30 protein-coding genes and 1 riboswitch (1 of these 31 cut by a window edge) are annotated in these 41,012 nt (G+C 35.9%); of the genes, 29 read left to right on the forward strand and 1 reads right to left on the reverse strand.

Annotation, left to right across the window (positions count from 1 at the left end; genetic code table 11):
* From FNW52_RS11570 to FNW52_RS11655, 18 genes are all read left to right on the forward strand, one after another.
* On the forward strand, positions 1–528 hold the 3' portion of the coding sequence (locus FNW52_RS11570; RefSeq protein WP_143377634.1) for an aspartate/glutamate racemase family protein. Its footprint begins 165 nt before the window's first position; 528 of the gene's 693 nt are visible here — the last part of the coding sequence; the start codon falls outside the window, past its left edge; its stop codon occupies positions 526–528.
* 203 nt (positions 529–731) lie between these two features.
* On the forward strand, positions 732–1,331 hold the full coding sequence (locus FNW52_RS11575) for a Uma2 family endonuclease (protein WP_143377635.1): 600 nt from the start codon (positions 732–734) through the stop codon (positions 1,329–1,331).
* Between the two features lie 161 nt (positions 1,332–1,492).
* Positions 1,493–2,011: an alpha/beta hydrolase gene (locus tag FNW52_RS11580; RefSeq protein WP_143377636.1), complete on the forward strand. Its 519-nt coding sequence runs from the start codon at positions 1,493–1,495 to the stop codon at positions 2,009–2,011.
* 109 nt (positions 2,012–2,120) lie between these two features.
* Positions 2,121–2,531 (forward strand): Rrf2 family transcriptional regulator, encoded by a 411-nt coding sequence (locus FNW52_RS11585; RefSeq protein WP_143377637.1) that lies wholly within the window; start codon positions 2,121–2,123, stop codon positions 2,529–2,531.
* 470 nt (positions 2,532–3,001) lie between these two features.
* Positions 3,002–3,703, forward strand: coding sequence for a phosphoadenylyl-sulfate reductase (locus FNW52_RS11590; protein WP_143377638.1), 702 nt, complete (start codon positions 3,002–3,004; stop codon positions 3,701–3,703).
* Between the two features lie 134 nt (positions 3,704–3,837).
* Complete coding sequence (gene cysD, locus FNW52_RS11595; protein WP_039110818.1) at positions 3,838–4,737, forward strand: sulfate adenylyltransferase subunit CysD; 900 nt, start codon at positions 3,838–3,840, stop codon at positions 4,735–4,737.
* Positions 4,738–4,848: 111 nt separating this feature from the next.
* Positions 4,849–6,093, forward strand: a complete 1,245-nt coding sequence (locus FNW52_RS11600; protein ID WP_143377639.1) for a sulfate adenylyltransferase subunit 1 — start codon at positions 4,849–4,851, stop codon at positions 6,091–6,093.
* Between the two features lie 94 nt (positions 6,094–6,187).
* Positions 6,188–8,278, forward strand: coding sequence for a HEPN domain-containing protein (locus FNW52_RS11605; RefSeq protein ID WP_143377640.1), 2,091 nt, complete (start codon positions 6,188–6,190; stop codon positions 8,276–8,278).
* A gap of 4 nt (positions 8,279–8,282) precedes the next feature.
* Positions 8,283–9,050 carry a uroporphyrinogen-III C-methyltransferase gene (gene cobA, locus FNW52_RS11610; protein WP_255515579.1) on the forward strand — a complete coding sequence of 256 codons (768 nt, stop codon included), beginning with the start codon at positions 8,283–8,285 and terminating at the stop codon, positions 9,048–9,050.
* A gap of 84 nt (positions 9,051–9,134) precedes the next feature.
* A complete protein-coding gene (locus tag FNW52_RS11615; RefSeq protein WP_143377642.1) occupies positions 9,135–9,710 on the forward strand; it encodes a bifunctional precorrin-2 dehydrogenase/sirohydrochlorin ferrochelatase in 576 nt (191 codons plus the stop codon).
* A 177-nt stretch (positions 9,711–9,887) separates the two neighbouring features.
* Positions 9,888–10,940, forward strand: a complete 1,053-nt coding sequence (locus tag FNW52_RS11620; RefSeq protein WP_143377643.1) for an NAD(P)/FAD-dependent oxidoreductase — start codon at positions 9,888–9,890, stop codon at positions 10,938–10,940.
* Positions 10,941–11,107: 167 nt separating this feature from the next.
* Positions 11,108–11,215, forward strand: a riboswitch (SAM riboswitch).
* Positions 11,216–11,461: 246 nt separating this feature from the next.
* Positions 11,462–12,511 carry a homocysteine S-methyltransferase family protein gene (locus FNW52_RS11625; protein WP_143377644.1) on the forward strand — a complete coding sequence of 350 codons (1,050 nt, stop codon included), beginning with the start codon at positions 11,462–11,464 and terminating at the stop codon, positions 12,509–12,511.
* 139 nt (positions 12,512–12,650) lie between these two features.
* Positions 12,651–13,238, forward strand: coding sequence for a hypothetical protein (locus FNW52_RS11630; RefSeq protein WP_143377645.1), 588 nt, complete (start codon positions 12,651–12,653; stop codon positions 13,236–13,238).
* 537 nt (positions 13,239–13,775) lie between these two features.
* The gene (gene metH, locus FNW52_RS11635) at positions 13,776–16,457 is read left to right on the forward strand and encodes a methionine synthase (protein WP_143377646.1); all 2,682 of its coding nucleotides are present in this window, start codon (positions 13,776–13,778) and stop codon (positions 16,455–16,457) included.
* A gap of 95 nt (positions 16,458–16,552) precedes the next feature.
* Entirely contained in the window at positions 16,553–17,509 is a 957-nt protein-coding gene (metF, locus tag FNW52_RS11640) for a methylenetetrahydrofolate reductase [NAD(P)H] (protein ID WP_143377647.1), read from the forward strand.
* Positions 17,510–17,669: 160 nt separating this feature from the next.
* Positions 17,670–19,082: a pyridoxal-dependent decarboxylase gene (locus FNW52_RS11645; protein WP_143377648.1), complete on the forward strand. Its 1,413-nt coding sequence runs from the start codon at positions 17,670–17,672 to the stop codon at positions 19,080–19,082.
* A 263-nt stretch (positions 19,083–19,345) separates the two neighbouring features.
* Positions 19,346–25,066 (forward strand): T9SS type B sorting domain-containing protein, encoded by a 5,721-nt coding sequence (locus FNW52_RS11650; RefSeq protein WP_185965967.1) that lies wholly within the window; start codon positions 19,346–19,348, stop codon positions 25,064–25,066.
* 9 nt (positions 25,067–25,075) lie between these two features.
* Entirely contained in the window at positions 25,076–26,011 is a 936-nt protein-coding gene (locus FNW52_RS11655; RefSeq protein WP_143377650.1) for a type IX secretion system membrane protein PorP/SprF, read from the forward strand.
* Positions 26,012–26,118: 107 nt separating this feature from the next.
* On the opposite strand, the gene gldA is transcribed toward FNW52_RS11655, so the two are convergent.
* On the reverse strand, positions 26,119–27,015 hold the full coding sequence (gene gldA / locus FNW52_RS11660; protein ID WP_143377651.1) for a gliding motility-associated ABC transporter ATP-binding subunit GldA: 897 nt from the start codon (positions 27,013–27,015) through the stop codon (positions 26,119–26,121).
* 188 nt (positions 27,016–27,203) lie between these two features.
* On the opposite strand from gldA, the gene FNW52_RS11665 reads away from it, so the two are divergent.
* The 11 genes from FNW52_RS11665 (at position 27,204) to FNW52_RS11715 (ending at position 40,885) form a co-directional block, all read left to right on the forward strand.
* Positions 27,204–27,779, forward strand: coding sequence for an outer membrane beta-barrel protein (locus tag FNW52_RS11665; protein ID WP_143377652.1), 576 nt, complete (start codon positions 27,204–27,206; stop codon positions 27,777–27,779).
* Positions 27,780–27,888: 109 nt separating this feature from the next.
* A complete protein-coding gene (locus FNW52_RS11670; RefSeq protein WP_143377653.1) occupies positions 27,889–29,133 on the forward strand; it encodes a dicarboxylate/amino acid:cation symporter in 1,245 nt (414 codons plus the stop codon).
* Between the two features lie 573 nt (positions 29,134–29,706).
* Positions 29,707–30,600, forward strand: coding sequence for a prephenate dehydratase (locus tag FNW52_RS11675; RefSeq protein WP_143377654.1), 894 nt, complete (start codon positions 29,707–29,709; stop codon positions 30,598–30,600).
* 54 nt (positions 30,601–30,654) lie between these two features.
* Positions 30,655–31,803 carry a pyridoxal phosphate-dependent aminotransferase gene (locus FNW52_RS11680; protein WP_143377655.1) on the forward strand — a complete coding sequence of 383 codons (1,149 nt, stop codon included), beginning with the start codon at positions 30,655–30,657 and terminating at the stop codon, positions 31,801–31,803.
* Positions 31,804–31,934: 131 nt separating this feature from the next.
* Positions 31,935–32,786 (forward strand): prephenate dehydrogenase, encoded by an 852-nt coding sequence (locus FNW52_RS11685; protein WP_143377656.1) that lies wholly within the window; start codon positions 31,935–31,937, stop codon positions 32,784–32,786.
* A 129-nt stretch (positions 32,787–32,915) separates the two neighbouring features.
* Positions 32,916–33,998 (forward strand): bifunctional 3-deoxy-7-phosphoheptulonate synthase/chorismate mutase type II, encoded by a 1,083-nt coding sequence (locus tag FNW52_RS11690; RefSeq protein ID WP_143377657.1) that lies wholly within the window; start codon positions 32,916–32,918, stop codon positions 33,996–33,998.
* 643 nt (positions 33,999–34,641) lie between these two features.
* Complete coding sequence (rsgA, locus tag FNW52_RS11695; protein ID WP_143377658.1) at positions 34,642–35,619, forward strand: ribosome small subunit-dependent GTPase A; 978 nt, start codon at positions 34,642–34,644, stop codon at positions 35,617–35,619.
* 158 nt (positions 35,620–35,777) lie between these two features.
* A complete protein-coding gene (gene dtd, locus FNW52_RS11700) occupies positions 35,778–36,230 on the forward strand; it encodes a D-aminoacyl-tRNA deacylase (protein ID WP_143377659.1) in 453 nt (150 codons plus the stop codon).
* Between the two features lie 53 nt (positions 36,231–36,283).
* A complete protein-coding gene (locus FNW52_RS11705; RefSeq protein WP_143377660.1) occupies positions 36,284–38,197 on the forward strand; it encodes a DUF3857 domain-containing protein in 1,914 nt (637 codons plus the stop codon).
* Between the two features lie 6 nt (positions 38,198–38,203).
* Positions 38,204–40,222 carry a DUF3857 domain-containing protein gene (locus FNW52_RS11710; RefSeq protein ID WP_143377661.1) on the forward strand — a complete coding sequence of 673 codons (2,019 nt, stop codon included), beginning with the start codon at positions 38,204–38,206 and terminating at the stop codon, positions 40,220–40,222.
* Between the two features lie 129 nt (positions 40,223–40,351).
* Positions 40,352–40,885, forward strand: a complete 534-nt coding sequence (locus FNW52_RS11715; RefSeq protein ID WP_255515580.1) for a hypothetical protein — start codon at positions 40,352–40,354, stop codon at positions 40,883–40,885.
* Positions 40,886–41,012 lie beyond the last annotated feature (127 nt).

A 41,012-nucleotide genomic window follows, 5' to 3' on the forward strand; every position in this document is an offset into this window, starting at 1 on the left:
AATTGGGATAAGCTTGGTGAAATAATGATTGATTCAGCGAAAAAATTAGAAAAAGCAGGAGCAGATTTCATTGTTTTATGTACAAATACGATGCATAAATTATCGGAAAGAATAGAAGAAAATGTTAATATCCCTTTATTACATATTGCAGATGTAACAGCAGAAGTTATTAAAGAAAGTAAAATAAACAAAGTGGGATTATTGGGAACGAAATTCACAATGGAACAAGAATTCATTAAAGATAGATTAATAAACAAACATTCAATTGAAACTATAATACCGAATGAACAGCAAAGAAATGCTATTCACAATATTATTTATAATGAATTAGTAAAAGGGATAATTAATGAAGAGTCTAGAAAAGTTTATTTAGAAATAATTAATGATTTGAAAGGTAAAGGAGCAGAAGGAATAGTTTTGGGTTGTACTGAAATTATGCTGCTTGTGAATAAACATAATACCGAAAGTATTATGTTTGACACTACAGAAATTCACGCTTTGAAAGCAATAGAATTTGCTATTCAATAAATTAACTACAGCAATAGTATTTTTTTTAAATTTCTGTTTTTGGATTTCTTTTAAACTTTGTTTTTGCTATTTCTTAAAGATTTTAAAATTATAGCTATAGCCCACGGTTTAAACCGTGGGCTTTGTGTTTATAGTCATATTGTTTGAGAAATATACTATTTCGATTTGAATTTGATTAAATTTGTATTCTAAAACGGCTAGAAATGAGTACTGTTGTTACCAATATAAATCAACTTGACCCCAAAGGGAATTATACCTATGCGGATTATTTACTTTGGCAGTTTTCGGAACGTGTAGAATTAATAAAAGGTAAAATTTTTAAAATGAGTCCAGCTCCAAGTAGGACTCATCAAGATATTTCTTGGGCATTGGCGAGACAAATTGACAAAGTTTTTCATAAAACTTCTTGCAGAATGTATGCAGCTCCATTTGATGTTCGGCTTGTAAATTACAAAAACAGCACTCTTGATAGTCAAATTATCTCGGTTATTCAGCCCGATTTATGTGTAATTTGTGATCTCGACAAATTAGATGAAAAAGGATGCTTGGGTTCTCCAGATTTGATTGTCGAAATTCTATCTCCAGGAAATTCTAATAAAGAAATGGATCTGAAATTTGATTTATATCAAGAAAATGGAGTGAAAGAATATTGGATAGTCAATCCGATGCAGAAAACTATTTTTATTTATGTCCTTGAAAACAATAAATACATTGGTTTAAAACCACTTACCGAAAGCAATACATTAGAAAGTGTTGTTTTTCCAAAATTAAAATTTAGGGTAAAGCAAATTTTTGGGGTGTAATGATTTTTTTTAAGATAGCCTTTTTTTGTATAACAATAGCCCACGGTTTAAGCCGTGGGTTTTGTATTTATAGTGGTGATGTTATTGTTGATTTACCACAAAATAAATAAGTTTTTGATTTGTTAAAATTGTAAATTTGGTTTTTAGGCATCGTAAATCATATGAAACCAAGATTAATCATTTTATCGGATTTGTGGGGAAAAGAAAAATCGGATTGGGTTTCAAATTATGTTTCTTTATTGAAAGATAAGTTTGAAATTCAATATCACGATTGTTGCGAATTGGGAGCCATTGACAAAACTAATTATACCGAAGAAAATCTCCACAGTCAATTTGTTAATGGCGGAATTGAAACAGCTGTTGTGCATCTTTTGAAAGCAGAAAAGAATCAAATTGATATTCTAGCCTTCAGTATTGGTGGAACAATTGCTTGGAAAGCCGCTTTGAAAGGGATGAATGTTAGAAGTCTCTTTGCCGTTTCCTCAACAAGATTGCGATATGAGAATGAAATTCCTAATGGAACAATAAAACTCTATTATGGAGAAAATGACAGCAATAAACCAGATGTTAATTGGTTTGCAAAACATTCCATTGATTTTGAAATTATAAAAAACAAAGAACACGATTTTTATACAGAAAAAGATTTTGCTACTTCAATTTGCGAGGAAATTTTAAAATAGTTTCATACAATTTGCTGATAAAAGGATAAAGTTTGTAGTTTCGTAATCAGATAAAAATCAAAAATCTATCCCGATTGCTATCGGGATTAATCCACAATCAAAAATCACAATGCTTTCAAAGAAAACAAAATACGGAATAAAAGCACTAACTTTTTTGGCACGCCAAGAAGATAATTCTCCCGTACAAATTGCCGAAATTGCTAAAAGTGAACATATTTCGGTTAAATTTTTGGAAAGTATTTTATTGCTCTTGCGTCATTCTGGTTTTCTTGGAGCCAAAAAAGGAAAAGGCGGAGGCTATTATTTGATAAAAGACCCAAAGGACATTAATATGGCCAATGTGTACCGAATTCTTGAAGGACCAATCGCTTTGTTACCTTGTGCAAGCCATAATTTCTATGAAAAATGTGATGATTGTACAGACGAAGCGACTTGTGCGGTTCGCAAGTTAATGATGGAAGTTCGAGACAATACCCTCAAAATTCTCGAAAATAACACCCTGGCAGACATCGCATTCTAAGTAAAGGTTTATTTTGAAACACATTTAATGAACCAATGTCGTTTCCTTAAGCAGATAATAACGGTTTTTGAAATAGTTGAAGTCTCATAAGCAAGCGGAATCCAATCCCGAAGGGATGAAAAGATTATAGATTAATGTAAATACCAACAAAAATCCCGAAGGGATGAAATTATATTTGGCGTTTAGTATTGAAGATGTCACCCCTTTGGGGTTTTAGAGCATTTTATTTCTTCTTTTCTATAATCGTAGCATCCCTTCGGGATTAAAAAAATCAGGCAGGCCTTAAGGAAACGGCATTGTTTACTGAACTGTTAATTTATCAAAAAAAATTTTGTAGTTAGTAAAAAAGTCTTATTTTTGCACTTTAATCTAGTAAACCGATAGGGTAATAGATTTGAATAAAAAAAATCAAATCCGCTTTTCTCCCTCTCCTTTGGAGAGGGTTGGGGTGAGGAAAACACAAACAAAAAATGAGCGCAGCAATAGTAAATACTTTATTAGAAAAAACAGCAAATTTCTCGATCGAAGAGACTTTGGCTTTTTTGGCTAATGAATACAAAGACAAAGTGGTTTTTTCGACTTCTTTTGGACAGGAAGACCAAGTAATTACGGCTTTAATTGCTAAAAACGATTTGCCAATTACCATTTTTACATTGGATACGGGCAGATTGTTTCAAGAAACGTATGATGTTTTTCATAAGACTTTGAAAAAGTATAAAAAACAAATCGAAGTTTATTTTCCGGAAGCTGCAGCAGTAGAAAATTTATTGAAACAAAAAGGACCAAACAGCTTTTACGAATCGGTGGAGAATAGAAAAGAATGTTGTTTTATTCGTAAAGTAGCGCCATTAACCAAAGCTTTAAAAGGAAACGAAATTTGGATCACTGGTTTACGTGCCGAGCAATCGGAAAACAGAAATGATTTGGCTGCCTTTGAATACGATGCTCATTTTAATATCATAAAATTCAATCCATTGTTGAAATGGAGTTTAGCAGACGTTCAAAAATATATTGATGATAATAATGTGCCACAAAACGCTTTGCACAAAAAAGGGTTTGTAAGCATAGGTTGTGCGCCTTGTACGAGAGCCATTGCCGAAGGAGAAGACATCAGAGCAGGAAGATGGTCGTGGGAATCCAGTCATAAAGAATGTGGTTTACATCAGAAGTAGAGGTTAGAAGACGGAAGTTAGAAAATAGAGAATAGAATAAAGAGGATAGAAAAAATAATAATAGTTAAGAGATTTTAGTTGAGGTCACAACAACAGCCTTAAACTTTAAACCTTAAACTTTTAAACTAATAAAGATGAGTTCAATATTAAAAACAAATGCTTTAGAAAGCGAAGCAATTTACATATTCAGAGAAGTAATTTCTCAATTTGACAAACCCGTTTTGCTTTTTTCTGGCGGTAAAGATTCAATCACATTGGTTCGTTTGGCGCAAAAAGCATTTTTCCCAGCAAAAATTCCTTTTCCATTGTTACACGTGGATACGGGACACAATTTTCCGGAGACGATTGCCTTTAGAGACAAATTAGTAGCTGAATTGGGATTGGAATTAATCGTTCGTAATGTACAAGATGCTATTGATGAAGGGAAAGTAGTAGAAGAGTCTGGAAAATACTCTAGCAGAAACAGTTTGCAGACTACTACATTATTGGACGCTATCGAAGAATTCAAATTTGACGCTTGTATTGGTGGTGCGCGTAGAGACGAAGAAAAAGCAAGAGCCAAAGAACGTATTTTTTCTGTTCGTGATGATTTTGGTCAGTGGGATGAAAAAAACCAACGTCCAGAATTGTTTGATTTATTGAACGGAAAAATTGAAAATGGTCAAAACGTACGTGTTTTTCCAATTTCAAATTGGACAGAATTAGATGTTTGGAGTTATATAGAACAAGAACAAATCGAAATTCCATCGATTTATTTTTCACACAAACGTAAAGTATTCATAAGAGATGGTATGATTTGGTCACATTCTCCATTTGTGTACCAAGAAGAAGATGAAGAAATTGAAGAAAGAATTGTTCGTTTTAGAACCGTTGGAGATATGAGTTGTACGGCTGCGGTTGATTCGTATGCAGCAACTATTCAAGAGGTTGTTGGAGAAATTCGTTCTTCGACTATTTCTGAAAGAGGAGCCAGAATCGATGACAAACGTTCTGAGGCTGCTATGGAAAAAAGAAAACAACAAGGTTATTTCTAGAATTGTAAGTTTTAGAAATTTATAGAGTAAGTATAAAAACATAAGAAGTTTATAAGTGAAGTTTTCAAAACGTGAAACCTTAAACTTTTAAACTTTAAACAAAAAATAAGGATGGAAGTTTTAAAAATAGCAACAGCAGGAAGTGTAGATGACGGAAAAAGTACTTTAATCGGGAGATTATTATACGATACAAAATCATTGACTACAGATAAGATTGAAGCAATAGAAAAAAGCAGCAAGCAAAAAGGATACGATTATCTAGATTTTTCTTTGGCTACAGATGGTTTGGTTGCCGAGAGAGAACAAGGAATTACGATAGACGTAGCACATATTTATTTTTCTACAGCCAAAAAAAGTTACATCATTGCCGATACTCCGGGTCACGTAGAATATACCCGTAACATGGTTACAGGAGCTTCGACTTCGCAAGTATCTATCATTTTGATTGATGCCCGTAAAGGAGTAATTGAGCAAACGTACCGTCACTTTTTCATCAATAATTTATTGAGAGTAAAAGATGTGATTGTTGCGGTAAACAAAATGGATTTGGTTGATTATTCAGAAGAAGTATACAACAAAATTAAAGCCGATTTTCAGGCATTAAATGCAAAAAGTGCCTACAAAGAACAAAACGTAAGTTACATTCCGTTAAGTGCTTTAACAGGAGACAATGTAGTGGAAACATTAGGAAAAATGCCTTGGTATTCTGGGCAAACTATCCTGCAACACTTAGAAGCTTTAGAGCCAAAAGACATTTACGATAATGGACAAGCTCGTTTCCCAGTGCAAACAGTAATCAGACCAAAAACGGAAGAATATCACGATTTTAGAGGATATGCCGGAAAATTATACGGTAACAATATCAAAGTAGGGGATGCTGTAACGGTTCTTCCTTCTTTAACAGAATCTACAGTGACGAACATTCACTTTTTCGACAAACAGTTTGATGAAGCTACGGCAGGTTCTTCAATTACGATCGAATTAGAAAATGACATCAATGTGACCAGAGGAGATATGATTGTAAAATCGAGTGAGCTTCCTAGAATTGAAAAAGACATCACAACAACGATTTGTTGGATGGACAGTAAAAAATTAGTGGCAGGTGCAAAATATTTTGTACAACACAACAGTAATAGAGTTTTGGCCAAAATTGACAGTGTAAAAAACGTAATCGCAACCGATTATTCTGGAACAACTCCAGCGACTCAATTAGCCATTAATGAAATTGGAGAAGTAACCATCAAATTGAGCAAAGCCATTTATTTTGATGCTTACAATGATAACAAATCTAACGGAGCTTTCATCTTAATTGATGCAGCAACCAACACTACAGCAGGAGTTGGGTTTATTAAATAGCCTTTAGCTATTGGCTTTTAGCCTTTAGCAAAAAAAACTGAGTAATCACAAATCAGCTAATAGCCAAAAGCTAATAGCTAAAAGCTTAAGAAAAATGCAAAGTTTTAGAACCGAAATAGAAGACCCGATTGTCCAAAAAGAGATTATCGATTTAGAGAAAAAGATTCATTCATTCCGTAGCGGACAAATTGACGATGAGCGTTTTCGTAGTCTTCGTTTGGCACGTGGTATTTATGGTCAACGTCAGGAAGGTGTGCAAATGATTCGTATTAAATTGCCTTACGGAAAAGTGACTAGCGAGCAATTGAAAAGAATTACCGACGTATCTGATAAATATTCTACAGGACGTTTGCACATCACAACCCGTCAGGATATTCAAATTCACTATGTGAGTTTAGATAGAACGCCTGAACTTTGGTCAGAATTAGCCAAAGACGATATCACTTTGAGAGAAGCTTGCGGAAACACAGTGCGTAATATTACAGGAAGCGAATTAGCAGGTGTAGATGTAGACGAGCCTTTTGATGTATCGCCTTATGCACACGCTTTGTTTCAGTTTTTCTTGAGAAATCCGGTGTGTCAGGAAATGGGACGTAAATTCAAAATGTCATTTTCTTCTTCAGATAAAGATACGGCGTTGAGTTATTTACACGATTTAGGATTTATTCCAAAAGTGGTAAATGGCGAAAGAGGTTTCAAAGTAATGCTTGGTGGCGGATTAGGATCTCAACCGAGTCACGCTGAATTGCTATCGGAGTTTATTCCGGTAAACCAAATTATCCCAACAACCGAAGGGGTTTTAAGAATCTTTGACCGTTATGGCGAAAGAGCCAAACGTTTGAAAGCACGTATGAAATTCTTAATCAAAGATTTGGGTAGAGACGAGTTTTTGCGATTGGTTGAGGAAGAGAAAAAAGCCTTGTCTTACCAAACGGTAGAAATCGACACTGCCGCTTTTGAAGGGGCAATTACTGAACCTTTATTAGCAGTACCATCGGTAACAATTGATGATGTTGCAGCTTTTGAAGCTTGGAAGAAATCGAATGTGATTCCACAAAAACAAGCAGGATATGTTGCTATTGGTATTAAAGTTCTTTTAGGAGATTTTTATACGGACAAAGCAAGATTATTAGCCGATTTGATTAAAAATTATGGTGCTAATGAATTGCGTTTTTCATTAAGACAAAATATCGTTTTACGTAATATTAAAGAAGAAAATCTAGCGTTCTTTTACCAAGAATTAGCCAAATTGGATTTTGTTGCTTTAGGTTATGATACTATCGGGGATATCACGGCTTGTCCGGGTACAGATACTTGTAATTTAGGAATCGCAAGTAGTACAGGTATTGCGGATGAATTAGAAAGAGTATTAAAAACAGAATATCCACAATACAGCAATAATCAAGAAATCACGATTAAAATCAGTGGTTGTATGAATGCTTGTGGACAACACAATATGGCTGAAATAGGTTTTCAAGGAATGTCTATTAATGCTGGAAAACTGGTAGCTCCAGCACTTCAAGTATTGTTAGGTGGAGGGAATTTAGGAAATGGCGAAGGTCGTTTTTCGGATAAAGTAATCAAAATTCCAAGTCGTAGAGGACCAGATGCTTTGCGTTACATCTTAAATGATTTTGATGCGAATGGTAACGGATTATCTTTCTTAAATTATTACGATGCCAAAGGAGAGAAATACTTCTATGAGTTCTTGAAACCATTAGCCGATGTAACTAATTTGACCGAAGCTGATTTTGTAGATTGGGGAAATGCCGATAACTACGTAAAAGCAGTTGGAGTTGGAGAATGTGCGGGTGTTGTAATTGACTTAGTGGCGACTTTAATTTTTGAAGCCAAAGACAAATTAACGTTTGCTCAAGAAGCTTTTGAAGATAAAAAATGGGCTGATGCTATTTATTTAGCATACGCAGGTTTTGTAAATGGAGCCAAAGCATTATTATTGGCCGAAAACCAAAAAACGAATCACCATGCTGGAATTATCGATTTGTTTGATACCGTTTTCATCGAAAGCAAAAAAATTGAGTTGGATTCCCCTTTCAAAGATTTGGTGTATCAAATCAGAGCGAATGAGCCTTCAGAAGCGTTTGCACAAAAATACATTCAAGATGCAATAACTTTCTTCGGAAAAATAGAAGCATATAGAGCCAAAGATTTAGCTGATGCATAAAAAAATGATAGAACCCAAAGTAACTTTAGTAGGCGCAGGCCCTGGCGATCCAGACTTGCTTACGCTGAAAGGTGTTAAAGCACTTGCTGAAGCGAATGTGGTTTTGTATGATGCCTTGGCCAATGAGGAAATAATGAATCACGCCCCTCAAGATGCCATAAAAATATTTGTGGGGAAAAGAATCGGAAGTCATGAATATTCGCAAGATCAAATCAATCAGTTGATTGTCGATAATGCGCTTACGTATGGACATGTGGTTCGGTTAAAAGGAGGAGATCCATTTATTTTTGGAAGAGGAAGTGAAGAAATAGAGTACGTAGAAAGTTTTGGAATCCCTACATTTGTAGTACCCGGAATTTCATCGGCCATTGCAGTTCCCGCTTATCAAGGAATTTCATTGACCAAAAGAGGAACTTCCGAAAGTTTTTGGGTAATCACAGGGACCACTTCCGACAGGAATTTGTCTAATGATATCGCTCTCGCAGCACAATCGTCGGCAACTGTTGTAATTTTGATGGGAATGAGTAAACTATCACAAATTGTTACTTTATTTCAAAAAGAATCCAAAGGAGAAACTCCCATTGCGATTATTCAGAATGGAACAACACCAAACGAAAAAATAGGTGTGGGAACAATTGATACGATCCAAGGAGTAGTTGCCGAAAACAAATTGAGTTCGCCAGCAATTATTGTAATTGGGGAAGTGGTCAAAGAAAGCAATAAATTAAAAGGATTTTACGAAGAGTTTGTATCGAAAGAAATCATTTCATAAAGCAATAAAACGCCATAAGAGCGATAATTAATTGTAGCTTTGATAGCTCGGGAAGATTTTAATTAAGAAAATAAAGGAACAACAATGGAAAGAAACGAATTATATCCCATTTTTTTAAAACTGCATAACATCAATGTACTTATTGTAGGTGGTGGAAATGTAGGCTTAGAAAAGTTGTCGTTCATGTTGAAATCCAGTCCCAACGCCAATGTTGAGGTAGTGGCGCCAAAGTTCTTACCCGAATTGGAAGCATTAGTCGAAAAACATCCTTCGGTAAAATTGACCCAAGCGAAGTTCAAGAAAAAAATGCTGAAGAAGCGCAGTATGGTTATTGCCTGTACCGATGATTTGAAAGTAAACAAACGGGTTTATGATTTGTCTCGAAAAAGATATCTCATTTGCAATATTGCCGACACACCCGATTTATGTGATTATTATTTGGGCGGAATTGTAACCAAAGGAAACGTGAAAATAGCAATTTCGACTAACGGAAAATCGCCAACAACAGCCAAAAGATTGCGTGAGTTTTTTGAAGAAGTAATTCCGGAGGACATCCATGAAATGGTTGGGAGTTTGAATGAATACCGAAAGACTTTAAAAGGGAATTTCGAAGAAAAAGTCCAAAAGATGAATGAAATTACAGAGGGATTAAAGAAGTAAGCAGATTTCAGAAGGCAGAAATTAGAATAAAGAGAATAGAATAAAGAGAATTGTACGAATGGAAACTTTTCCTTCGGAGAAGAGAAAAAACAGTAAGTGATAATTATCATTTTAACTAACAAAATTCATTCGTTCATTTGCATACGAATTTTAGCATAATTAATAAAGAATAAAAAAATGGTTAAAACAGACATACTTATAATAGGAGCAGGACCAACAGGTTTATTTGCAGTTTTTGAAGCGGGATTATTAAAATTAAAATGTCATATTCTAGATGCTTTACCACAACCGGGAGGACAATTATCTGAGCTGTATCCAAAGAAGCCTATCTATGATATTCCTGGGTTCCCAGAAGTATTAGCAGGAGATTTGGTCGATAATTTAATGGAGCAAATCAAGCAATTCGAACCAGGTTTTACCCTTGGCGAACGTGCAGAAACTATAGAGAAACAAGAAGACGGAAGCTTTATTGTAACGTCTAATAAAGGAAAGAAATTCCACGCTTCTGTTGTTGCAATTGCTGGAGGTTTAGGAAGTTTTGAACCAAGAAAACCTTTAATTGAAGACATCGAGTTTTACGAAGATAAAGGAGTGAAATACTTTATCAAAAACCCAGAAAAATTCAGAGACAAAAGAGTTGTGATTTCTGGAGGTGGAGATTCAGCTTTAGACTGGAGTATTTTCTTGTCGAACATTGCTTCTGAGGTAACTTTGATTCATCGTAGAAACGAGTTTAGAGGAGCATTAGATTCTGTAGAAAAAGTACAAGAATTAAAAAATTCAGGTAAAATCAAAATGATTACTCCAGGTGAAGTAATAGGTTTAAATGGAGCGGAGCATTTAGAATCTGTAGATGTTGAAGAAGATGGTGCACACCAAAACATCAAATGCGATTATTTTATTCCACTTTTTGGTCTAACACCAAAATTAGGTCCTATTGCACACTGGGGATTAGAAATCGAAAAAAATGCCATCAAAGTAAACAATGCATTAGATTATCAAACCAATATTCCAGGTATTTTCGCCATTGGAGACGTAAACACTTATCCTGGAAAATTAAAATTGATTCTTTGCGGATTCCACGAAGCCACTTTAATGTGTCAAGCGGCCTACCAAATCATCAATCCAGGTAAAAAATATGTAATGAAATACACCACCGTTTCTGGTGTTGACGGATTCGACGGAACCCGTAAAGAAGCTCCAAAAGCAGTGGTGAAAGCTATTGTGTAATTATTTAAGATTGTAGATTAACGATTTTTGATTTAAGATTTCTGTAGCAACGTGAAATCTGAAATCAAAAATCGTTAATCATCATTCAAAAATCATAAAATTCTAGCGCCAATACTTGCAAGTGTTGGTGTTATGTCTTTACTTTGTACTGTTCCTATTTTTATTGAAAGTTATCACGAAAGGCGGAGGGAAAAGACCCGATGAAACCTTAGCAACCCTTTACTTTTTTAAAGAAGGTGCTACATTCTACCACGTATAGCGCGGATAGATAACACAAGAATACATCCCCGTATTCCTCAAACCTTTTCCTGACAACATATCGATATTTTTTTAGAGCGAATGATTGGTGCTTTTTTGTCAATGAAATTCCTGCTGTTCGCTATATCTTTTTTTTCACACCTGACGGGTTTTTAAAACCCGTCAGGTGTGAAAAAAAAGGATGCCGTTTCCATCAGGGCTAAAGAGTAAATAATTGTGATTTTTTGGTTTTAAAAGCAAAAAAGAAGTAAATAAAAAATAAAATGTCAAAAGATTTAAAAGACAGTATTGGTGTTCCCCCTTCGGGGGCTAGGGGGCTGATTACAGAAGAAATAAAAAAGAGAATACTCGTGCTCGATGGAGCAATGGGAACCATGTTGCAACGTTATAATTTCTCCGAAGAAGATTTTCGTGGCGAACAATTCAAGGATTTTCCACATCCGCTTAAAGGGAATAATGATTTATTGTCCCTGACGCAACCTCAAGCCATCAAAGACGTTCACGCAGCTTATTTTGAGGCAGGAGCTGATATAGTAGAAACCAATACGTTCTCAGGAACCACCATCGGAATGGCGGATTATCATCTGGAAGAATACGTTTATGAATTGAACTACGAATCGGCAAAAATTGCCCGTGAAGTAGCCGATGAATTCACTGCCAAAAACCCAAACCAACCCCGTTTTGTTGCCGGTTCGATAGGCCCAACAAACCGTACAGCCAGTATGTCGCCAGACGTGAACGATCCAGGATACAGAGCTGTAACTTTTGATGATTTGCGCATTGCTTACAAACAACAAGTTGAAGCCTTAATGGATGGTGGTTGCGATTTACTTTTGGTAGAAACTATTTTCGATACCCTAAATGCCAAAGCAGCACTTTTTGCCATCGAAGAAGTCAAAGAAGAACGCAATCTTGATATTCCAATCATGGTTTCTGGAACAATCACTGATGCTTCGGGAAGAACACTTTCTGGACAAACGGTAGAAGCCTTTTTGGTTTCGGTTTCGCATATTCCGCTGTTAAGTGTAGGATTCAATTGTGCACTTGGTGCCGATTTGTTGAAACCGTATTTGCAGACCCTATCACAAAACACTTCTTTCAACGTGTCGGCGCATCCCAATGCAGGATTGCCTAACGCCTTTGGAGAATACGATGAAACCCCAGAACAAATGCAAGCCTTCATCAAAGAATATTTAGACGATAATTTAATAAACATCATAGGCGGTTGTTGCGGAACAACCCCAGAACATATCAAGTTGATCGCAGACATAGCAAAGGATTATAAGCCACGTGTGTCAACAGCGACGATGTAGTTCGTAGAGACGCGATTTATCGCGTCTAACACAAAGTAATCGCAACGATAACGCGGATTTGCATTCCGTGTCCACAAAGGAGAGTAATGAAAAGGCATACGGATGTTTCTTTCGAGAAAATTTATTAGAGATAAAGTTAATGGATAAAATCAAGGGAGAAGGTTGTGAGAAGTTTAAAATTTTTCCGCTTCACGAAGTGTTTTATATTGAATGTGTAATATCTGCGGCTGAATCAGCTATTAGAAGTTGGGAAGAATTAAATAAAATAATTTCTAATTCAGAATTGTTAGTTGGCAACGGATTAAAAACAATTGATTTATCTGAAAATATTATTAATCAAGCGGGGATAATTTCAAAATATTTTTATCCGCCAAGTAACAAAGGAATCCATAAATTTAGAAGTGAAAAACTTCGAGAAAGTTATGATATAGATAATTTTAATCTTTTGGAAGAAAGAGGATTTAGGAATCATATTGAACATTTTGATGAAAGACTTGATAAGTTTTTGAAGGACTGTGGTGCGGGAGTAATTATTCCTAAAAGACTTTTTAAAACATCAGAAGAAATAGATTCTATTATAAATGTATTTAAAGCCTATGTAATTAATGACTTTAAACTTATTTCATTAAGTCAAGAAATCGAATTAAAACCATTAGTTGAAGAGATTTATAGGGTATATAATTTAAGTATAGACTTTATAGAAAACAGAGGTCGATTACCCCGCTAGCGCAAGCGTCCCGCTTGTGCCCACAAACTAAGGCAGGTAAAAAAAGAAGAATAGAATTGGGTACGAGCGTGACGTTCGCCCCGCTAGCGCAATGTTATTAAGTTAAGGAAATCCAGCGGATTTCAATGTTTATAGAAATAATTCAATTACCGACGTTCCTACGACCCCGCTGGGGTCGAACGCACACGCTACATTTTTTCTATAAACATTTGACCTCTCTGAGGTCAATATAATCCTTAACTTAATGACATTGCGCGCTAGCGAAGCCCGCAAAGAGAATCAAATAAAAGGTTTTGGATAAAAACAAAATTTAATTTATTGCACAATGCCCGCGTGAGGGATAGCAGTGAAAAGCCCACAGACCAATGGAGTGATAACGGAATTGGTCGAGGACTTGTAACGAATAGCCCGACCCCTGTGGTCACGCCCAAATAGAATTGAAATAAAATATAGCTACAGTTTTTATTAAACCGTAGACAGAACAATAAAAACTCAGAACCTAAGCCGCTTAGGAACTGAGTAACTCAAAACAAAAAAATGGCACACAATAAACATAGAAGAAACCTAGTATTATCGGGATTAGAGCCTTTAATCATTACGCCAAACAGCGTATTTGTGAATATTGGGGAACGAACGAATGTAACGGGTTCTAGAAAATTCCTTCGGTTAATCAAGGAAGAAAAATACGAAGAAGCATTAAGCATTGCCAAAGAGCAAGTAGAAGGCGGCGCGCAAATCATCGATATTAATATGGATGAAGGGATGCTGGATGGCGAATATGCGATGACTAAATTCCTAAATTTAATCGCTGCTGAGCCAGATATTTCGAGAGTGCCAATCATGATTGACAGCTCGAAATGGAATATCATCGAGGCTGGTCTGAAAGTTGTTCAGGGAAAATGTGTTGTAAATTCGATTTCGTTAAAAGAAGGGGAAGAACAATTTATTCATCATGCCAAATTGATTAAACGCTATGGTGCCGCGGCAATTATTATGGCTTTCGATGAGGTAGGGCAAGCAGATAATTACGACCGTAGAGTTGAAATTTGTCAACGTTCGTATGATATTTTGGTCAATAAAGTTGGTTTTCCGCCGCAAGATATTATTTTCGATTTGAATATATTCCCCGTAGCTACCGGTATGGAGGAACACCGCTTGAATGCTTTAGATTTCTTTAGAGGGACCAAATGGGTTCGCGAAAATTTGCCACATGCACACATAAGTGGTGGGGTGAGTAATGTTTCGTTTTCGTTTAGAGGTAATGACACGGTTCGGGAAGCGATGCACTCGGTTTTCTTGTACCACGCCATTAAAAACGGAATGACAATGGGAATTGTAAACCCAGAGATGTTGTCGATTTACGATGAAATTCCAAAAGATTTGTTGGAATACGTGGAGGATGTAATTCTGGACAGACGAGATGATGCTACAGAACGTTTATTGGATTTTGCCGAAAATGTAAAAGGAGATGTTAAGAATACTGAAAAAGCGGTTCAAGAATGGCGTTCGGGAACAGTTCAAGAAAGAATAACACACTCTTTGGTAAAAGGGGTTGATGCGTTTATAGAAATTGATGTTGAAGAAGCTAGATTGGCAGCCACAAAACCGATTGAAGTTATCGAAATCAACTTGATGACGGGAATGAATGTCGTTGGAGATTTGTTTGGTTCGGGGAAAATGTTTTTGCCACAGGTGGTAAAATCGGCTCGTGTAATGAAAAAAGCAGTGGCGTATTTATTGCCTTATATCGAAGCCAGCAAACAAGCGGGAGACAAACAAGGGAATGGAAAAATCCTGATGGCAACCGTAAAAGGGGATGTACACGATATTGGTAAAAATATTGTTTCGGTGGTATTGGCGTGTAATAATTATGAGATAGTAGATTTGGGCGTTATGGTGCCTCCCGAAAAAATTATTGCAGCGGCTATCGAACACAACGTAGATATTATTGGATTGAGCGGATTAATCACACCGTCACTGGACGAAATGGTGTATCTCGCCAAGGAATTAGATAAAAGAGGACTTAAAATTCCAGTAATGATTGGTGGTGCAACGACTTCACGTGCGCATACAGCCGTGAAAATTGCGCCTCAATATAGGGAAACTGTGATTCACGTTAACGATGCTTCGAGAGCGGTAACGGTGGCTGGAAGTTTACTGAACAAGGATAAAAAAATATACGCCAGCGATATTCGAGCCGAATATGATGCGTTTAGAGAAACGTTTTTGAACCGTTCGCGCGACAAGAATTTCTTGACGATTGAGCAAGCTCGTAAAAATAAATTGCAGTTGGATTGGAGACATTTCGAGCCTGTAAAGCCAAAAGTTATCGGAGCACAAACTATCGAAGTAGATTTGGATGTTTTGGTTCCGTATATTGACTGGACTCCGTTTTTTAGAACCTGGGAATTGTTCGGGAAATATCCAGCGATTTTGACGGATGAAGTGGTGGGAGAACAAGCGACTTCGGTTTTTGCAGATGCACAAGCGATGTTAGCTGTTATTTTGAAAGAAAAGAAACTAACCGCCAAAGGAATTTACGGAATTTTCCCTGCCAATCAAGTCAACGATGATGATATCGAATTAAGCGATGAAAACGGAAAAGTATTGGAGAAATTCTTGACGTTGCGTCAGCAATCGCAAAAAACGAAAGGAGCTCCAAACATTGCCTTGTCAGACTTTATTGCTCCAAAAGAGAGCGGGAAAGTCGATTATATGGGAGCGTTTTGTGTAACAACTGGTTTTGGTGTTGATGAATGGGCTGCAGAATTCGAAAAGGATTTAGACGATTACAATTCGATTATGGTAAAAGCTTTGGCAGACCGATTCGCAGAAGCATTCGCCGAATACCTTCACGAAAAAGTGCGTAAAGAAATTTGGGGTTATGCCTCAGATGAAAACTTAACTACCGAAGCGATGATAGAAGAGGTTTACAAAGGAATTCGTCCAGCACCGGGTTATCCGGCTTGTCCAGACCATTTAGAAAAACCAACGATTTGGAAATTACTAAATGTAGAAAAAGAAATTGGAGTGACTTTGACCGAAAGTATGGCGATGTGGCCAGCTTCTTCAGTTTCAGGTTATTATTTTGGAAATCCCGAGAGCAAGTATTTTGGACTCGGAAAAATAAAAGAAGACCAAGTTATTGATTACGCCAAACGAAGAAGTATTTCGACCGATAAAGCCATGAAATGGTTGAATCCGAATATTGCAGATTAAATAATAGTTTAAAGTTGAAATTTGTTTAAAGTTTAAAGTTTAAAGTCGTTCGAGAGAATCTTAAACCTTAAACCTTAAACTTCAAACTAAAGAAAATGAAAGTAACACAACATATAGAAAATGCCAAAGGAGAAACGTTATTCTCTTTCGAAATTATTCCGCCACAAAAGGGAAAAAGCATTCAGGAGTTATACGACAATATCGATCCGTTGATGGAGTTCAAACCGCCATTTATAGATGTAACCACTTCTCGCGAGGAGTATATTTATATTGATAAAGGCAACGGATTATTAGATAAAAAACTAACCAGAATGCGTCCGGGAACGTTGGGTATTTGTGCGTCCATAAAACATAAATACAATGTAGATACCGTGCCACACTTGCTTTGCGGAGGTTTTACCAAAGAGGAAACAGAATACATGTTGGTCGATTGTCATTATCTTGGAATCAATAATGTGATGGCACTTCGTGGCGATGCGATGAAGGACGAACAGTCTTTTGTTCCGAAAATGGGAGGAAATAATTTTGCAGTCGATTTGGTTAGTCAAATCAATCAATTGAATTGCGGAAAGTATTTACACGATGTAATGGATGTTGATAATCAAGCCGATTTTTGCATTGGTGTTGCAGGTTATCCAGAGAAACATTTAGAATCTCCTTCTTTGATTTCGGACTTAAAAAGACTGAAAGAAAAAGTCGATGCCGGTGCTGATTATGTCGTAACCCAAATGTTTTTTGACAATGCCAAATACTTTGAGTTTGTTGCCAAAGCCAGAGAAATGGGAATCACAGTGCCTATTATTCCAGGCATTAAACCTATAGCGATACAAAGACATTTGCAAATATTGCCCCAAATTTTCCGTATCGATTTACCAGAAGATTTGATTCATGCAGTGGATAAATGCAAAACCAATGCCGACATCAGGCAAGTAGGAATCGAATGGGCCATCCAACAATCGATAGAGTTGAAAGCAGCAGGAGTTCCTGTTTTGCATTATTATTCTATGGGAAAGTCAGAAAATATCAGACAAATAGCCAGTAAGGTTTTCTAGTTGAGACGTTGCACTGCAACGTCTCAACATTGGATTGATTATCACGAAACGGTGCACCGCAACGTCTCTAAGTACAATGTTTATAATAAAATCGATGAAGTTTTGACCTAACAGGTTTTAAAAACCTGTTAGGTCTTCTAATTTTAACCAAACAAACCAAATGAACCCAACCCTTCAACAAGATTTAAACGATATTGAAAACATCCTTGAACAAGTAAAACAACAAGGAATAGATTTTCTGAATTCTATTGATGTCGTTCCCACTTCAACCCAAAATACAATAACTGCCAATCGAAATCTGAACGATTCTGGTTTGGGAGCATTGACTGCTTTGGAAGAATTCAACCAACGTTTGGCGCCCTTGATGGTTTCGCAAGCGGGACCAAGATATTGGGGTTTTGTTACAGGAGGAGCGACACCAGCTGCTATTGTTGGCGATTGGTTAACGACGATTTACGACCCAAATGCACAATCCACAAAAGCGCAAGGAGGTGTTTCGGCTTTGATAGAAATAGAAACCATTAATTTATTGTTGCAATTGTTTGACTTACCAAAATCATTCTTGGGCGGATTTGTAACGGGTGCTACTATGTCAAATTTTACCTGTTTGGCGGTGGCTAGACAATGGTTTGGGAAACAATTGGGGCAAGATTTTGCCAAAAACGGAATTTCAGCACCGATACATATTCTTACCGCTACACCACATTCGTCCTCTGTAAAATGCTTGGCGATGTTAGGGATTGGAAGTCAGAATTTCACCAAAATAAAAACAACCGAAGGAAATCGGGAGGCCATTGATATAGCCGATTTGGAACAAAATATGCAGCATTTAAACGGTCAGCCATTTATTTTAATCTCAAGCGCAGGAACAGTCAATACAGCCGATTTTGATGATTTCAATGCGATAAATAAACTGAAAGAAAAGTATAGTTTTTGGTGGCATATTGATGCGGCTTTTGGAGGTTTTGCAGCTTGTTCGCCAATGTACAAACATTTGATAAACGGTTGGGAAAACGCAGACAGTATTACCGTCGATTGCCATAAATGGCTGAATGTTCCGTACGAAAGTGCTTTTTATCTGGTAAAGGAAGAACATATAAACCTTCAAGTAGAAACGTTTCAAAACTCGAATGCTCCGTATTTGGGAGATCCATTGGAGAATTTCAGTTACCTAAATTTCTTGCCCGAGAATTCCAGACGTTTAAAAGCGTTGCCGGTTTGGTTTTCGCTATTGGCGTACGGGAAACAAGGATTTCAAGATATTGTAGAAAATAGCGTTGCTATGGCATTGCAATTTGATGCCTTCATTGCCCAAAACGAAAACTTCGAATTATTGGCGCCAACTCGCCTCAATAACGTTTGTTTTACTTTGGCGGGAGACCACAATCAAGAAAAAGTAAATTTATTTTTGAAGCATCTCAACGATAAAGGAAAAGTGTTTATGACGCCAACAGTATATCAAAATCGCAAAGGAATCAGAGCTTCGTTTGTCAATTGGAGAACGAATGAAAATGATATTAAAATTGCGATAGCCGAAATGAAAGCGAGTATTTTGGAGTTGGGGATAAAGTAGTTTTTTTTCTAAAGTTTTAGGATAATAAGAAACTCGTTCCATTTTTGGAGCGAGTTTTTTTATTTGTAAATTCTCCAAGATATTGTTTATAATGACATAGTTTGCGTATTTTTTTGTGATTTTTTAAAAACCATGATGTTATTAATGTGTTAATTTAGTATTAACATTGAGTAATTTAGAATCATAATGTTTTCGATCTAAAGGCATACTTTTATTTCGTCGATAAAATGTGTTTTTTATCGATTAATATGTCAATGTTTGCTATGAAAAAATTATATATTCTACTCTTTTTTTTAACCTACTCGATTTTTGCCCAAGTCGATCCGAATTCTATTTCTCCGGTTCCAGTAGGCTGTAAACCTTCAATTGTATCGCCTCCATTACCCATGCCTGCTAGATCAAATAAGCAAGGCAAAATGAAAGCAGTAGGTGTAGCTGGAGCCCTTGCTGCAGCTGCAGTTCCAATTCCTACAACGTATATTGGTAGTGTCGAGAGCTTATATAGTGTTTTTGTAAATTGGTCAGACGGAGGTTTTGATGGTTTTTCAATAGGTACGGGTTCTGTACCAAAAGGTCCTAATTCTCAAAATATAAAATGGGGCCAAGGATTAAATACCAGTGATAAATCTACAGGGGGGTATAGTTTCGAAGAGTTGAAATTGTCTTCAGCGGCTTTAGGATCAGTATTAACTGTAGGACAAGATTTTTATTTCCATCTTTATAATGGAGGGGTAGATACGGTAGTTGGGCCATTAAATTTTACTTTTCAACCCTTTGGGGCTGCTGGTAATATTGTGTCTGTGAATATTCAAACTAATTTTGGTACCAATGGGAAAAGTGGGTTTACAGCTAGTGAAGTAACTAATATGAAAGACTTTTACGATAAAGTAATACCGATCATAGCTCAAGTATATGGACCTTCTTCCCATGCCTATACGGTGGATGTCGTCAATGATGGGAATTCGGCCGGAACAAATACATTTTGGAATGGACCTAATAGGATTACTACTCAGTATACTGCGGATGCTTCAGGGAAAATGACACAGCCACGTCTGATGGTTCACGAATTGATTCATGCTTGGCGTGATAATGTATGTCTGACTACTAATAAATTATGGCATACTGAATCTACTTTGGCTGGTTTTGAAGAATCGATGGCGGATTGCGTTGCCGCAATTGTAATGGATAAATTTATAGAGGCCTACCCAGGTTATTATTCTGGGAGTTCAACGGGCTTAAGTCGACATTGGAGTAATGAACCAGGATATCCTTTTGACTGGGATTACGACTTTCAGAATACCTCACAATTAACCAATACCAATTTTTGGGCAAGTAATATTGGCATGGGGGCACATTGGGAACGTTATGGTATGGGTTCTGCGGCAATGTATAAGATGTATATTGAGGATAATAATTTCTTTAAAAATTTTAACGAAGAGTATTATAGAAGGTTTACATCAAATAATGATTTAACAACCTCACGGGCATTAATGGTGGATATTTGTAAAACCGTGATTAAGGAAGTAGAAGGGAAACCTACTGAGACATGGGTGAACAATCAGCGTATTTTGGATTGTAAAGTAACACCAGGTAAGAAAGTGCATATGCTTACTTTTCAAGGAGCTGGTGGATCACAATATATGAGCCATGATAATAGGATACATTTGTATGAGACGCAAAATAATACTTATGGAGATGAATGGACTTGGGATAGGGGTTCTGGTGCTTCTTTCCAAAGATGGTATCATCAACTGAACAATCTACCCGGTAAAATTGATATAGTAAAATATTCTACCGGAGGAATAACGGCAACTCAAACTTTCAGAAACAATGATGGGGGCTATGCAGGGCCATTTCAAGGAGGTTGTTCGCAACCTAATATTAATGGGCCTGGGCCTTGTTTTCCAGGTGGAATAGATGGTCATTCTTTAATCACCACTTCTGCTGATCCTGCTATAACTGGCGGTGTCATTAATAGCGCGGACTATTATAAGAGTTGGAATCTTGCTCCAGACAGATTCGTTTGGAAATTGCAGAAAAACGGCTTGTATGTATATAATATAGAATTTCAAGTTGGGGCTGAAACCGTTAAAGGGAAATATTATCGTTTGCATGGTAATGGCCTTATAGATAAAAAGGGTGTTTATGCAGGTGTTCGTAATAACTTAGATGTAGCGAATGTAAAGGGTAAAATGTATATAGAGCAGAAAAATTTCACTACTCCAATTGACGGAGAAGAACCAGCTATACCTATAGATAATGGAGCGCTAGTAGATTCTCGTAAATGGGCTTCGGTTCTTGAAACCCAACCTCAATTTCAAGGAGGAAGAACGGATACCCGTTATAGTAATCCAGGGAAATTACATTGCATATATGTAGATGAAGATTGTAATAAACCACAAAAAATAGGTTTTAGGAATATTGGATATGGCTCAAATTTATACGGTATTCAGATGTTGTTACTTAATGTAGATGAATTTGATGAGATTAAATACAAAGCAACAATGCCAGATCAAGTTTGTGAAGGATATGATGTTGATTTTAGTGTAACTTATGATGCTGGCAAAGATTTACTTCCTGTTTTGAAAAGGTATCTTGACACCGATTCCCGTATTACTTATAAATGGATAAATCCGTCAGGATTTGTTGTTTCAACAGATAAAATTTATACGCTTACAAATGCTAAACCTACTGATTCAGGTGAATATACTTTGGAGATTATTTCTTATGAATGTCCAATTACTTCTATAAAGAAAATACTAACGGTGACAAGAAATGTAGTACTTGCGCCTACAGTCATTAGCCCTATTCCTGTTTGTGCTGGTACTACTCTAAATCTAGATGTAAATGGTACTTTGCCTCCAGGGACTACTTATGTTTGGACAGGGCCAAATGGTTTTACAAGTACAGCAAAGAACCCATCTATTGATAATGCACAGGCTATAAATGCAGGCCTTTATACAGTAACATGTAATGTTAAAAATTGTGATGGAGTTACTGATATTACTGTTCCGAAAAATATTCAAGTAGATGTAAACGAGATGCCTGTAGCGACATTGAGTTCAATTAGCCCAATTTGTCTTGGTTCTCCTGCCGATTTTATCATAGAAGGAACGCCAGGAAATAAAGTGAGTTATACGGGATTTGCCACAAGTAGTACTCCTCAGACTATAGGAACAGATGGGAAGCTTCATGTTATAGTCTCGAACTATATTGATAATCCAACCTTGAATCTAACAAATGTGAGTGATGATAAATGTAGTAATGATGTAACAGTTACTAATACGGTGATTGTACGTAATACACCTTATGTGAACTCGAGTTCAAATAGTCCGATCTGTTCAGGAAGTGATGCTATTTTTAAGCTAACAGGAACAATAGGAAACAAGATAACGTATAATACAGGAGGCACACCGACCACTGTAACAATTGACGCTACTGGTAAAGTTGATATTATTATACCAGGAGTTACGGCAGATGTAACCTTAAATTTAACGAATCTGGATGATGGTGTTTGTAGTAGTCCCTTATTATTTTCGAATGAGGTAAAAGTAAGTCCAAAAACTGTTATTACATGTGGAACTTCTACAATAACCTCGGTAACATTCAATTGGACTCCTGTTTTGGGAGCTACAGGTTATTTGGTTGAATATGAAGTAAATGGCGGATTTCGTGTGAATGTAGGTGCTGTAGGGAATGTGTCAACTTATACGTTAGGATCGTTGAATGATTCAGATAATGTAGAAGTTTTCATTACTCCTACAGGGCCTTCTGGTACTTGTTTTTCGGTTGAGAGTTTTACTTGTAAAGCAGATTCGTCAACTCCTTGTACAAATCCAGCGACTCCTACAATTAAAATTACTCCGGCTACTTGTTCGGCAGATGGTATTTCTAAGATTGATAATTATGATCCTGCCAATACCTATATTTTTAATCCACCATTTTCAAGTCCTACAATTGATCCTGCAACAGGTATCATAAATGGAATGGTTCTTGGGACTCAATATGCTATAACTGCTAAAAGTAGAACTTGTGCTTCTGCTCAAAGTGAATGGTTTCGTAATCCATTGAAGTCGGGAAGTATAGAAGATCCAATAATTACACCAACAACGCCTACTTGTTCTGCTGCGGGAACCTCTACCATTGGTAATTATAATGCTGCCAATATCTATACTTTTGTCCCAGCTGGTCCAACAGTAGACACGGCAGGATTGGTAAGCGGAATGACAGTTGGAACACCATATGCGGTAACCTCAGGTAACGGAGGTTGTACGTCTGTACCTGTAGCGTTGAGCAATGCAGCTATGTTGGTAAGTCCAAACGCAGGAACCAACGGTACATTGACAATTTGTTCAGGAACGACTCCGACCAATGCAGAATTATTTGCTAAGTTGGGCGGAACTCCAGATGCGACAGGTACTTGGTCAAATATTGGAAATGTCTATACCTATACAGTAAATGCAACTGCTCCATGTACTTTGGCAGCAACCGCTACAGTAACAGTAACAACGCAAGCCGCTCCAAATGCTGGGACAAATGGTACATTAACAATTTGTTCAGGAACGACTCCGACCAATGCAGAATTATTTGCTAAGTTGGGCGGAACNNCAAATGCTGGGACAAATGGTACATTAACAATTTGTTCAGGAACGACTCCGACCAATGCAGAATTATTTGCTAAGTTGGGCGGAACTCCAAATGCGACAGGTACTTGGTCAAAAATTGGAAATGTCTATACCTATACAGTAAATGCAATTGCACCATGTACTTTGGCAGCAAGAGCTACAATAACAGTAACAACGCAAGCCGCTCCAAATGCCGGAACCAATGGGACATTGACAATTTGTTCCGGAACGACTCCAACCAATGCGTTATTATTTGCTAAGTTGGGTGGTACTCCAGATACTGGTGGTACATGGAATAAGAGCGGAGCAAAAGACTATATTTATACAGTTTTACCAACTGGAGTTTGTGCCGTACCAGCTACTGCCAAAGTAATGGTAACAGAGATTAATCCTATTTCAGAGGCTGGAATTGCCAAAGAAATTACTTGTAAATCTTCTTCAGTGAGTTTAAATGGAGTAGGTTCTAGTACAGTAGGTTCTACCTATTTATGGACAGGTGGCACAATTGTTAGTGGAGGCACTACATTGACGCCAATTGTAAGTGCTGTCGGGACTTATACTTTAACGGTTACTAATATAGCTTTTGGATGTAAACAATCAGATACTGTTGACGTTACTAATAAAGCGGATATACCTATTGCTAATGCAGGTGTTGCCAATGAAATAACATGTACTTCTTCAACAGTAAAATTAGACGGGACAGGATCTACAACTGGGAAGGACATGGCCTATACATGGACAGGAGGCAAAATAGTAATGGGAGCAAATACATTGACTCCTACAGTATCAACTATTGGGATGTACACTTTGAAAGTTGAAAACACAGCAACTGGTTGTAGCTCAATTGATACTGTTCAAGTTATTCAAAACATTGAAACGCCAGATTTTTCTATAACAGATTTAGGGTCAAATCAATTTAGGATTCTTCCTTCAGGAGGTACAGGGCCATATGAATACAGCCTTAATCATGCAAATGAATATACTATTAATCCAGATATTAAGATTTATGCTTCTGGAAAGTACACTATTTATGTCAAAGATTCAAATGGATGCTATACTTCACAAAGTAAATATTTAGATTATTTAGGAATTGAATTCCCTAAATTTTTCTCTCCCGAAGGAGATGGTACAAATGATCATTGGTATCCAACAAGAATTGAGGACTATCCAAATCTTGAAGTGTCTATTTATGATAGGTACCAACGTTTGATAGCCAGGTTCAAAGGAAATAATGAATTGGGTTGGGATGGTACTTATCAAGGAAAACCTTTGCCTTCGGGAGATTATTGGTATGTTATTAAAACAAACAATGGTAATGATAAGAGAGAATTGGTAGGAGGAATGACTTTATTTAGATAAATTAAGAAAATGAAAAAGAAAATAATAACATTGTTTTTTATAATTCTTGCCCCTGCCATGTATGGACAAGAGTTTAAAATGGCAGCAACAAGTCAATATCTTGCAGATAATCCATTTGTGATTTCGGCTGCTTTTGCTGGTATTGGTGAATTTTATGAATTGCGTTTCACGGGAGAAACACAATGGCTTGGGGTAAAAGATGCTCCACAAACACAATCGGTATCATTTGATGCTCGAATTGCAGATCGTTCTGGTGTAGGACTCGTACTATTTAATGATAAGAATCGAAATACGTCTCAAAAAGGAGGGCAAGTCAGTTATGCCCATCATCTTACTTTATCAGAGTATAATAATCAATTTTTGTCATTTGGCTTATCCTATAAATTTACTAATTTCAATATTGATATCTCTAATATTAATTCTTCGGATCCTACCGTGCAAAGTTATAATGAGATTAACTCTAATTTTGATTTAAGCTTTTTATATCGCTTAGAAAGCTTCTTTTTTGCTTTTAATGCAGTAAATATATTAGATAGAAAGATTAAGTCAACAATAAGTGGCGAACCGACTAATATCAGAAATTATTATTTGTATTCTGGATTTGTTGTGAAAAGCAGGTTTACCTCTTTAGAATTCGAACCATCTGTTTTTTATCAGATTTATGAAAGTGATGGACGTTCAAGTGCCGATCTTAATTTTAAGATCCGAAAAATGAGTGGGAAAAATTATATTTGGGCTGGCTTGAGTTTAAGAATGTTAGCAGATCAGAATTTTGAGCCTAATTCAATTGCGCCATTGTTTGGCTTAAAACAAAATAAATTTTTTGTGGCTTATTCATTTAATGCTAGTTTAAATGAGCTTCAAAATTATAATGCGGGGACTCATATGTTAACTCTTGGATATGACTTTGACGGAAGAGAGAGTTCTTGTAAATGTGTGAATTAGAGTTTTAAATTGGTTTTAAGTATATTAGTTTTTTTGAAAACGAGCTCGTTTAATGCCTTGTTAAACGGGCTTGTTTTTTATGATGAACTGCGACTGAAAACCGCCAACTACTTCGTAATCTCCCTAAATACCGCTTCCAAATTTTTATTCTTCTGGTTGAGTTGTAAAGTTTTTAAACCATTATCATAAGCAAAATCAAATACGGTTGGGCGCATGTCTTTGTCTGAAACAAAAGTCAATTCCCAAGAGTTTTCGTGAGTATTTTTGAACGATTTTAGATGTGGAATTTGAGCAATCAGTTCAGCTTCTGTTTTTAAATCAAATTCGACTTCGATTACTTGCTCCTTATTGGCAGAGATTAAAGTGTCTAGTTTTTTATCGGTAACTATTTGTCCTTTGTCAATTATAATTACTCGATCGCAAATCGCTTCTACTTCTTGCATAATGTGTGTTGATAGAAAAATGGTTTTGTCTTTCCCTACGTTTCTAATCACATTCCTAATTTCGACCAATTGATTGGGATCCAATCCGGTTGTGGGTTCGTCTAGAATCAAAACATCGGGATTGTGCAACAAAGCATTGGCTAATCCCACACGTTGGCGATACCCTTTAGACAATTGTCCTATTTTTTTATGACTTTCGGTGGATAAACCCGTCAGCTGAATCACTTCTTCGATTCTGGATTTTTCGACTTTATAGACATCAGCATTAAAAGCCAAATATTCTCTCACGTACAAATCCAAATACAACGGATTGTGCTCTGGCAAATATCCAATAGAAAGCTGTACCGATTTTTCCTGAGTGTTTACATCAAAGCCATTGACAAGCGCAACACCCGTATCAGCACGAAGGTAAGTCGTCAAAATTTTCATCAAAGTAGATTTTCCGGCACCATTAGGACCCAAAAAACCAACAATCTCTCCTTTTTGAACAGAAAATGAAATGTTGTCCAGTGCCTTTTGAGCACCGTAAGATTTCGAAATGTTTTTTACTTCTATTGACATGACTTTCTTTTTGCCACAAAAGTAAATAGAAAAGATTGTTTTATGACAAGACTGACATGTTAATTTAAATTAGGCAACAAGTTAACAGTTAAAGATATGTGATTATTCCGATAAAAAAAGTACTAAAAACAGAGGTAATGGCATAGTTATTGAAAATGGCATAGTATTAATTTAAAAAAAATATCAAAATGAAAAAAGCAATCATTATTGCAGCATTGGCTTTCGTAAGTCTTGCAAACGCTCAAAAAGGTTCTGTTTTAGTAGCAGGAAATATTGGGTACGCTTCACAAAACACGGGAGATTTAAAAGCTAATTATTTCGAGTTTGCTCCTAAAGTAGGTTACCAATTTTCTGACAATATGACCGTTGGTATTGAAACTGCTGTTGGAAGCTCAAAGAATTCAGATAGAGTTGGAAATGTTATTGTTGAACATAAAGAAAATGATTTTAGATTAGGCGCTTTCTTACGTTATTCTCAACCTCTTGCTGGAGTATTTTCTATATTTGGTGATTTAGGAGTTGGAATGCAATCTGCTAAATCGTCTAATAACATTCCGTTTTCGAAAGAAATAAAAGGTGATGGTTTTTATATCGGTTTAGTTCCTGCAGTAGGAGTAGATTTGAAAAAAGGATTTTGTCTTAACTTTTCAATAGGTGGACTGGGGTATGATTCATTAAAGAATGATGGAGCATCAGATGCTACAAATACTTTTGCTTTCACTTTTGGAAAACAGGCAAGTGTTGGGATTTCTAAAAATTTCTAGTACTTAATTGTATTTGGTTGTAAAAAAAGCACTCGTTTTCGAGTGCTTTTTTTATTTAATAGTATTTTTGAACTTTTAGATTTATATATTTACAATAAACTAAATCAATATGGGAAATAATAAATCAAGCAGTTTCTTAAAAAATTACAGCAGTATTCTATTACTCCTTGGCGGAATATTCGCTGGCAGTATCTTAGGTTTAGTTTTCGGAAATGGTGTAGAAGTTATAAAACCATTAGGCGATATATTTCTGAATTTACTTTTTACAGCCATCATTCCGCTGGTGTTTTTTACTATTTCCTCCTCCATTGCCAATTTACAAAAAACCGAAAAACTCGGAAAGCTTTTCGGAATAGTTTTAGGAGTATTTTTAACAACCGTAATTATTTCGGCGATTATAATGATTATTGGTGTTTTGATTTTTCCAATTCATCAAGGCATAGTAATCTCAAAAGTCGCATTAGAAACCATTAAAGAAAGCAGCACCGGTTCTCAAATCACACAACTGCTAACGGTTAACGATTTCTACGAGATATTGTCCCGAAAAAATATGCTGGCGCTCATACTGTTTTCCTTTCTAATTGGTTTTTCAACTTTACGCGCAGGCGAAAAAGGAAAAGATTTTGCGAGGTTCCTTAACTCGGGTAATGAAGTAATGAAGCAATTACTGCACCTCATAATGAAAACGGCCCCAATTGGTCTAGGTGCTTATTTTGCTTATCAAGTCGGTATCTTTGGACCGCAATTATTCGGCGCTTATGCCAAGCCATTGGCACTGTATTACGCGGTTTGTAGTTTTTACTTCATTTTCTTTTTCAGTTTGTATGCTTTTTTCGCTGGAGGAAATCAAGGGCTCAAAATATTTTGGAAAAACAACATCACCCCCGCATTAACTGCCGTAGGAACCTGCAGCAGTATCGCTACCATCCCCGCCAATCTCGAAGCAGCAGAGCAAATGAACATTCCAAGTCACATACGCAATCTGGTAATTCCGCTCGGAGCGCCCTTGCACAAAGACGGTTCGAGCATGTCGTCGATTGTCAAAATCGCGGTTATTTTCGCCTTATTCGGCAAGGATTTCACGGATCCCTATACTTTATTAACCGCAATCGGCATCACCATAATCGTATCCGTGGTCGAAGGAGGAATCCCAAACGGCGGTTATATAGGAGAGATCCTCGCCATCACAGTCTATGGTTTCCCAATGGAGCAAGCCCTTCCAGCCGCCATGATTATAGGAACTTTGGTAGATCCAATCGCAACCTTGTTAAATGCCAATGGCGATTTGGTCTCTGCCATGGTAGTCACCAGAATCTCCGAAGGCAAGAAATGGATCTCACAAAGTATTACCTAAATAAAAATCATTTGGGCGTGCCCCCGTTGAGCAAAGGGGCTTAAGTATAGTACCGCATATTCGCCCCTTCGCTCAACGGGGTCGGGCTATCCGCGCTACTTCGGTAGCTAGCTTTTATCCCTCACGCACGCACAACAGCTTTAGATTAACCCTGAAATGAACCGTTTTTCATCAACATTCAAAAGGAAAGGGTTCAAAAAACAGTGTTTTTCACTAAAAAGGAGGTTCTCTATCGGTTTTGCTGTTCTGAAATCAATAATTTTAGTACTCCGAAATGTCTTATTTTTATGGAATTAGGAGTCAAAATCGCTTTTAACAAAGAAATCTTTTTTTGTTACATAAAAAGATTTCTTTTTTTTGGTTGAGTTGAAATAAGTCATACATTTGCATTAAATAATTGAACAACAAACAATACAATGACAACTAACCGTTTTTATTTTAGCAACTCTTTTTATTTCTTCTTTAGGAAGTAAGGGATTGTGCTATGGTTATTTGAAAAATAAAAAACAAATAAAACTAATATACAATCCTGATGAAAATCAGGATTTTTTTTTGATATAAAATTAAGCAAACATGTCAGTACAAACACAAAATCCTACAGAAGCTACAGCTTCTTCTTTGGAGTCCCAATGTTTATCGGGAGGGGTGAGGATTGCAATACAAGGAATTAAAGGATCTTTCCACCATCAAGTGGCTCAAGACTATTTTTATCAAAATGTTGAGGTAGATGAATGTCTGTCTTTTGAGGAATTGGTAGCTAGTTTGATGACTGGGAAATCAGATCAAGCGGTAATGGCTATAGAAAACTCTATAGCGGGTCCGATCATTCCAAATTACGCATTGATTGACAAAAATAATTTGCACATTATAGGAGAACATTATTTAGACATTCACCAAAATTTAATGGCACTCAAAGGTCAAAAGATAGAAGATATTCTAGAAGTGCATTCTCATCCGATGGCTTTATTGCAATGTATGGAGTTCTTGAAAAAATATCCAAACATAAAATTGGTTGAAGACAAGGATACTGCCGAAACCGCCAGAAGAATCCACGAAAAGCAACTAAAAGGAATTGCAGCCATTGCCAGCAAAACAGCATCGGAATTGTATGATTTAGAGATTTTGGCTCCAGAAATTCAAACGATAAACAATAACATGACTCGTTTTGTAATTATCAAAAAGGAAAAAGAATTTACAGATGAAAACGAAATCAATAGAGCTTCCATCAAATTCGAATTGGATCACAAACGAGGGAGTTTGGCAGCGGTACTGAATGTAATGAGTGATTGTAAATTGAATTTAACCAAAATACAATCGTTGCCAAAAATAGAAACCCCTTGGAAATATTCTTTTTTCGTAGATGTTACTTTCGAGAAATATGAAGATTACGCCAAGGCCAAAGCACTGTTGACTATAATGGCCGAGTATTTTAAAGTATTGGGCGAATATAAAAACACGAGACCCTAAAAAGGGAAAATAACAAAAGATAAATTACAAGTAGGAATACTAAAATAAATTGCCATGATTAAAACAGCAAAACGTCTTGATATAATTGAAGAATACTATTTCTCAACCAAGTTGAGAGAAGTACGACAATTGGCCTCAGAGGGAAAACCAATCATCAATATGGGAATTGGAAGTCCGGATTTAAAACCATCAAAGGCGGTTATAGATGCCGTAGTTTTGGCAATGCATGACGAAAACGCTCATCAATACCAAAGTTATCAAGGATTGCCTGAGCTTAGAAAAGGAATGGCTGATTTCTATCAAAATAATTATGGAGTTGCCTTAGATTCCAATACTGAAATTTTACCTTTAATTGGTTCCAAGGAAGGGATTATGCATATTTCTATGGCTTTCCTGAATGAAGGAGATCACGTTTTGATTCCAAATCCGGGTTATCCAACCTACACTTCGGTAACGAATCTAGTTGGAGCTGTACCGGTTTATTATGATCTGAAAGAAAAGAATAACTGGGAACCTGATTTTGACGCTTTAGAAAAGTTAGATTTATCAAAAGTAAAAATCATGTGGATAGGCTATCCTCACATGCCAACAGGAGCAAGAGGAAGTTTGGAATTGTTTGAAAAATTAGTGGCTTTCGCCAAAAAGCACCACATATTATTAATCAATGACAATCCGTATAGTTTTGTTTTGAATGATAAACCGATGAGTTTGTTGCAAATAGAAGGAGCCAAAGATGTCGCTATAGAATTGAATTCTTTGAGTAAAACGTTTAACATGGCAGGTTGGAGAGTAGGAATGATTTTGGCAAATGCTACTTTGATTGATGCGGTTCTTAAGGTCAAAAGCAACATGGATAGCGGAATGTTTTACGGAATCCAAAAAGGAGCAGTTGAAGCCCTAAAAAGTGATAAATCTTGGTTTGAATCAATGAATGCCATTTATAAAAAACGTCGTGTGCTTACAGAGCAATTGGCTGAAAAGTTAGGTTGTGAAGTGTATACAGCCGGTGTTGGATTATTTGTTTGGGCCAAACTGCCAGCAGGAGTAGCCTCTGCCGAGGATTTTATCGATAAAATATTATACGAAAAACATATTTTTATAACTCCAGGTACCATTTTTGGAAGCAATGGAGAAGGATATATAAGATTTGCACTTTGTGTAAAAGAAGAAAAAGTACAAGAAGCGATAGATAGATTTGCATAACGCGTACAGACGCGATTTATCGCGTCTAACTAACTGCTTGAATTTATACGAAAAATTGAAATTGATATTGCAATTGACATTGTAATTGATATTGATTTTTGCAATTGACATTGACATTGAAATTGAATAAAATGAATATATACGTAATAGGAATTGGATTAATTGGAGGCTCAATAGCATTAGACGCTAAAGCATTATATCCTGAAGCAAGGATTTTTGGAATTGACAGCAGCGAAAATCATTTGCAGGAAGCAATAGCACTTGGAGTTGTTGATGAAGCGGCGGTTTTTGAAGATATAGCCAATGCGGATTTTGTGATCGTTTCGGTTCCTGTTGATACTGCAATTGCGCTTTTACCAAAAGTACTGGATCTAGTTCCAAATAGTGCCATTGTTTTTGATGTAGGTTCTACTAAAGTGCCTATTTGTGAAGCGGTTGCGAATCATCCAAAAAGGAGAAATTTTATAGCAACGCATCCCATAGCAGGTACAGAGTTTTCGGGACCATCGGCGGCGATAAAAGGATTGTTTAATGGGAAAACGAATATCATTTGCGAAGTAGAAAAAACGACTTTCAAATTACAAGAAAAAGCATTGTGGCTTTTTAAAGCAATTGGAATGAGAATTCGCTACATGGATCCGAAATCGCATGATAAACATATTGCTTATGTGTCGCATTTGTCACACATTAGTTCTTTTATGCTGGGGAAAACGGTAATCAATAAAGAAAAAGACGAACAGGATATTTTTGATATGGCGGGTTCTGGTTTTGAAAGTACCGTTCGTTTGGCCAAAAGTTCTCCAGCGATGTGGACGCCTATTTTTAAACAAAACAAAAAGCAGGTAGTCAAAACATTGGAAGAATATATAGCTAATTTATCTAAGTTTAAAGAGCTTTTAGAAAACGATGATTACGACGCTATTTACAACGAAATGCAAAGTGTCAATAAAATAAAAGAGATCTTAAACGGAATGAAAAAGTAGTCAATTGCAATAAAATCAATTGCAATTTCAAAAAATGAACAACACATAATAAAATAATAATTAATAACAATCATCCATTTACGGCTCCCTCCACTTCGGGGAGGGCTGGGGTGGGGAAAACTAAAAAAGATGGAAAATAAGAAAGAATTGAGAAATTGGTTGAATGAATTCAATTTGACCCACCCATTCGTAATTGCGGGGCCTTGTAGTGCAGAAACAGAAGAACAAGTTTTGAAAATTGCTCACGAATTGAAAGACTCAGACGTTAGCGTTTTTAGAGCTGGAATCTGGAAACCAAGAACGCGTCCAGGAGGATTTGAAGGTGTTGGAGAAATAGGTTTGAAATGGTTGAAAAAAGCCAAAGAACAAACAGGATTGCTAATGGGTACTGAGGTTGCAAATGCAGCTCACGTAAAATTGGCTTTGGAATATGATATTGATGTATTATGGATTGGAGCCAGAACAACGGTAAACCCTTTTGCGATGCAAGAAATTGCGGATGCATTAGTAGGAACTAAAAAAATAGTTTTGGTAAAAAACCCTGTAAACCCGGATTTATCTTTGTGGTTGGGTGGTGTAGAGCGTTTGTATAATGCAGGTATAGAAAAATTGGGAGTGATTCACAGAGGGTTTTCGACTTACGAAAAAACGAAATACAGAAACATTCCAGAATGGCAAATTGCGATCGAATTGCAAAATAAATTCCCTGATTTGCCTTTGATTATTGATCCATCACACATTACAGGAGATCGTAATATGATACTTGAGGTAACTCAACAAGCATTAGATCTAAATTACGATGGTATGATTATCGAAACGCATATAGATCCAGACAATGCTTGGAGTGACGCAGCCCAACAAGTGACGCCAGACGCTTTGAAACAAATTTTTATTGATTTGAGAGTAAGAAAACAGAACGACGTGTCTGATGAATTTACTCAAAAAATGTCAAAATTAAGAGCTAATATTGATGTTCTAGATGCTACTTTATTAGAATTGTTAGGAAAACGTATGAAAGTGGCTGAAGAAATTGGTAAAGTAAAAAAAGACGCAAACGTTGCGGTATTACAAAACAATCGTTGGAACGAAATTCTAGGAAAAATGATTTTGGATGGAGAGAAAAAAGGACTTACAGAAGAGTTTGTTCTTAAAATGTTCAAAGCCATTCATCAAGAAAGTATTGGACACCAAGAAAAAATCTTGAATGCATAGAACGATTTAAGTCCCGATAGCTATCGGGAGAGGATTAACGATTTGTGATTTTAGATTTCGGGAGTCAATGTCGTTTTCTTAAGGGTTTTTTTTGTCATTTCGACCAACGGGAGAAATCGCACTAGAAACTCACATTAGCTACTCACACCCGCTATTCATACTCATTACTCGTATTGAGTGAGTCTCTAGTGTGATTTCTCCTATCGTCGAAATGACAAACCAGATACTTTTATTCTTAAGGAAACGACATTGTTTCGGGAGTCGTAAATTTGACTTTTTTAGTTGTTTTAAAGTCTTCTAAAAATCATAAATCTAAAATCGTTAATCTAAAATCTAAAATCCCAAGGCTTTATGTTTTGGGATTTTTTGTTTATTTTAGAGTCCTCTAAAATCAGAAATCTAAAATCATTTTTCTTTGCAGAATCTTAGATTTTAAATCATAAATCTAAAATCGTTAATCTAAAATCAAAAATCCCAAGGCTTTATGTTTTGGGATTTTTTGTTTATTCTAGAGTCCTCTAAAATCAGAAATCTAAAATCGTTAATCTTCAATCAAAAATCCTTCAAAAATCCTCTATCTTTGCAAAGTCTTAGGTTTTAAATCAGAAATCTAAAATCGTTAATCTTCAATCAAAAATCCTCTATGACAGGACTCGTTTACAAATCTACAGGAAGTTGGTACACCGTAAAATCCGAACAAGGAGATTTTATAGAATGCCGTATGAAAGGGAAATTCCGAATCAAGGGAATTAAAAGCACCAATCCTATTGCGGTTGGCGATGTGGTAGATTATGAACTAGAAGAAACCTCGGATGTCGTTACAGGAACAATCCATAAAATTCACGACAGGAAAAATTATATAGTTCGTAAGGCGGTAAATTTATCGCATCAAATGCATATTATTGCTTCTAATATTGATCGCGTTTTTTTGTTGGTAACCATAAATAATCCGCCGACCACATTCAATTTTATCGATCGTTTTTTGGTAACTGCCGAAGCCTATGGGATTGAAGCTGTTTTGGTGTTTAATAAAATAGACACTTTAGACGAAGCCACGCTCGATGAACAATTGTACATGCAACATGTGTATCAGCAAATAGGATATAAATGCCTGAGAGTTTCTTCAACCGAAATGAAGGGTGTCGAAGAATTGCAAGAAATGATGGTGGGTAAAGTGAGTATGTTTTCTGGACATTCAGGTGTGGGGAAATCGACTTTGGTAAATGCGATGGAACCTTCTTTGCATTTAAAAACCAAGACGATATCTGTGGCAAGCAAACAAGGACAACACACCACCACTTTTGCAGAGATGTATGATTTGTCTTTTGGTGCCAAAATTATAGATACCCCCGGAATCAAAGGTTTTGGAATGGTAGATATGGATCCGTCAGAAATAAGTGGTTATTTTCCAGAATTTTTCAAATTAAAAGATCAATGTAAGTTCAATAATTGTTTGCATAAAGAAGAACCCCATTGTGCCATAAAAGCTGCTTTGGGGAGAGATGAGATTTCATGGACACGCTATAACAGTTATCTTAAAATATTAGAAGGAGACGATGAACATTACCGTACCGATGTTTATAATGAGGATCGAATCATTAGTGATAAAACTAGAGAATAGCCCCCTAACCCCCGAAGGGGGAACTCTAATAGTGGTGTTTAAATTTGTTGTGATTTATGGTTTTCTTAATTTTTCTGAAATATGATTGAATTTTTTTATTTACGTTGTAATTCCCCCTTTTCGGAGGCAGAGCTTGTCGTAGCAGGGGTTAGGGGGCTATGAAAGTTGTTCTCCAAAGAGTTTCTCAAGCCTCCGTCACCATAGATGCTAAAATAGTAGCCAATATTCAAAAAGGATTACTGGTTTTAGTGGGCATGGAAGATGCCGATACCCAAGATGACATCGACTGGTTGGTGGGTAAAATTACCAAAATCCGTATTTTTGATGATGAAAATCACGTCATGAATTTGTCTATTCAAGACATTGATGGCGATATTATTGTGGTAAGTCAATTTACACTGCACGCTTCTACAAAAAAAGGAAATCGTCCTTCTTATATAAAAGCCTCAAAGCCGGAAATTGCTATTCCGCTCTATGAAAATTTTGTAAAACAGTTGGAAAAGGAATTGGGTAAAAAAGTACAAACCGGTATTTTTGGCGCCGATATGAAAGTGTTGTTGCTTAATGATGGTCCAGTTACCATACAAATGGATAGCAAAAATAAAGAGTAAATTAGGTTTTATTTAGACGAAATTTTCTTATATTTCGGCACTAAATATTTTTTATGTCCTACAAGTTTGTTTCCGCTATTTCTATTGCTTTTTTGTTTACTACAACATTCCTTTTTGCTCAAAAAAGTGATTACAGTTCCCTAACTATTTCCGATAGCCTCAAAGAAAATGCTAATGCAATTGTTCGTTTGAATCAAATTGATATTGTTATTGCGTCTCAGCGTAGTATGAATGTTAAGATTAAGCGTGTTGTTACTGTTTTGAATGAAAAGGGCTTTGAAGCTGTTGAAGCCTATGAAAATTATGACAAGTCCAGTCCAGTAAAAAGTATATTGGCAACGGTTTACGATTCTTTTGGAAAAGAAATAAAAAAAATAAAAAGGGGTAATTTTAGAGATCGAAGTGCTGTAAGTGGTAACACACTTTTCTCTGAAAGTCGTTATATTTACTTAGATTATACCCCAATTCAATATCCATTTACAGTTGTTTTTGAAAGCGAAACAGAAACGTCAAACACTGCTTTTATCCCACAATGGATGCCTTTGAATGATTATTTTGTAAGTGTAGAAAAAAGTATTCTCAATGTAAGTTATCCTTCAAACCTTGGATTTAAATACAAAGAATTCAATTTTTCGAATTTTAATATAAAACACACACAGGAAACATCAACTCAACTTTCTTTTGTAGCAACAAAAATGTTGGCTCAAAAAGAAGAAACGTCTAGTCCTTCGATTAGTTATCTTTTTCCAAGAGTAATGATGGGATTAGAATTGTTTCATTTGGAAGGTGTGGATGGAACTGCTAAAACTTGGATAGAATTTGGAAAATGGTACAGTGAAAAAATTCTAGAGGGAACTACCGATTTGTCGGAAGAAACTAAAGTAAAAATGAAATCTCTAGTAGGCTCCGAAACCGACCCGATAAAGAAAGCCCAAATAATTTATAAATACGTTCAGGAAAAATCAAGATATGTCAATATTAGTATTGGTATTGGTGGTTGGAAACCAATGTTAGCCAGTGATGTTGATCGTTTGGGATATGGAGATTGCAAGGCTTTGAGTAACTATACAAAAGCACTTCTTAGCGCAGTAGATGTACCGTCTTATAATACTGTTTTATATGGTAATTCAAAAAAACGTGATATTGAAACCAATTTTGTTTCGATGCAAGGGAATCACATGATACTGGCCATACCCAATAAGGATAAATATGTTTTTTTAGAATGCACCAGTCAAGTAGATCCTTTTGGTTATCAAGGAACTTTTACCGACGACAGGGATGTTTTGGTAATAAAACCGGAAGGAGGAGAGATTGTAAGAACCAAAATTTATGAAGATGCAGATAACACCCAAATAAGCAAAGGAACTTATTCCATTGCTGAAAATGGGGATTTGTTAGGAAAAATAGGTATTGTTTCTGAGGGTTCACAATACAATCAAAAATTCAATAACGAAAAACTTGCTCCAACAGAAAGGGAGGCTTTTTATAAAGACTATTGGAGTACTATTAATAATTTGAAAATTAATAAAATCAATTTCAAAAATGATAGAGATAAAATAAGTTTTACAGAAAATGCCGAAATAAGTGCTGTAAATTATGGAAACGTATCAGCCAATAAAATGATGTTTACCGTAAATGCCTTTAATCCATTAACTCAAAGTATAAAACGAATTCGAAACCGAAAAAAGCCTTTTGAAATACAACGCGGTTCTGTTGATATTGATGAAATAGAAATCGCTTTGCCAGCTAATTTCTCAATCGAATTTCTTCCGGGGAATGTTGAAATTAATGGAAAATTCGGGGAATATAAAGCAGAGATTGTAAAAAAAGATAATAATATCATTTATAAACGGAAGTTTTTCTTGAAAAAAGGTTTGTACACCAATAAAGAATACGATGATTTTCGCCTTTTTATGGAGCAAATTTCTAGAAACGACAATGCCAAAATAATTTTAACCAAAAGCTAACCAAAAATGAAAACCCAAAACCTAATCCTTTTTTTATTTTTAGTCCTATTTTTTTCTAATGCAAATGCACAAGAATTTAAATTAGGGAAAGTCTCCATTGCCGAATTGGAACAAAAAACACACCCCAAAGATACGGCTGCCGTTGCTGCAATTTTGTTTAAAAAAGGAGCTACAAATTTTGAGTACTCACAGACAGAAGGTTTTGATGTTGTTACAGAAGTAACCATGCGTATTAAAATTTATAAAAAAGAAGGATATGATTGGGCAAACCAAGTAGTAAACTTTAGATCAAACTCCGATTATAAAGAAAAAGTTTCGTTTTCTGACGCTGTGACCTATAATTTGGTTGCCGGTAAGATAGAAAAAACAAAACTAAAGAACGAAGGTGTCTTTGAAGAAAAAATTGACAGATACTGGAGTAAGAAGAAAATCAGTATGCCAAATGTTAAAGAAGGTTCTGTATTAGAATACAAGTATACACTAAGAACAAAAAACATTGGTATGCTGAGAGATTTTTATTTTCAAACCGATATTCCTATAGATTATTCTGAATATAAGACGTATGTGCCAGAGTACTTTGTTTATAATATTAAAATGAAAGGATTTGTAAATCCGAAAATCAATGTTGAAAAAAATCAAAAAACATATCAAATTACTAGTAAAGAAAGAAGTGAAGTGGGTCCTGCTGTTACTAGTTACTCAACAGATAAATTAGAATATCAAGAAACAAGAACAACGTATACTACCTCGAATATGCCAGCCATGAAGGATGAGGTATTTGTGAATAATATTGATAATTATACATCTAGTTTATCGCAAGAACTGTCGATGACGCAGTATCCAAATAAACCTCAAACGCCGTATTCTACAGACTGGAATTCAGTAGTAAAAACCATTTATGACTATGATGATTTTGGACCAGAACTCAATAAAACGGGTTATTTTGAAGACGATTTAAAAGCGGTTATTGTTGGTTTAACAAAAGAAGATGAAATTATTTTAGCCGTTTTAAATTATGTGAGATCTACCGTAAAATGGAATGAATATTATGGTTATTCCTGTAATGATGGAGTTAAAAAAGCTTACAAAGACAAAACGGGTAATGTCGCCGAAATTAATTTAATGCTTACCGCCATGTTACGTACTGCGGGATTAAAAGCAAACCCCGTATTAGTGAGCACACGTGCTAATGGTATTTCCATTTTTCCTAATCGAGGAGCCTTTAATTATGTGATAGCAGCAGTAGAAACTACAGGAGGCACGATACTCTTGGATGCAACAAGCAAATTTTCAACTCCAAATGTATTGCCATTTAGAGATTTAAATTGGATGGGAAGACTGATTAGAAAAGATGGGACATCAGAGGATGTTGATTTAATGCCTAAAAAAGCTGCTAGTGATAATATAACTATGAATTATACTATAGATGCAACAGGTAAAGTTACAGGTAAATTGAGAAGGCAAAGAACGGATCATAATGCGATGAGTTTTAGATCGGAGGTTGAAAACACAAAAGAGGAAGAGTACTTAGAGAAATTGGAAAACGAACACGAAAAAATTGAAATAGCCGACTATTCCAGAACAAATGAGAAGGATGTTCAATTGCCAATTACTGAAACGTGTTCTTTTACAGGGAGCAATCTATGTGAGTTAATAGGAGAAAAAATGTACATCAATCCATTGTTGTTTTTTACCAAAGAGCATAATCCTTTCAAGCAAGAGATTAGAGAATATCCTGTGGATTTTGGGTTTCCTTTCTCAGATAAATACATTGTCAATATAGATATTCCAGAGGGATATGTTGTGGAGACACTTCCAAAATCAGCTCAACTGAATATGGAAGATAATTTAGGAAGTTTTAAATTCATGTCCATTGCAGCTGGAAATAAAATACAGTTATCGGTTTCTCATCAAATAAACACGCCGATTGTTTCTTCGGATTATTATCCGATGCTAAAAGAATACTATCAAGGGATGATTGCTAAGGAAACTGAAAAAATCGTATTGAAGAAAGTGTACAAATAACCTTGTCAGGGTTCAAAACCCTGACAAGGTTATTTGTAAAACCATAAAAAATGGAAATATAAAGAACCAATCCTCCACGGCAATTATTACCATATCTACAATAGGGGAAATAACGGCATAGATATATTTTTGGAAAACGAAAATTATTATCATTTTTTGCGTTTGTATGCAAAATACATTGAACCTGTAGCCGAAACTTTTGCTTGGTGTTTGTTGAAAAACCATTTTCATATTTTAGTGCGGATAAAAGAAAAGTCAGAAATAAATAATGGGGAACTGAGTTACTCAACAACCGAAAAACCAAAAGTAATCGATCCGTCAAGACAGTTTTCTCATTTGTTTAATGCATATACTCAGGCTATAAATAAGCGGTACAATAGAACAGGAAGTTTGTTTGAAACCACTTTTGAAAGGAAGTTGGTTACTTCCGAAACGTATTTTCAAAAATTGATTTACTATATACATAATAATCCAGTTCATCATGGTTTTGTAAATCAAATGAGTTTGTATCCTTGGTCGTCTTATGAAACGGTAATTTCAAGTAAACCAACAAAACTAAAAAGAGAGGAAGTAATTGAAATATTTGGGGATATTAATAATTTCATTCAATATCACGAAGAACAGCAAAATTTAAATGAAATTAATAATTTTGTCATTGAATAATCAATTTCCGCTTTTTTGTTCATTTAACCCTGTCAGGGTTCTAAACCCTGACAGGTGGGGTGTAAAATATAGGCAAAATATATAAAATAAGTTCGGTCTTTTTTTTTAACTTTATCGACTAAAATGT

Origin of the sequence: Flavobacterium sp. ZT3R18 (assembly GCF_007097385.1) — a bacterium.
Classification (GTDB): domain Bacteria; phylum Bacteroidota; class Bacteroidia; order Flavobacteriales; family Flavobacteriaceae; genus Flavobacterium.

Excerpts from the sequence above, each read along its gene's own strand:
- FNW52_RS11575 (WP_143377635.1), top strand. The coding sequence starts at position 732 with ATGAGTACTGTTGTTACCAATATAAATCAACTTGACCCCAAAGGGAAT.
- FNW52_RS11580 (WP_143377636.1), top strand. The coding sequence starts at position 1,493 with ATGAAACCAAGATTAATCATTTTATCGGATTTGTGGGGAAAAGAAAAA.
- FNW52_RS11585 (WP_143377637.1), top strand. The coding sequence starts at position 2,121 with ATGCTTTCAAAGAAAACAAAATACGGAATAAAAGCACTAACTTTTTTG.
- FNW52_RS11590 (WP_143377638.1), top strand. The coding sequence starts at position 3,002 with ATGAGCGCAGCAATAGTAAATACTTTATTAGAAAAAACAGCAAATTTC.
- cysD (WP_039110818.1), top strand. The coding sequence starts at position 3,838 with ATGAGTTCAATATTAAAAACAAATGCTTTAGAAAGCGAAGCAATTTAC.
- FNW52_RS11600 (WP_143377639.1), top strand. The coding sequence starts at position 4,849 with ATGGAAGTTTTAAAAATAGCAACAGCAGGAAGTGTAGATGACGGAAAA.
- FNW52_RS11605 (WP_143377640.1), top strand. The coding sequence starts at position 6,188 with ATGCAAAGTTTTAGAACCGAAATAGAAGACCCGATTGTCCAAAAAGAG.
- cobA (WP_255515579.1), top strand. The coding sequence starts at position 8,283 with ATGATAGAACCCAAAGTAACTTTAGTAGGCGCAGGCCCTGGCGATCCA.
- FNW52_RS11615 (WP_143377642.1), top strand. The coding sequence starts at position 9,135 with ATGGAAAGAAACGAATTATATCCCATTTTTTTAAAACTGCATAACATC.
- FNW52_RS11620 (WP_143377643.1), top strand. The coding sequence starts at position 9,888 with ATGGTTAAAACAGACATACTTATAATAGGAGCAGGACCAACAGGTTTA.
- FNW52_RS11625 (WP_143377644.1), top strand. The coding sequence starts at position 11,462 with ATGTCAAAAGATTTAAAAGACAGTATTGGTGTTCCCCCTTCGGGGGCT.
- FNW52_RS11630 (WP_143377645.1), top strand. The coding sequence starts at position 12,651 with ATGGATAAAATCAAGGGAGAAGGTTGTGAGAAGTTTAAAATTTTTCCG.
- metH (WP_143377646.1), top strand. The coding sequence starts at position 13,776 with ATGGCACACAATAAACATAGAAGAAACCTAGTATTATCGGGATTAGAG.
- metF (WP_143377647.1), top strand. The coding sequence starts at position 16,553 with ATGAAAGTAACACAACATATAGAAAATGCCAAAGGAGAAACGTTATTC.
- FNW52_RS11645 (WP_143377648.1), top strand. The coding sequence starts at position 17,670 with ATGAACCCAACCCTTCAACAAGATTTAAACGATATTGAAAACATCCTT.
- FNW52_RS11655 (WP_143377650.1), top strand. The coding sequence starts at position 25,076 with ATGAAAAAGAAAATAATAACATTGTTTTTTATAATTCTTGCCCCTGCC.
- gldA (WP_143377651.1), bottom strand. The coding sequence starts at position 27,015 with ATGTCAATAGAAGTAAAAAACATTTCGAAATCTTACGGTGCTCAAAAG.
- FNW52_RS11665 (WP_143377652.1), top strand. The coding sequence starts at position 27,204 with ATGAAAAAAGCAATCATTATTGCAGCATTGGCTTTCGTAAGTCTTGCA.
- FNW52_RS11670 (WP_143377653.1), top strand. The coding sequence starts at position 27,889 with ATGGGAAATAATAAATCAAGCAGTTTCTTAAAAAATTACAGCAGTATT.
- FNW52_RS11675 (WP_143377654.1), top strand. The coding sequence starts at position 29,707 with ATGTCAGTACAAACACAAAATCCTACAGAAGCTACAGCTTCTTCTTTG.
- FNW52_RS11680 (WP_143377655.1), top strand. The coding sequence starts at position 30,655 with ATGATTAAAACAGCAAAACGTCTTGATATAATTGAAGAATACTATTTC.
- FNW52_RS11685 (WP_143377656.1), top strand. The coding sequence starts at position 31,935 with ATGAATATATACGTAATAGGAATTGGATTAATTGGAGGCTCAATAGCA.
- FNW52_RS11690 (WP_143377657.1), top strand. The coding sequence starts at position 32,916 with ATGGAAAATAAGAAAGAATTGAGAAATTGGTTGAATGAATTCAATTTG.
- rsgA (WP_143377658.1), top strand. The coding sequence starts at position 34,642 with ATGACAGGACTCGTTTACAAATCTACAGGAAGTTGGTACACCGTAAAA.
- dtd (WP_143377659.1), top strand. The coding sequence starts at position 35,778 with ATGAAAGTTGTTCTCCAAAGAGTTTCTCAAGCCTCCGTCACCATAGAT.
- FNW52_RS11705 (WP_143377660.1), top strand. The coding sequence starts at position 36,284 with ATGTCCTACAAGTTTGTTTCCGCTATTTCTATTGCTTTTTTGTTTACT.
- FNW52_RS11710 (WP_143377661.1), top strand. The coding sequence starts at position 38,204 with ATGAAAACCCAAAACCTAATCCTTTTTTTATTTTTAGTCCTATTTTTT.